This window comes from Micromonospora fulviviridis, from assembly GCF_014648395.1.
Taxonomy (GTDB): Bacteria; Actinomycetota; Actinomycetes; order Mycobacteriales; family Micromonosporaceae; genus Micromonospora; species Micromonospora fulviviridis.
In genome coordinates, this window is record NZ_BMRA01000005.1 from 91,586 (window position 1) to 146,925 (window position 55,340).

General features: G+C 74.6%; 51 protein-coding genes, 1 tRNA gene and 1 pseudogene (1 of these 53 cut by a window edge). 37 read left to right on the forward strand and 16 right to left on the reverse strand.

The window, feature by feature from the left end; genetic code table 11:
• The 5 genes from IEY96_RS32650 to IEY96_RS14555 form a co-directional block, all read left to right on the forward strand.
• Positions 1 to 359 (forward strand): ABC transporter ATP-binding protein C-terminal domain-containing protein (locus IEY96_RS32650; protein WP_229791604.1); only part of this gene is annotated, 359 nt, incomplete at its 5' end.
• Positions 356 to 1,141: an ABC transporter ATP-binding protein gene (locus IEY96_RS14540; RefSeq protein ID WP_189195371.1), complete on the forward strand. Its 786-nt coding sequence runs from the start codon at positions 356 to 358 to the stop codon at positions 1,139 to 1,141. The genes IEY96_RS32650 and IEY96_RS14540, both read left to right, overlap by 4 nt.
• Positions 1,138 to 2,028 carry a branched-chain amino acid ABC transporter permease gene (locus IEY96_RS14545; protein WP_189195372.1) on the forward strand — a complete coding sequence of 297 codons (891 nt, stop codon included), beginning with the start codon at positions 1,138 to 1,140 and terminating at the stop codon, positions 2,026 to 2,028. Before IEY96_RS14540 ends, IEY96_RS14545 begins: the two co-directional genes overlap by 4 nt.
• Positions 2,025 to 3,140: a branched-chain amino acid ABC transporter permease gene (locus IEY96_RS14550; protein ID WP_189195373.1), complete on the forward strand. Its 1,116-nt coding sequence runs from the start codon at positions 2,025 to 2,027 to the stop codon at positions 3,138 to 3,140. Before IEY96_RS14545 ends, IEY96_RS14550 begins: the two co-directional genes overlap by 4 nt.
• Before the next feature lie 98 nt (positions 3,141 to 3,238).
• Positions 3,239 to 3,988: an SDR family NAD(P)-dependent oxidoreductase gene (locus tag IEY96_RS14555; protein ID WP_189195374.1), complete on the forward strand. Its 750-nt coding sequence runs from the start codon at positions 3,239 to 3,241 to the stop codon at positions 3,986 to 3,988.
• A 56-nt stretch (positions 3,989 to 4,044) separates the two neighbouring features.
• Here IEY96_RS14555 and IEY96_RS14560 read toward each other — a convergent pair whose 3' ends face one another.
• The gene (locus IEY96_RS14560; RefSeq protein WP_189195375.1) at positions 4,045 to 4,878 is read right to left on the reverse strand and encodes a hypothetical protein; all 834 of its coding nucleotides are present in this window, start codon (positions 4,876 to 4,878) and stop codon (positions 4,045 to 4,047) included.
• A 143-nt stretch (positions 4,879 to 5,021) separates the two neighbouring features.
• On the opposite strand from IEY96_RS14560, the gene IEY96_RS14565 reads away from it, so the two are divergent.
• The 4 genes from IEY96_RS14565 (at position 5,022) to IEY96_RS14580 (ending at position 10,508) form a co-directional block, all read left to right on the forward strand.
• Positions 5,022 to 6,863: an AfsR/SARP family transcriptional regulator gene (locus IEY96_RS14565; protein WP_189195376.1), complete on the forward strand. Its 1,842-nt coding sequence runs from the start codon at positions 5,022 to 5,024 to the stop codon at positions 6,861 to 6,863.
• Between the two features lie 37 nt (positions 6,864 to 6,900).
• Complete coding sequence (locus IEY96_RS14570; RefSeq protein WP_189195377.1) at positions 6,901 to 9,021, forward strand: RecQ family ATP-dependent DNA helicase; 2,121 nt, start codon at positions 6,901 to 6,903, stop codon at positions 9,019 to 9,021.
• Between the two features lie 109 nt (positions 9,022 to 9,130).
• Positions 9,131 to 9,361, forward strand: coding sequence for a heavy-metal-associated domain-containing protein (locus IEY96_RS14575; RefSeq protein WP_189195378.1), 231 nt, complete (start codon positions 9,131 to 9,133; stop codon positions 9,359 to 9,361).
• On the forward strand, positions 9,354 to 10,508 hold the full coding sequence (locus IEY96_RS14580) for a DUF8832 domain-containing protein (protein ID WP_373293570.1): 1,155 nt from the start codon (positions 9,354 to 9,356) through the stop codon (positions 10,506 to 10,508). The genes IEY96_RS14575 and IEY96_RS14580 overlap by 8 nt, the downstream gene beginning before the upstream one ends.
• Before the next feature lie 8 nt (positions 10,509 to 10,516).
• Here the strand turns inward: IEY96_RS14580 and IEY96_RS14585 are convergent, their stop codons facing one another.
• Positions 10,517 to 10,933: a helix-turn-helix domain-containing protein gene (locus IEY96_RS14585; RefSeq protein WP_189195379.1), complete on the reverse strand. Its 417-nt coding sequence runs from the start codon at positions 10,931 to 10,933 to the stop codon at positions 10,517 to 10,519.
• 193 nt (positions 10,934 to 11,126) lie between these two features.
• On the opposite strand from IEY96_RS14585, the gene IEY96_RS14590 reads away from it, so the two are divergent.
• Complete coding sequence (locus IEY96_RS14590; RefSeq protein ID WP_189195380.1) at positions 11,127 to 11,558, forward strand: hypothetical protein; 432 nt, start codon at positions 11,127 to 11,129, stop codon at positions 11,556 to 11,558.
• Here IEY96_RS14590 and IEY96_RS14595 read toward each other — a convergent pair.
• Positions 11,555 to 12,703 carry a class I SAM-dependent methyltransferase gene (locus tag IEY96_RS14595; protein WP_189195381.1) on the reverse strand — a complete coding sequence of 383 codons (1,149 nt, stop codon included), beginning with the start codon at positions 12,701 to 12,703 and terminating at the stop codon, positions 11,555 to 11,557. The two genes, IEY96_RS14590 and IEY96_RS14595, sit on opposite strands and share 4 nt — an antisense overlap.
• 88 nt (positions 12,704 to 12,791) lie before the next feature.
• Positions 12,792 to 14,444, reverse strand: coding sequence for a DEAD/DEAH box helicase (locus IEY96_RS14600; protein WP_189195382.1), 1,653 nt, complete (start codon positions 14,442 to 14,444; stop codon positions 12,792 to 12,794).
• A 297-nt stretch (positions 14,445 to 14,741) separates the two neighbouring features.
• Here IEY96_RS14600 and IEY96_RS14605 point away from each other — a divergent pair, with 297 nt between their 5' ends.
• Complete coding sequence (locus IEY96_RS14605) at positions 14,742 to 15,383, forward strand: ferritin-like fold-containing protein (RefSeq protein ID WP_189195383.1); 642 nt, start codon at positions 14,742 to 14,744, stop codon at positions 15,381 to 15,383.
• A gap of 50 nt (positions 15,384 to 15,433) precedes the next feature.
• On the opposite strand, the gene IEY96_RS14610 is transcribed toward IEY96_RS14605, so the two are convergent.
• Positions 15,434 to 15,661, reverse strand: coding sequence for a DUF3107 domain-containing protein (locus IEY96_RS14610; protein ID WP_091317774.1), 228 nt, complete (start codon positions 15,659 to 15,661; stop codon positions 15,434 to 15,436).
• A gap of 65 nt (positions 15,662 to 15,726) precedes the next feature.
• Complete coding sequence (locus IEY96_RS14615) at positions 15,727 to 16,365, reverse strand: TetR/AcrR family transcriptional regulator (protein WP_189195384.1); 639 nt, start codon at positions 16,363 to 16,365, stop codon at positions 15,727 to 15,729.
• Positions 16,366 to 16,514: 149 nt separating this feature from the next.
• On the opposite strand from IEY96_RS14615, the gene IEY96_RS33275 reads away from it, so the two are divergent.
• The 6 genes and pseudogenes from IEY96_RS33275 to IEY96_RS14645 all read left to right on the forward strand — a co-directional run.
• Positions 16,515 to 19,553, forward strand: coding sequence for a hypothetical protein (locus IEY96_RS33275; RefSeq protein WP_189195385.1), 3,039 nt, complete (start codon positions 16,515 to 16,517; stop codon positions 19,551 to 19,553).
• Between the two features lie 39 nt (positions 19,554 to 19,592).
• On the forward strand, positions 19,593 to 20,636 hold the full coding sequence (locus IEY96_RS14625; RefSeq protein WP_189195386.1) for an alpha/beta fold hydrolase: 1,044 nt from the start codon (positions 19,593 to 19,595) through the stop codon (positions 20,634 to 20,636).
• A 5-nt stretch (positions 20,637 to 20,641) separates the two neighbouring features.
• Positions 20,642 to 21,520 carry a DUF3152 domain-containing protein gene (locus IEY96_RS14630; RefSeq protein ID WP_189195387.1) on the forward strand — a complete coding sequence of 293 codons (879 nt, stop codon included), beginning with the start codon at positions 20,642 to 20,644 and terminating at the stop codon, positions 21,518 to 21,520.
• A gap of 86 nt (positions 21,521 to 21,606) precedes the next feature.
• Positions 21,607 to 22,506 (forward strand): DUF3152 domain-containing protein, encoded by a 900-nt coding sequence (locus tag IEY96_RS14635; protein ID WP_229791605.1) that lies wholly within the window; start codon positions 21,607 to 21,609, stop codon positions 22,504 to 22,506.
• 41 nt (positions 22,507 to 22,547) lie between these two features.
• Positions 22,548 to 23,795: an adenylyltransferase/sulfurtransferase MoeZ gene (gene moeZ / locus IEY96_RS14640; protein WP_189195729.1), complete on the forward strand. Its 1,248-nt coding sequence runs from the start codon at positions 22,548 to 22,550 to the stop codon at positions 23,793 to 23,795.
• Between the two features lie 70 nt (positions 23,796 to 23,865).
• Positions 23,866 to 24,735, forward strand: a pseudogene (locus IEY96_RS14645) (prenyltransferase/squalene oxidase repeat-containing protein); the annotation flags it as partial.
• A 156-nt stretch (positions 24,736 to 24,891) separates the two neighbouring features.
• Here the strand turns inward: IEY96_RS14645 and IEY96_RS14650 are convergent.
• Positions 24,892 to 26,133, reverse strand: coding sequence for a glutamate-5-semialdehyde dehydrogenase (locus IEY96_RS14650; protein WP_189195388.1), 1,242 nt, complete (start codon positions 26,131 to 26,133; stop codon positions 24,892 to 24,894).
• 11 nt (positions 26,134 to 26,144) lie between these two features.
• Positions 26,145 to 27,302 carry a glutamate 5-kinase gene (proB, locus tag IEY96_RS14655; RefSeq protein WP_189195389.1) on the reverse strand — a complete coding sequence of 386 codons (1,158 nt, stop codon included), beginning with the start codon at positions 27,300 to 27,302 and terminating at the stop codon, positions 26,145 to 26,147.
• Between the two features lie 13 nt (positions 27,303 to 27,315).
• Here proB and IEY96_RS14660 point away from each other — a divergent pair, with 13 nt between their 5' ends.
• Genes IEY96_RS14660 through IEY96_RS14670 form a run of 3 tightly spaced genes read left to right on the forward strand, consistent with a single transcriptional unit; the run spans position 27,316 to position 30,542 of the window.
• A complete protein-coding gene (locus IEY96_RS14660) occupies positions 27,316 to 27,630 on the forward strand; it encodes an MGMT family protein (protein WP_107076404.1) in 315 nt (104 codons plus the stop codon).
• Positions 27,631 to 27,662: 32 nt separating this feature from the next.
• Positions 27,663 to 29,042 (forward strand): MFS transporter, encoded by a 1,380-nt coding sequence (locus tag IEY96_RS14665; protein WP_229791606.1) that lies wholly within the window; start codon positions 27,663 to 27,665, stop codon positions 29,040 to 29,042.
• A 27-nt stretch (positions 29,043 to 29,069) separates the two neighbouring features.
• On the forward strand, positions 29,070 to 30,542 hold the full coding sequence (locus tag IEY96_RS14670) for a pyridoxal phosphate-dependent decarboxylase family protein (RefSeq protein WP_189195390.1): 1,473 nt from the start codon (positions 29,070 to 29,072) through the stop codon (positions 30,540 to 30,542).
• A gap of 48 nt (positions 30,543 to 30,590) precedes the next feature.
• Here the strand turns inward: IEY96_RS14670 and IEY96_RS14675 are convergent, their stop codons facing one another.
• From IEY96_RS14675 to IEY96_RS14690, 4 genes are all read right to left on the reverse strand, one after another.
• A complete protein-coding gene (locus IEY96_RS14675; RefSeq protein WP_189195391.1) occupies positions 30,591 to 31,532 on the reverse strand; it encodes a hypothetical protein in 942 nt (313 codons plus the stop codon).
• A gap of 138 nt (positions 31,533 to 31,670) precedes the next feature.
• Complete coding sequence (locus tag IEY96_RS14680) at positions 31,671 to 32,609, reverse strand: hypothetical protein (RefSeq protein WP_189195392.1); 939 nt, start codon at positions 32,607 to 32,609, stop codon at positions 31,671 to 31,673.
• 129 nt (positions 32,610 to 32,738) lie between these two features.
• Complete coding sequence (locus tag IEY96_RS14685) at positions 32,739 to 33,941, reverse strand: hypothetical protein (protein WP_189195393.1); 1,203 nt, start codon at positions 33,939 to 33,941, stop codon at positions 32,739 to 32,741.
• Positions 33,934 to 34,503 (reverse strand): SigE family RNA polymerase sigma factor, encoded by a 570-nt coding sequence (locus IEY96_RS14690; RefSeq protein WP_189195394.1) that lies wholly within the window; start codon positions 34,501 to 34,503, stop codon positions 33,934 to 33,936. The genes IEY96_RS14685 and IEY96_RS14690 overlap by 8 nt, the downstream gene beginning before the upstream one ends.
• Before the next feature lie 136 nt (positions 34,504 to 34,639).
• On the opposite strand from IEY96_RS14690, the gene IEY96_RS14695 reads away from it, so the two are divergent.
• Both IEY96_RS14695 and IEY96_RS14700 read left to right on the forward strand, forming a co-directional pair.
• Positions 34,640 to 35,215 (forward strand): NADH-quinone oxidoreductase subunit B, encoded by a 576-nt coding sequence (locus IEY96_RS14695; RefSeq protein ID WP_189195395.1) that lies wholly within the window; start codon positions 34,640 to 34,642, stop codon positions 35,213 to 35,215.
• Between the two features lie 36 nt (positions 35,216 to 35,251).
• Complete coding sequence (locus tag IEY96_RS14700) at positions 35,252 to 36,568, forward strand: DUF2252 domain-containing protein (RefSeq protein WP_189195396.1); 1,317 nt, start codon at positions 35,252 to 35,254, stop codon at positions 36,566 to 36,568.
• Between the two features lie 39 nt (positions 36,569 to 36,607).
• On the opposite strand, the gene IEY96_RS14705 is transcribed toward IEY96_RS14700, so the two are convergent.
• Complete coding sequence (locus IEY96_RS14705; RefSeq protein WP_189195397.1) at positions 36,608 to 37,654, reverse strand: glucose 1-dehydrogenase; 1,047 nt, start codon at positions 37,652 to 37,654, stop codon at positions 36,608 to 36,610.
• A gap of 113 nt (positions 37,655 to 37,767) precedes the next feature.
• Between IEY96_RS14705 and IEY96_RS14710 the strand changes: the two genes are divergently transcribed.
• Positions 37,768 to 38,538: an NADH-quinone oxidoreductase subunit C gene (locus tag IEY96_RS14710; RefSeq protein WP_189195398.1), complete on the forward strand. Its 771-nt coding sequence runs from the start codon at positions 37,768 to 37,770 to the stop codon at positions 38,536 to 38,538.
• Complete coding sequence (nuoH, locus tag IEY96_RS14715; protein ID WP_189195399.1) at positions 38,538 to 39,500, forward strand: NADH-quinone oxidoreductase subunit NuoH; 963 nt, start codon at positions 38,538 to 38,540, stop codon at positions 39,498 to 39,500. The genes IEY96_RS14710 and nuoH overlap by 1 nt, the downstream gene beginning before the upstream one ends.
• A gap of 16 nt (positions 39,501 to 39,516) precedes the next feature.
• Here nuoH and IEY96_RS14720 read toward each other — a convergent pair whose 3' ends face one another.
• On the reverse strand, positions 39,517 to 40,572 hold the full coding sequence (locus IEY96_RS14720; RefSeq protein WP_189195400.1) for a glutathione S-transferase family protein: 1,056 nt from the start codon (positions 40,570 to 40,572) through the stop codon (positions 39,517 to 39,519).
• Between the two features lie 95 nt (positions 40,573 to 40,667).
• Between IEY96_RS14720 and IEY96_RS14725 the strand changes: the two genes are divergently transcribed.
• The 9 genes from IEY96_RS14725 (at position 40,668) to IEY96_RS14765 (ending at position 50,087) form a co-directional block, all read left to right on the forward strand.
• Positions 40,668 to 41,090: an ester cyclase gene (locus tag IEY96_RS14725; protein WP_189195401.1), complete on the forward strand. Its 423-nt coding sequence runs from the start codon at positions 40,668 to 40,670 to the stop codon at positions 41,088 to 41,090.
• A 78-nt stretch (positions 41,091 to 41,168) separates the two neighbouring features.
• Positions 41,169 to 41,759 carry a NuoI/complex I 23 kDa subunit family protein gene (locus IEY96_RS14730; protein ID WP_373293572.1) on the forward strand — a complete coding sequence of 197 codons (591 nt, stop codon included), beginning with the start codon at positions 41,169 to 41,171 and terminating at the stop codon, positions 41,757 to 41,759.
• On the forward strand, positions 41,756 to 42,361 hold the full coding sequence (locus IEY96_RS14735; protein ID WP_229791607.1) for an NADH-quinone oxidoreductase subunit J family protein: 606 nt from the start codon (positions 41,756 to 41,758) through the stop codon (positions 42,359 to 42,361). Before IEY96_RS14730 ends, IEY96_RS14735 begins: the two co-directional genes overlap by 4 nt.
• Positions 42,358 to 42,714, forward strand: coding sequence for an NADH-quinone oxidoreductase subunit NuoK (nuoK, locus tag IEY96_RS14740; protein ID WP_189195402.1), 357 nt, complete (start codon positions 42,358 to 42,360; stop codon positions 42,712 to 42,714). The genes IEY96_RS14735 and nuoK overlap by 4 nt, the downstream gene beginning before the upstream one ends.
• Positions 42,711 to 44,636, forward strand: a complete 1,926-nt coding sequence (locus tag IEY96_RS14745) for an NADH-quinone oxidoreductase subunit 5 family protein (RefSeq protein ID WP_189195403.1) — start codon at positions 42,711 to 42,713, stop codon at positions 44,634 to 44,636. Before nuoK ends, IEY96_RS14745 begins: the two co-directional genes overlap by 4 nt.
• Positions 44,633 to 46,141 carry a complex I subunit 4 family protein gene (locus IEY96_RS14750; protein ID WP_189195404.1) on the forward strand — a complete coding sequence of 503 codons (1,509 nt, stop codon included), beginning with the start codon at positions 44,633 to 44,635 and terminating at the stop codon, positions 46,139 to 46,141. The genes IEY96_RS14745 and IEY96_RS14750 overlap by 4 nt, the downstream gene beginning before the upstream one ends.
• Before the next feature lie 55 nt (positions 46,142 to 46,196).
• Positions 46,197 to 47,663, forward strand: a complete 1,467-nt coding sequence (locus IEY96_RS14755; protein ID WP_189195405.1) for an NADH-quinone oxidoreductase subunit N — start codon at positions 46,197 to 46,199, stop codon at positions 47,661 to 47,663.
• A gap of 148 nt (positions 47,664 to 47,811) precedes the next feature.
• Positions 47,812 to 48,690: a zinc metalloprotease HtpX gene (htpX, locus tag IEY96_RS14760; protein WP_189195406.1), complete on the forward strand. Its 879-nt coding sequence runs from the start codon at positions 47,812 to 47,814 to the stop codon at positions 48,688 to 48,690.
• 137 nt (positions 48,691 to 48,827) lie between these two features.
• A complete protein-coding gene (locus IEY96_RS14765) occupies positions 48,828 to 50,087 on the forward strand; it encodes an MFS transporter (protein WP_189195407.1) in 1,260 nt (419 codons plus the stop codon).
• A 144-nt stretch (positions 50,088 to 50,231) separates the two neighbouring features.
• On the opposite strand, the gene IEY96_RS14770 is transcribed toward IEY96_RS14765, so the two are convergent.
• Both IEY96_RS14770 and IEY96_RS14775 read right to left on the reverse strand, forming a co-directional pair.
• Complete coding sequence (locus tag IEY96_RS14770) at positions 50,232 to 50,507, reverse strand: putative quinol monooxygenase (protein ID WP_229791608.1); 276 nt, start codon at positions 50,505 to 50,507, stop codon at positions 50,232 to 50,234.
• 96 nt (positions 50,508 to 50,603) lie between these two features.
• Positions 50,604 to 51,098, reverse strand: coding sequence for a YajQ family cyclic di-GMP-binding protein (locus IEY96_RS14775; RefSeq protein WP_189195409.1), 495 nt, complete (start codon positions 51,096 to 51,098; stop codon positions 50,604 to 50,606).
• A gap of 147 nt (positions 51,099 to 51,245) precedes the next feature.
• On the opposite strand from IEY96_RS14775, the gene IEY96_RS14780 reads away from it, so the two are divergent.
• The 4 genes from IEY96_RS14780 to IEY96_RS14795 form a co-directional block, all read left to right on the forward strand.
• Positions 51,246 to 51,329: transfer RNA gene (locus IEY96_RS14780), tRNA-Tyr, on the forward strand.
• A gap of 170 nt (positions 51,330 to 51,499) precedes the next feature.
• Positions 51,500 to 51,883 (forward strand): DUF2750 domain-containing protein, encoded by a 384-nt coding sequence (locus tag IEY96_RS14785; RefSeq protein WP_189195410.1) that lies wholly within the window; start codon positions 51,500 to 51,502, stop codon positions 51,881 to 51,883.
• Positions 51,884 to 52,137: 254 nt separating this feature from the next.
• A complete protein-coding gene (locus IEY96_RS14790; protein ID WP_189195411.1) occupies positions 52,138 to 53,334 on the forward strand; it encodes an epoxide hydrolase family protein in 1,197 nt (398 codons plus the stop codon).
• Positions 53,335 to 53,997: 663 nt separating this feature from the next.
• Positions 53,998 to 55,340 carry the 5' portion of a putative bifunctional diguanylate cyclase/phosphodiesterase gene (locus IEY96_RS14795; RefSeq protein WP_189195412.1) on the forward strand. Its footprint extends 1,186 nt past the window's final position, so the window shows 1,343 of its 2,529 coding nt (coding positions 1-1,343); it begins with the start codon at positions 53,998 to 54,000; its stop codon lies beyond the right edge, outside the window.

The window sequence follows — 55,340 nt, forward strand, 5'->3', positions numbered from 1 at the left end:
TCGACCGGGTCGGCCTGCACCACCGGGGTACGGCGCTGGCTGGCACCCTGGCCCACGGCGAGAAGCGCAAGCTGGAGATCGCCCTGCTGCTCGCCGGGGAGCCCCGGGTCATGCTGCTGGACGAGCCGATGGCCGGGGTGAGCGCCGAGGACGTGCCCGAGCTGGTCAGCGTGATCAGGTCGTTGACCGGGGACAGCGGCCGGTCGGTGCTCATGGTGGAGCACCACATGGACGTGATCCTGGAGCTGGCCGACCGGATCGCCGTGATGCACCACGGCGCGCTGCTGGCCTGCGACACCCCGGACACCGTGATGGCCAACGCCACCGTGCAGGAGGCGTACCTGGGGGAGTCGCTATGACCGAACCTGTCCTCAGCGTCGAGAACCTGTCGGTGCGGATCGCCGGGCTGCACATCCTCCAGGGGGTGTCGTTCGAGGTCGCGCCGACCGGGGTGACCGTGCTGCTCGGCCGCAACGGCGTCGGCAAGACCACCACGCTGCGCGCGATCGTCGGGCTCACCCCGCGTAACGGCGAGGTGCGCGGCACGGTCCGGATGGGCGCGCAGAGCCTGCTGGCCCGCCCCACCCACCGCCTGGTCCGCGACGGCCTCGGCTACGTGCCGGAGGACCGCTGCGTCTTCGCCGCGCTCACCGTCACGGAGAACCTGAGGCTGGCCGAGCGGCGGGGCACCACCCCGGCGTACGACAAGGTCTATGCCCTGTTCCCGGAGCTGGACCGGCGCGGACGGCAACGGGCCGGCTCGCTCTCCGGCGGGCAGCAGCAGATGCTCGCGATCGGCCGGGTGCTGCTCAACGACAACCGGCTGCTGCTGGTCGACGAGCCGACCAAGGGGTTGGCGCCAAAGGTGGTGACCGAGGTGGCCGAGGTGCTGGAACGGGTCGCGGAATCCGTGCCGGTGCTGCTGGTCGAGCAGAACCTGGCCGTGGTGCGGCGGCTGGCGAAGGATGCCGTCGTGCTCTCCGCCGGCCGGGTGGCCTGGACCGGTGACGCGCAGGACCTGCTGCTGGAGACGGCGCTGACGAAGTCGCTGCTGGGTGTCGGTTCGGAGGTGCCGGTGAGCGCGAGGAGTGAGCCGGGTCTGCGAGCCCCGCAGTCGCGAACGAAGGGTGGCTCGGCGTGAGCACGGTGATCCTGTTGACCCTGACCGGGCTGGGCCTGGCCGCGCTCTACTTCCTGGTCGCCTCCGGTCTCTCCCTGGTCTTCGGCCTGGCCGACGTCCTCAACTTCGCGCACGGCCTCTTCCTCGGTGTCGGGGCGTACGCGACCTGGTGGGCGGCGGGCAACCTGCCCGGTGCCGGCGCGGACGGCCTCGGGTTCGTGGTGGCCGTCGTCTTCGGCGTGCTCGCCGGCTCGGCCGTGGCCGTGCTGGTCGAGCTGGTGCTGATCCGGCCGCTCTACTCCCGCACCATCGAGCAGGTGCTGGTCACCGTCGGCCTGTCGCTGGCCGGGGTGGCGCTGCTCCAGGCCACCTGGGGCGCCGACGCGCGGCCGTTCCCGCGCCCCGGCTGGACCCGGGACGTGACCTCGGTGCTCGGCGCCCAGGTGCCGAACGCCGGGCTGCTGCTGATCGTCGCCGCCGCTGTGGTGCTCGGCGCGCTGCTCGCCTTCCTCCGGTTCACCCGGTACGGCCTGATCATCCGGGCCGGCGTGGAGAACCGGGAGATGGTGACCGCGCTCGGCATCGACGTGCGCAAGGCGTTCACCCTGGTCTTCGCGATCGGCGGGGCCGCCGCCGCGCTGGCCGGCGCGCTCGGCTCGGTCTACTTCGGCACCGTCTCGCCCGGCCAGGGCGGCTCGTTGCTGATCTTCGCGTTCATCGTGGTGGTGATCGGCGGCATGGGCTCGGTGGTCGGGTCCGCGTACGCGGCGGTCGCGGTGGGGCTGCTGCAACAGTTCGTCAACTACTACGGCACGTCCGGGCTGGGTGACCTCTGCGTGGTCGGCCTGCTCGCCGTGGTGCTGCTGCTGCGTCCGCAGGGCCTGGCCGGAAAGGTGGCTCACGCATGACCGAGGTCAAGAGTCCCGAGGTGCCCGCGCCGCCCGCCGCGGTGCCCGACGAGCTGACCCCCGGCCACGCCCGCTGGCACGGCCTGCGCCCGTACGCGCCGCTGGCCGCCCTCGTGGTGGCCGCGATCCTGCCGTACTCCACGGTCAACCTGCCGGGCATCTTCGAGGGGCCGCTGAACTCGCCCGGCACCCTGCAACTGCTCGCCATCTGCCTGGTCTTCGGCGGCCTGGCGGCCGGCTACGACCTGCTCTTCGGGCGGACCGGGATGCTCTCCTTCGGGCACGCCCTCTACTTCGCCGCCGGGGTCTACGGCACCGACGTGCTGGTCACCCGGGCCGGGCTGCCGCTCTGGCAGGCCGCCCTGCTGACCGTCACCGGCGGGACGATCCTCGCCGCGCTGCTCGGCGCGGTGGCGCTGCGCACGGTCGGCATCGCGTTCGCCATGGTGACGCTCGCCTTCGCCCAGGTCGGGGCGATCCTGGTGGCCCGGGACTTCGGCGGGCTCACCGGCGGGGAGGAGGGGCTGCCGCTGGACGTCTCCGGGCTGCCGGCCGCCCTCGTCGGGGTCACCAACACGGTGAACCTCTACTGGCTGGCACTGGCGTACCTGGCCCTCGTGGTCCTCGTGGTGCACCGGGTGAGCGGCTCGCCGACCGGGCGGGTGCTGGCCGGGCTGCGCGACGACGAGCGGCGGATCGGCGTGCTCGGGCTCGACCCGTACCGGTTCAAGCTGGTCGCGTTCACCCTGGCCGGCGGCCTGGCCACGGCCGGCGGGGTGGTCTACTGCCTGATCGTCGGCGGCGCCAGCCCGCACGTGACGTCGAGCGAGCTGACCCTGTCGCTGCTGGTCATGGTGGTGCTCGGCGGTCCCGGCACCCGCTGGGGCCCGGTGCTCGGCGGCATCCTCTACATGTACCTGGACCACCGCCTCACCGCCTTCGGCACCAGCGACGCGGTCAACAACCTCCCCGCGTTCCTGAGCCACCCGCTGTCCCAGCCCCTGTTCGTCCTGGGCACGGTGTTCATCCTGGCGGTGTACTTCTTCCCCGGCGGCCTGGCAAGCCTCCGCACCCGCCTGACCCCCCTGACGACGGCCCTCCGCCGCCGCTGACCCCGCCGCCCTCCCGCGACCTCTCAGTTGATCAAGAAGTTTGCGTCGGGAATCCGCCGTAGGATGACGCAAACTTCTTGATCAACTGGGGAGGGGTCATGGGGGAGAGCAGGCTCGCCGTCGTCAGTGGGGGTGGCACCGGGATCGGGGCCGCCGTCGCGCGGGGGCTCGTGGTGGACGGGTACGACGTGGTGATCGTGGGGCGGCGGGGGAACGTGCTCGCCGAGGCCGCGGCGCGGCTCTCGGAGTCGTCGGGGCGGGCGGGTGCCGTTACCGCCGTGGCCGCTGATCTGACCGATCCGGGGCAGGTGGCGGCCGTCGTCGAGGCGGTGGGGGAGCGGACCGTCGACGCGGTCGTCAACAACGCCGGTGGTTACCTGGGCGGACCGACCGACACGCTCGCCGACGTGGCGGGCTGGTGGCGGGCCAACCTGGACGCCAACGTGCTCACCGCGGTCCTGCTGACCGAGGCGCTGCTGCCTGCCCTGCGCCGCCCCGGCGGCCGGATCGTGTTGCTCAGCTCGATCGCCGCCCAGCGGGGTGGCGGCGGGCCGTACTCGGCGGCGAAGGCCGCGCTGCACGGCTGGGCGTACGACCTGGCCACCCAGCTCGGTCCGGAACAGATCACGGTCAACGTGGTCAGCCCCGGGTACGTGGCCGAGACCGAGTTCTTCGGCGACCGGATGACCCCCGAGGGGCACGCCAAGCGGGTGGCCGCCACCCTGGTCGGCCGGGCCGGCGTGCCGGACGACATCGCCGCGGCCGTCCGCTACCTGATCGGCCCGTCCGCCGGCTACGTCACCGGCCAGGTGCTCGGCGTCAACGGCGGCTCCGTCCTCGGCCGCTGAGACGCGGAAGGGGCGGCGGCCCCCCGTGTGGCCGCCGCCCCTCCTCCCGTCGCGGGTCAGCCGTTCAGCAGCTCGTACGCCGACGAGGGCGCCTTCTGCACCTGGTCGCCGGCGGGCACGGTGAGCTTCGGCGCCTTGCCGAAGTCGTAGTACCGGGTGACCAGCTTCATGGCCTTCTGCTTGCCGGCGGCCGGGACCTCCAGCGTCAGCGAGGTGAGGTTCCCGTCCGGGCCGACGACCGCGGTGAACGGCACCTTCTTCGCCGCCTCGCCCAGCGCCGCCACGTCGACCGCGTCGAAGGCGCTCTGCACGTCGGCGTTGTCGGTCAGGTCGGCGAAGCCGGTGTAGGTCCCGTTGCCCTTGTCCTCGACCGTGTCCGAGGTCCGGATGATCGCGGCGGTGTTGGCCGGGTCGGCCCCCTGGTAGACCGGCGCCTCCGACCCGTCGGTCAGCTTGGTCCGGTCCAGCGCCATCCAGCGCTTCGGCAGCTTCAGCATGTCGTGCAGGCCCGGCATGCCGGTCAGCTTGACCCGCATCCAGAGGTCCTTCTCGATCACTCGGAACGTCATGTCCATGGTGAACTCCGGGTCGTCGTTCTTCTGCGACATGCCGAGTTCCATGGCGTGCGCCGCCGGGTCCACCACGCCCGTGAACTTGTCGGCGCCGTCGAGCGTGGAGAAGCGGAATGCGGGGTCCTTCTCGTCCGGCACGGCGGCCAGGAGCGTGGCCTTCGGGTCGGCCGACGCGGAGGCGCCAGGGGTGGACCCGGCGCCCTCGGAGGCGCCGTCGCCGGTGCCGCATCCCGCGGACAGGGCGGTGGCGGCCAGCACGGCGGTCGCGAGGGCCGCGACCCGCCGGAACGTTGCCGGGGTGCCGGTACGCTGCGTCATTTTCGTTCGACTCACTTTCCCAGTTGGCTGTTGCACCGGGAGTCTGGCAGACCGCCACGGCCGTCCCGCTGCCGTTATGCTGCCGTCCGACTGCCGTGGGCCGCCGCGGCGGGCGGCCGGGGGGTACAGGAGCGGAAACTCGCATGTCAGAGGCGTTGCGCTTCGAGATCCTCGGCCCGCAACGGGCCTGGTACGCGGACCGCCCGCTCGACCTCGGCCCCGGCAAGCAGCGGGCCGTGCTGGCCGTGCTGCTGCTCGCCGCGGGCCGCCCCGTAGCGACCGGGCAGATCGTCGACGCGGTGTGGCCCGAGGAGCCACCGGCGAACGGCCCGAACGTGGTGCAGAAGTACGTGGCCGGGCTGCGCCGGGTGCTCGAACCCGACCGGTCACCCCGTACGCCGGCGCAGGTGCTGACCCTCACCGACGCCGGGTACCTGCTGCGCATCCCGCCGGAGGCGGTGGACGCGGTCCGCTTCGAGCGGGGCGTGCGGCGGGCACGGCAGTGGCAGGCGGCGGGGCGTACCGAGGACGCGCTCGCCGAGGTGACCGGCGCCCTGGAGCGGTGGCAGGGGGAGCCGTTCACCGGGTTCACCGGCGCGTACTTCGACGCCGCCCGGCACCGGCTGGTCGAGCTGCGGGCCGTCGCCCTGGAGACGCGCACCGAGCTGGAACTGGCCAGCGGCCGGCACGGCGAGCTGGTCGGCCGGCTGGCCGAGCTGGTGGCCGAGTTCCCGGTCCGGGAGCGGCTGCGCCACCAGCTCATGCTGGCGCTGCACCGCGGCGGCCGGCAGGCCGAGGCGCTGGCCGCCTACCGGGACTTCGCCGACCTGCTCCGCGAGGAGTACGGCATCGAGCCCGGCGAGGCGCTCCAGGACCTGCACCGGCGCATCCTCCGCTCAGACCCGACCTTGATCCCGCCCGCCCCGCAGGCGTCACCGGCCCCGCCCGCGCCGTCGGCGCCGTCCGCCCCGCAGGCGCCCGCGCCACACGCGTCGTCCGCCCCGCCCGCGTCGTCCGAGCCGCCAGCCCCGCCCGCGGCGGAGGCCGTGCCGGCGCCCCGGGCCGGCGGCACCACACACGGCACGGACCGGCCGGACGGGTCGACGTCCGCCGAACCGGAAGCCGTCGCCGTCCGGTCCGCGCCCGCCCCGACGCCGGGCGTGACCGGACTGACCCCCGCTGCCGCGCCGATCCCGCCGGTCGCGCCGGGCTGGGGCGCCGGGTCGGTCGGACCGGTGACCCCGATCCCGCACGCCCTCCTGGTCGCCATGAACCAGCCGGCCGAGGCGCCGGCCGAACGCCGGGCGCCCGGGTGGGTCCGGCTCGCCGCGACGGTCGTCGGCACCGCCACCGCGCTGCTGTCGTTCGGCTCGCTCACCTGGGCCGTGGTCCTCGGGTACGCGCTCTGGCGGCGTAGCTGGCGTCTCGCCCTGGCCGGCCTGGGCTACTTCCTGCTCGTCCTCAGCGTGTTCGTCCTCGCGGTCAACAGCCCGGAGAACGAGGAGATCAGCGACGGGGAGGCCCTGTACCTCATCGTCGTGATGGGCACCTGCTGGCTGCTCGGCACCGCGCACGTCGTGCTGCTCAACCCGACGCTCTGGGCGGCCGTCGGCGGGCTGTTCTGGACCGGCCGGCAGCGCACCGACGAGCAACGCCGGCTGCGCCGGGAGCAGGCCCGCTACCTGCTGCACCACTATCCGGCCGCCCGGGTCGACCTGCGCATCGGCCGCCCGGACCTGCTCCGCAGCTACGACGACGGCGGCCTGGTCGACGTCAACGGGGTGCCCGATCCGGTGCTGGCCACGCTGCCCGGGCTGACCGCCGACCAGCGCCGCCAGCTCGCGGTCGACCGCTGGCTGCGCGGCCCGTACGGGTCGCTGGAGGAGCTGGCCGCGCGGTGCCACCTGCCGCCCGCGGCGGCCGAACAACTCCGGGACGTGCTGCTCTTCCTGCCGCCCGAGCCGCCACCCGTCCGGCGCTCGTGACTCGGGCCGGCGGCGGTTCGCCTGGTAGAAATGCCGGATGGGTCAGGATCGGATGGTCGTCCGGGAGCGCGCCGAGGCGGTGCTGCGGCGGCTGGCGGGTGAGCACGCCCGGCTCCGCGAGGACCAGTGGCGGGCCATCGAGGCGCTGGTGGTCGACCGGCGGCGGGTGCTCTGCGTGCAGCGCACCGGGTGGGGCAAGTCGGCCGTCTATTTCGTGGCCACCGCGCTGCTCCGCGAGGGCGGTGAGCACGGCCCCACGGTGATCGTCTCGCCGCTGCTGGCGCTCATGCGCAACCAGGTCGAGTCGGCGGCGCGGGCCGGCATCCGGGCGCGCACCATCAACTCGGCGAACCTGGACGAGTGGGACGAGATCACCGCCGAGATCCACGCCGGGGCGGTGGACGTGCTGCTGATCAGCCCGGAGCGCCTCAACAACCCCGACTTCCGGGACGGGGTGCTGCCGAAGCTGGCCGCCACCACCGGGCTGCTCGTGGTGGACGAGGCGCACTGCGTCTCCGACTGGGGGCACGACTTCCGCCCCGACTACCGGCGGCTGCGCACCTTCCTGGCCAACCTGCCCGAGCGGACCCCGGTGCTCGCCACCACGGCCACCGCCAACGCCCGGGTCACCCAGGACGTCGCGGAGCAGCTCGGCGACGCCCTGGTGCTGCGCGGCACCCTCGACCGGGAGTCGCTACGGCTCGGCGTACTGGACCTGCCGAGCCCGGCGCACCGGCTGGCCTGGCTTGCCGACCACCTGGACCGGCTCCCCGGCTCGGGGATCATCTACACGCTGACCGTGGCGGCGGCCGGCGAGACCGCCGAGTTCCTCCGCGCCCGGGGCTGGTCGGTGGCCTCCTACACCGGGCAGGCCGAGGACGCCGACCGGCGGGCCGCCGAGCAGGACCTGCTCGACAACAAGATCAAGGCGCTGGTCGCCACCAGCGCCCTCGGCATGGGCTTCGACAAGCCCGACCTCGGCTTCGTGGTGCACCTGGGCGCGCCGCCCTCGCCGATCGCCTACTACCAGCAGGTCGGCCGGGCCGGCCGGGCCGTCGAGCACGCGGAGGTGCTGCTGCTCCCCGGCGTCGAGGACGCGGCGATCTGGCGGTACTTCGCCTCGCTCGCCTTCCCGCCTGAGGAGCAGGTCCGGGCCGTGCTCGCCGCCCTCTCCACCGAGCGGCCGATCTCCACCCAGGCCCTCGAACCGGTGGTCGACCTGCGCCGGGCCCGGCTGGAGCTGATGCTCAAGGTGCTCGACGTGGACGGCGCGGTCCGCCGGGTGCGTGGCGGCTGGCTCGCCACCGGCGAGCACTGGGTCTACGACGAGGCCCGGTTGCGCCGCGTCGCCCAGGCGCGCACCGCCGAGCAGCAGGCCATGCGGGAGTACGCGACCACGCCCGGCTGCCGCATGCGCTACCTGCGGGAGTGTCTGGACGACGCCGGGGCGGGGGACTGCGGCCGGTGCGACAACTGCGCGGCCCCGCTGTTCGGTTCCGAGGTGTCCGACGCCGCGCTGACCGCCGCGCAGACCTTCCTGGGCCGCCCCGGCGTGGAGATCGCGCCGAAGAAGCTCTGGCCGACCGGGCTGGAGGCGGTCGGCGTACCCCTGAAGGGGCGCATCCCCCCGGCGGAGCAGGCGCTTCCCGGGCGGGCCGTGGGACGCCTGTCCGACCTGGGCTGGGGCGGCCGGCTGCGCGGCCTGGTCGGGCCGGACGCGGTGGACGGCCCGGTCCCCGACGACGTGTCGGCGGCGGTGGTGGAGGTGCTGAAGGCGTGGGCGCACGGCGACGACCCGTGGCCGCGTCGCCCGGTCGGCGTGGTCGCGGTCGGCTCCCGCACCCGGCCGCTACTGGTCGGCTCGCTCGCCGAGCGGATCGCCGCGGTGGGCCGGCTGCCGCTGCTCGGCCGGGTCGTCCCGACCGGCCCGTCCGGAGCCGGCGGCCCGCGGGGCAACAGCGCCCAGCGGGTACGCGCGCTGCACGACGCCTTCGCGGTGCCCGGTGACCTGGCCGACGCCCTCGCCGGGTTGGGTGGGCCGGTGCTGCTCGTCGACGACCTGGTCGACTCGGGGTGGACCATGAGCATGGTGGCCCGGCTGCTGCGCCGGGCCGGCGCGCCCGACGTGCTCCCGCTGGCGCTCGCGGTGGCCGGCTGAACCGTCGCGCCCGGGGCGCGGAAAGTTCCCGGCCCGGCCGGAATGCGAGCGTCGCCACCGTCGGCGGACCGTCGGCGGGCCGGCCCCCGACCGGCGGTACGGTGGGCCCATGACCGAGCAGCGACCCGTCGTCCAGACGTACGCCGTCACCGGCATGACCTGCGAACACTGCGTCCGGGCGGTCACCGACGAGCTGTCCGCCCTGCCGGGTGTCGAGGAGGTCCGGATCGACCTCGCCAGCGGCACGGCCACGGTCACGAGCGCCGCCCCGCTGCCCGTCGAGTCCGTCCGCGCCGCGGTCGACGAGGCCGGCTACGAGCTGGTCGCCGGCATTGCCTGAGTCACCGCCTCTCGCCGGCCCCGACGCGTCGCCGCCCGGCACCGCCGTGCCGGGACCGGCCCACGACGCGCCGGAGCCGGTCCGCGAGGCGGCGGAGCCGGCCCCCGACGTGGTGGAGCCGGCCCCCGACGTGGCGGAGCCGGTCCGCGACGCGACGCGGTCCGGCGCCGATGTGGTCGGGTCGACGGCCGGCGGCGCGCCGGCCACCGGTGGGTCCGGTCCGGGCGGGCCGGTCGAGGTGGACCGGGCGACGCTGCGGCTCGCCCTGACGGTGGGCGGGCTGGTGCTGGCCGTGCTGCTCGGCTTCGGTCTCGGCCGGCTGAACCCGCCGCCGAACCCGACGCGCACCGGGAGCCTCCCGGTGACCGGCGAGCACAGCCACGCCCCCGGCGTCGGGGCGCACGCGCACGGCGGGGCCACCGTCACCCAGGGCGGCGACGCCGACGCGGCCGGGCTGTCGATCAGCTCGGCCGGCTACACGCTCGCCCCGTCGACCGTGGAGTTCGCCCCCGGCCGGGCCGGTGAGCTGCGGTTCCAGATCAGGGACGAGCGGCGGCGGCCGGTCACCCGGTTCGCCGTGGTGCACGACAAGCCGCTGCACCTCGTCGTGGTGCGCCGCGACCTCACCGGCTACCAGCACCTGCACCCGACCATGGCCGCCGACGGCACCTGGTCGGTGCCGCTGACCCTGGCCGAGCCGGGCGCCTGGCGGGCGTACGCGGACTTCACCGCCGTGGCCGACGACGGCCGGCAGACGGCCGTGATCCTCGGCGCCGACCTGGCCGCGCCCGGCGGGTACGCGCCCCGGCCGCTGCCCGCCCCGGCCACCCAGACCACGGTCGACGGGTTCACCGTCGGCTACTCGGGCACCCCGGCGGTGGGGCAGTCGGTGCCGCTGCGGTTCCGGGTCACCGGGCCTGGCGGCGGGGCCGCGCCGCTGGAGCCCTACCTCGGCGCGTACGGCCACCTGGTCGCGCTCCGCGAGGGCGACCTCGGCTACCTGCACGTGCACCCCGAGCCGGTGCGGGACGGCGACGCGGTGACCTTCTGGCTGACCGCGCCCGGGCCGGGCCGTTACCGGATGTTCCTGGACTTCCAGGTCGGCGGCGTGGTGCGCACGGCCGCGTTCACCGTCGCGGTGGCCTGAGTCGCGGGTCAGCCCGCCCGGCGGACCGGGCGGCGGGCCAGGTAGCGGAGCAGGTCGCGGATGTGGTGCTTCTCCTCGGCGGGGACGTTCGGGTCGGCCAGCCGCTCCAGGATCACCCGTACGTCGGCCTCCACCGGGCCGTCCTCGGCGCGGCGGCGCGGCACCGGGCCGGCGTCGGGCAGGCCCAGCGCGCGGAAGGCGGCAGCCACCGGCAGGTCGAGGGCGGCGCAGAAGCCGCGCACCTTGGCCAGCTCGGGGTAGTCCTGCCAGTCGCCGGCCAGCCAGCGGAAGACGGTCGACCGCCCCACGCCGGTGTGCGTGGCGAGATCGGTCACCGTCCAGCCGCGCTCCTCGCGGGCGTCATCGATGGCGCGGCGCACGAACCGCGCGAAGGCCATCTGCGGTGAAACCTCTGCCGAACCCATTCCGGGGGGTCTGTCCCTTTCCGCCGGAGCACCCGACTCTCGGGCACCGAGCCTAGTACGCCCACTGAAATAAGTAACTGACTGATCGGTCGGAAGGTCCCGTGGGCGGGACCGCGCGGGCATCGACAGTTGTGAGACGTCAACTAAACTCGACGGACCGCCCGGGAGCAGCGAACAGACGTCGAGGAGCAGCATGGCCGAGCCGGACCGTCCCGTGCCCCACCGCCCCGGGGCGGTCAGCCTCTTCTTCGTGGCGAAGGCCGGCGTCCTCGCCCTCGGCTTCTGGATCTGGCTGCTTGTCCTGGCCGTGCGCGGCGGTCCGACGACCGGCGTGCACCTGATCGCCGCGGCCGGCGCGGTCACCACCACGCTGGTCGGCGTGGTGCTGGGCGCCCGGATGGCGCTCCAACGCAACGCCGCCGCCCGGCACGCCGAGCTCAAGCGGCTGCTGGTCGACATCTCATGGAACGCGTTCGCCGCCGCGGGCAACGCCGACGAGTCGGGGAAGGTGGTGCCGTTCCCGACCGCCGGGCAGGAGATCGACCGGTCCACCAACCGCGGGCCCGGCGAGCGGGTGCCCGCGTTCGACCGGGGCGACCGCAACCGGGGTGACCGCCGCCGCTAGGCCCGGTCGGCGAGCAGCGTCTCCAGCCGGGGCGTGACGCCCCACTGGTCGACCAGCTCGCGATACTCGGCGCGCTGGTCGTCGGTCGGCGCGCTCCCCGTGCGCCGGGCCCGGATCAGCAGGTTGCGCGGGGTGTGCCGGGAGTCGACGAACTCCACCACCTCGGCCCGGTAGCCGTGCAGCCGGAGCAGGCCGGCGCGCAGCGCGTCGGTGAGCACGTCGGCGAACCGCTCGCGCAGGATGCCCTGCCGGGTGAGCAGCTCGTACGGCCGCGGCGCGGGCCGGGCCCGGAGCTGGGCGGCCACGTCGTGGTGGCAGCACGGGGCGGCGAGCACCCAGCGAGCGCCCCAGCGCAGCGCCCGGGCCAGCGCCTCGTCGGTCGCCGTGTCGCAGGCGTGCAGCGCGAGCACCAGGTCCGGGGCCGGCTCGACCCGGGCGTCGAGGATGGTGCCGGCCACGAAGCTCACCCGGTCGGCCCAGCCCAGCCGCTCGGCCAACTCGGTGTTGCGCCGGCGCTGGTCCTCACGGACGTCCACCCCGACCAGCGTCACGTCCAGCCCGCGCTGCGACAGGTAGCGGTGGGCCGCGAAGGTCAGGTAGGCGTTGCCGCAGCCCAGGTCCACCACGCGCAGCGGCCCGGTCAGGTCGTCCGGCAGGGTGGCGGCCAGTGCCCGGAGGAACGCGTCCACCTGGCGGCGCTTGGCCGCCGAGCCGCCGATCTCGACGAAGATCGGATCGCCCGGGTCGAGCAGCCAGTCCTTGGCCCGGTCGTGGCAGCCCGGCTCCGGCGCCGGCCGGCTCGCCGCCGCCCGGTGCACCTGCGCCTCGCCCGACTTGGTCACCCGGAGCTGGAGCGTGCTGTCGGCGGTCTCCACGTGCCAGTTGCCGAAGGGCTCGGCGAGCAGCGCGTCGACCGCCGTGCCGGCCTCCGCGCCCGGCGCCACGTTCCGGGTGTACGGCCGGGCACCGTCGGAGGTGGAGATCTGGAGTCGGTTGCCGCCCTTGAGGGTGACCGGACGCAGCTCGGCGCGGACCACCGAGGGGCGCTGGCCGCGCCGGCGCCCGGCGGCGACCGCCCGGGTCAGGGCGGGGTCGAGCAGCAGCGCCCGCACCTCGCTCAGCGCGGCATCCAGCGGTTCCGGCATGGCTTCCTCTTCCTGGGGTCGGCCGGGTGGAACGGGGACGTCCCCCGCACCGGGTGACCGGTACGGGGGACGTCGGATGTCTCGCGGGTCAGTCGGCGGTCGCCTCGGCCGGCGTACCGGCGCCCCCGCCACTGCCACCACGGCGGCGCCGGCGGCGGCGCGGCTTGGCGGCCGACTCGCCCTCGGCGGCGGCGGCCGGCTCGGCGCCACCCTCGGCGGAGATCACCGCGGTGGCCTCGCCGGCGACCGTCTCGCCGGCCCGGCGACGCCGGCGGCGGCGCGGGCTGCGGGGGCCCTCCTCGGCGGACGCCTCGGTCGCCGCGCCCTCGGGCGCAGCCCCGGTGTCGCCCTCGCGACCCCGGCGGCGCTCCCGGCCCCGGCCCTCGCTCCGGCTCTCACCGCGCCGCGGGCCGCGCTCGCCGCGCCGCGAGCGGCCACCGCCCAGGTCCTCCTCGACCTCGGCCGACAGGCCGGCGCGGGTGCGCTCGGCGGTCGGCAGGGTGCCGCTGATGTCCCGGGAGATGTCCAGGTCGGTGTAGAGGTGCGGGGAGGTGTGGTAGGTCTCCGGCGGCTCGGGCATGTCGAGCCCCAGGGTCTTGTCGATGATCCGCCAGCGGGGCATGTCGTCCCAGTCGACGAAGGTCACCGCGACACCGGACGCCCCGGCCCGGCCGGTGCGGCCGATCCGGTGGGTGTAGGTGTCCTGGTCCTCGGGGCAGTCGTAGTTGATGACGTGGGTGACGCCGGTGACGTCGAGCCCGCGGGCCGCCACGTCGGTGGCGACCAGGATGTCGATCTTGCCGGCCCGGAACGCCCGCAGCGCCCGCTCCCGCGCACCCTGGCCCAGGTCCCCGTGGACGGCGGCGACCGCGAAACCGCGGAAGTCGAGGTCCTCGGCCACCCGGTCGGCGGCCCGCTTGGTCCGGGTGAAGATCATGGTGAGCCCGCGGCCCTCCGCCTGGAGGATGCGCGCCACGATCTCGACCTTGTTCATCGAGTGGGTGCGGTAGACCAGCTGCTGCGTCTGCGGCGACGGGCCGGTCTCGGCGGTGTGCCCGGCGTGGATGGTCACCGGCCGGCGCAGGAAGCGCCGCGACAGCGCGACGATCGGGTCCGGCATGGTGGCCGAGAAGAGCATGGTCTGCCGGTCCTCCGGCAGCATGGCCAGGATCTTCTCGACGTCGTCCAGGAAGCCCAGGTCGAGCATCCGGTCGGCCTCGTCGAGCACCAGCGCGTGCACCCGGTCGAGCCGGAGGTGCTTCTGCTTGGCCAGGTCCAGCAGCCGGCCCGGGGTGCCGACCAGGATCTCGACGCCCTTGCGCAGCGCGTCGATCTGCGGCTCGTACGCGACGCCGCCGTAGATCGGCAGCACCCGGACGCCCCGGGTGCGCCCCGCGGCGTCGAGGTCCTTGGCGACCTGGAGGCCCAGCTCGCGGGTGGGGACGACGACCAGCGCCTGCGGCACGCCGTCGCCGCCCTCGGAGGGGGCGAAGACGCGCTCCAGCAGCGGGATGCCGAAGCCGAGGGTCTTGCCGGTGCCGGTCGGCGCCTGGCCGATCAGGTCGACGCCACGCAGCCCGATCGGCAGCGCGTACTCCTGGATGGCGAAGGCGCGGGTGATGCCGGCGGCGGCCAGCGCCTCGACGGTCTCCTGGCGGGCGCCGAGCTCGGCGAAGGTGGGAGCCTCCGGACGGACCGGAGCGGTGGGGGCCAGTTCCTGGCCTTGAATCTGCTCGCTCATATGGATTTGGGGGTGCCCTCTCGTGGTGCGCCCCGTCATGTCCTCAGGGCGCGAACGGTATGGCGCGGGCCACACGGTCGGGGGCTGTGATCGCCGAGCCGGACCGGGCCGCACGCGCGCCGGGGACCGGTGCTGATCAGCTCAGCTGAACGAATCGGTGCCCACGGCAACTGTGTCATCTTAGCTGAACGGCGCCAGGGCCGTCCTGATTCCGGTCACCGCACCGCCCCCGGGGGTGACCGGTGTGACCTGGGTCACGCACCAGCGGGTCTTGTGCCCGGGCGGTAGCCTGCGCTCGTGTCCGCCCCCGACCCCGCCCTGGTCGATCTGCTCGGCCTCGTCGCGTACGGCGAGCTGCTCGCCTTCGACCGGCTGGCCGCCGACGCCCGCCTCGCCCCCGACCTGCGCCGACGGGCCGCGCTGAGCGAGATGGCCGCCGCCGAGATCGCGCACTACCGCTGGATCGCCGACCGCATCACGGCGCTCGGCGCGACCCCCGACGAGGCCATGGCCCCCTACGTCGAGGCGTTGCGGGCGTTCCACGACTCGACCGAGCCGAAGGACTGGCTGGAGGCGGTGACCAAGGCGTACGTGGGCGACGCCATCAGCGACGACTTCCTGCGCGGGATCGCCGGCGGCCTCGACGGGCCGGACCGGCGCCTGATCCTCGACGTGCTGCACGACACCCGGTACGCCGAGTTCGCCGCCACCGAGATCCGGGCCGCCATCGAGGCCGACCCCCGGGTGGCCAACCGGCTCTCCATGTGGGCCCGGCGGCTGGTCGGCGAGGCGCTCTCCCAGGCCGGCCGGGTCGCCGCCGCCGACCGGGGCGCCCTCACCGGGCTGATCTCACGGGCAGGCGTGGACGTGCCGTCGCTGTTCCGGCAGCTGACCGACGCGCACACCGCGCGGATGACCGCCGCGGGGCTGAACAACTGACGCCCGGCGCCGCCGTGACGGGCTGCCCCGCCACGGCGGGCCGGCGGGTATCAGCGGACGGTGAAACCGACCGCGCGGGGCGAGGCCTCCGCGATCTCGACGTAGGCGACCTTCGTGACCGGCACGATGACCCGCCGGCCCTTCTCGTCGGTCAGGGAGAGGGTGCCCTCACCCTTGGCGACGGCGTCGGTCACGATCTGCTCGATCTCGGCCGGCGACTGCGCGCTCTCCAGGACCAGCTCCCGCGGCGCGTACTGCACGCCGATCTTGACCTCCACTGTGCCTCCTCAACTGGGGCGAAAAAGCCACCGTGGGAAGGCTATCCGATCTGGCGGCCCGATGTTCAGGCTGACTCACCTTGCAGCGGGAAGCTGGCGATGCCCCGCCACGACAGCGCCGCGACCAGCGCCTCGGCCTCCGCCTTGGGCACCTGACGGCCGCCGGCCAGCCAGAACTGGGCGGCCGTCTCGGCCGCACCGACCAGGCCGGAGGCGAGCAGCTCGGCGTGCGACCGGCTCACGCCGGTGTCCGAGATGATGGTGTCGGTGATCGCGGCGATGCAGCCCTGCTCCACCCGTTCCACCCGCTGCCGGACGGCCGGGTCGTTGCGCAGGTCCGACTCGAAGACCAGCCGGAACGCCTCGCTCTCGTGGTCGACGAAGTCGAAGTACGCGCGCACCGAGGCGCCGACCCGCTCCTTGTTGTCCTGGGTGCCGCGCATCGCGTCGTGCACCTTCGCCACGATGGCGTCGCAGTGCGTGTCCAGCAGCGCCAGGTAGAGCTCCATCTTGCCGGGGAAGTGCTGGTAGAGCACGGGCTTGGAGACTCCCGCCCGCTCGGCGATGTCGTCCATCGCGGCGGCGTGGTAGCCCTGCGCGACGAACACCTCCTGGGCGGCGGCGAGCAGCTGCTTGCGTCGCGCCGAGCGGGGCAGGCGGGTGGGCCGGCCGGCGGTCTGCGCACCGTTCCCCACAGCGGTCATGGGAACCTCCGAGTTTCTCTGTACGAGCCGGCACTTATCACCCGAACCGGTCCGGGTTCGTGAACCCGGCGCGGAATTGGCCCGCCGCTGTAACTTATCGCCACTGTCACCACACGGTAGCCTCAGCGGGGGCGACCAAGGAGCGCGCGGTGAGTGAATCAGGGCAACCCGGAGCCGCCACCCCGGGAGAGCACGGCGACGGCACGGGTCAGCAGGACGACCTGGCCCACGCCGGCAGCGGGTGGGCGCCCCCGGCGACCGGTTGGGCCCGGGGCGCACCGGCGCCCGGCGCCTGGCCCCGCGCCGACCTCACCACCGGCTGGGGCGCCTCGTCCTCCCGGCACGGCGACCTCCCGGCCCCGGTGCCGGGGCTGGCCGCCGAGGAGCCGCCGGTCCGGGTCAACGGCCGCCACGTCAACGGCGTGCACCACGCCGGGGGGGAGCCGCCCGTGACCCGCCAGGCGCCGGTCAGTGCCCCGCCCGCGGACGAGCCGCGCCGGGAGACCGACGGCGACCGGCTGGTCGTGCCGGCCCAGCGGCCGGCGCCCGCGGCCGAGCAGCCGACCGGCGAGGTGGAGCCCGGGTCCCGGCACGCCTCCGACGACCCGCCGCGCGCCACGCGCTGGGCGGAGAACGGCCCGACGTCCGCGCCGCCGGCCCTGCAGGTGCCGCCGGTCGGCGCCGCCGCTTCCGGCTTCGAGGTGCCTCCCGGCTTCCACGCCCCGACCGCCGAGCGGTCCGACCCCGGCCCGTCGCTCTCCCGAGGCTGGGCCGACCGCCTCCCCCCGGAGCAGCCACCGACCGAGGCGCCCGTCTCCGCCGGCTGGGCCGACCGCTTCCCGCCGGAGCAGCCCCCGGCCGAGCCGCCCGTTGCCGCCGGCCGGGCCGACCGCTTCCCGCCGGAGCGCCCGCCGGCCGAGCCGCCTTCGCTCTCCCGGGGTTGGGCCGACCGGCCCACCTCGGCCCCGCCCGCCGGCCCGGACGCCGGCGCCGCCGGGGAGCGCCGGCCGGTCGCCGAGCAGCCGCGCGCCGCGGCCGACGACCGGGATGCCGGTGAGCGCTGGCCGGTCGACGAACCGGAGTGGTCCGGCCCGGCCTGGAACCGCCCGAGCCGGGGCGGGAGCTGGGCGCCGCCGTGGGGGCGTGAGGACCGGCCCACCGGCCGCCGCGCCCGCGAGGAGGGGCCCGCCGGCCGCCGCGCCGGCGAGGACGAGCCGGTCGGGCGCCGGGCCAGCCGCGAGGAGTGGGCGCCCGAGCCGACCCGGCCGTACGAGCCGGCCCGGTTCGAGTCGCCCGGCGGGTACGACCCGCCCCAGCCGGAGCCCGCGCGCCCGTACGAGCCGGTCCGGGCCGAGCAGCCCCCGGGCCACGAGGCGCCCCGCCCCGAGCCGTCCCGGCCGTACGAGGTACCCCGGAGCGAGCCCGAGCCCCGCCCGGCGTACGAGCCGGCCCGGGAGATCCCCGAGCGGCCGCCCTGGGCCGGGCCGCCCGTGCCGGTGACCCCGTTCAGCGCGCCGCCGCACACCGCCCCGACCAGCGCCCCGCCGGTGCCTCGCGAGGCGCCCGCCGGGCCGCCGTCCACCGGTTACGCGCCGGCCGCCCGCGCCGCCGAGGAGCGGGAGAGCATGCCGTACCGGCTGCCGGGCCCGGCCGACCAGCCGCCCGCCGAGCCGGCCGGCCCGCCGCGGGCCCCCGCCACGAGCGCAGCGGCCCCCTTCGACCGCGCCCCCGCGCCCGCCCCGACGAGCGCACCTCCCTACGCGGCCCGCCGGTCCGCCCCCGAGCCGGTGCCGACCGCCGAGGCGGTCGCCGACCCCCGGTCGGCCGAGGCCACCCCGGTGCTGCCGCAGCGCGTCCCCGCCGAGCCTGACGTGCCCGTCGTGCCGGAGCCGCCCGCCGTGGAACCGTCCGCCGAGACCCCGGAACTCGCCCGCATCGCCACCCACCTGCGCCGCGATGACGAGCCCGCGCCGCTGCGCGAGCGGCCGGAGGGCTTCGACGTCAACGCGATCCTCGACGCCGTCCGTGAGGTGGCCGGCGTCCGGGACGCGGCGCTGCGCCGCACCCCGGCCGGGGCGCACAGCCTCCGGCTGGACCTCGCCGACGGCGCGGACCCGGCCGAGGTGAGCCGGATGGTGGCCCGCCTGCTCCAGGAGCGGATGGGGTTGGCCGCCGCCCCGCAGAACCTGTCCGGCGCCCCGGCGGCCCCGCCGCCCCCGGTCCGCCGCCGGTCGGCCCAGCCGCGCACCGACCGCGCCGCCGAGCTCCGCCCGACCGAGGACCGGCCCGGCGCGCCCCGGTCCGCACCGCAGTCCCGTCCCGCCGAGGACCTGACCAGCCCGGCCCGCCCGGCGCCGCAGTCCCGTCCGGCCGAGGACCTGGGCGGCCCGGCCCGGTCCGCCGCGCACTTCCGGCCGGCGGAAGACCCGGCGGGTGCGCAGTCCCGTCCGGCCGAGGAGGTGGGTGGGCCGGCGCGGTCCGGCACCAACCGGCCGGCCGAGAACCGGTCCGGAGAGGGCCGGTTCGCCGCGCCCGAGGCGCGCGCCGGCCGGCTCGCCGAGGCGCCGGCCGAGGGCACCGACCCGGACGTCGAGCCGCCGCGCCGCCGCCGGCAGGCCAGCGGCCACCGGGGCCGGGCCGCGGTGGAGGAGTCCTCGCTCGCCACCGCCCCGGCCGGCACGCCCACCGGCAGCCCGGTCACGCTCGGCACCTCGTACTCCGGCGGGCAGATGAGCACGACGGAGACCGCGCCGTCGCGACCGCTGGACACCGGCGGCCTGCCGGGGCCCCGGGTGGTGATCGACCACGTCCAGGTGAGCACCTTCGGCCTCGACGCCACCGTGGAGGTCCGCCTGATCGCCGGGGACCGGACGGCGGAGGGCCACTCCACCGGGCCGGCCGTCGACGGCTACGTGCTGCGGCTCTGCGCGGTTGCCGCGGCCGCCGCGGTGGACGAACTGCTCGGCCGGGCCGCGCCGGCCGGCGAGCGGGGCCGGTGCTTCGTCGAGCACGCCGCCGTGGTGCCGTTCGGCAACTGCGAGGTGGCGACCGTCGTGGTGCTGCTGGTCTGTGACGGCTGGGTGGAGCAGCTCGCCGGCTCGGCCCTGGTCGCCGGGGATCCCCGGCAGGCCGTGGTCCGGGCGACCCTGGCCGCGGTGAACCGCCGGCTGGAGGCGCTGCTCGCCTGAGCCGGTGTCGGGCCGGGCCGGTCCGGGAAGACTGGAACCATGAAGCGCGCCGCACTCTGGCCGGATCACCTCCTGCCCGCGCACCACTTTCCGCCGCCCTGGCCCGGCCGGAACGTCCGGCTCGACGGCGCGGTGACGTACGTGCGGGACACCCCGGCCACCACTCCGGGCGCCGAGCCGGCGCTCTACGTGCACGGCCTCGGTGGCTCGTCGCAGAACTGGACGGACCTGGCCGGCCTGCTCGCCGACCGGCTCGACGGCCAAGCGATCGACCTGCCGGGTTTCGGGCGCAGCGAGCCCGGCCGGCGCTACACCGTGCCGGCCTTCGCGGACCGGGTGGTCCGCTGGATCGAGCACAGCGGCCGGGGGCCCGTGCACCTGTTCGGCAACTCGCTCGGTGGCGCCGTCACGGTCCGCGTGGCGGCGCTGCGGCCGGACCTGGTCCGGACGCTGACCCTGATCTCCCCGGCCCTGCCGTTCCTGGACTTCCGGCGCTCGTTGCAGGGCCGGATGCTGCCGCTGCTGGCGATCCCCCGGGGCGAGCGGCTGGCCGCCTGGCGGCTGGCCCAGCTCGCCCCCGAGGTGATGGCCCAGCAGGTGATGGAGGCGTGCATCGCCGACCTGACCCGGATCAGCGAGCAGCGCCGGCTGGAGGCGGTCGAGGAGATCCGGATCCGCTACGAGGCGGCCCACTACGCCGCCGCCTACGTCCGTACGTTCCGTGGCCTGGTCTCCAGCTTCCTGCGGTCGTACCTGCCGGGGTCGGGCTCGCTGTGGCGGCTGGCGGCGGCGGTGCGGGCGCCGACGCTCGTGGTGGGCGGGCGGCAGGACCGACTGGTCGACGTGCGGGTGGCGCCGCAGGCCGCCCGGGTGATCCCGGACAGCCGGCTGCTCATGCTCGACGGGGTCGGGCACGTGGCCCAGTTGGAGGTGCCCCGCACCGTGGCGCGCGCGGTGCTGGCGCTGCTCGCCGAGGCGTCCCCCACCGGATCGCCGCCGAGTGGGGAGCGGACGGAGGCGCAGGCCAGCGAGCTGATCGCCGAAACGGAGGAGAGCGGGCGGCGGCGTGACATGGCAGGCTGAGCCGGATGCCCACCTCCGTCCGTCCGCGTGCCGCGCGGCCCACCGCCCCGCCCGCCGGCCGCTGGCGCTCCGCGGTCGTGGTCTGCGCCTTCCTCGTCGCCGCCCTGGTCGGCATCGGCGTCGCCCTGCGACATCCGTCGGCCGCGGCGCTGGTGGATGCCGGTTCGGCGGCCGGGTCACCCGTGCCGCCCACTGCGCCGCCGTCGGGCGCGTCGCCGTCGCCGTCAGCGGGCCCGCCGTCGAGCGCCCCGGTGTCGAGCGCCCCGGTGGCGCCGGTGCTGAGCCTGCCCGGGCCGGTGCCCGCGCACGGGCAGGGGAGCTTCGGCTACGACGACCGGGCCGGCGGGGTGCTGGGCCGGGCCGGGGTGCTGCACCGGTTCCGGGTGGCGGTGGAGGACGGCTCCGGGGAGGACGTGCACGCGTTCGGCGACGCCGTGCAGCGGGCGCTGGCCGGGCCGGGGAGCTGGGTGGACGGTGGCCGGCTGCGGTTGCAGCGGGTCCGTCCGGGCAGCCCGTCCGACTTCACGATCTACCTGGCCACCCGGGACACCGCCGGCCGGCTCTGCCGTGCCGGGGGCATCAACATCCGGGTGGGCGGGGTGCCGTACACGTCCTGCCGGGTCACCGGCAAGGTGGTGATCAACCTGGACCGGTGGCGTACCTCGGCGCCGCACCTGGTCGCGGCGAAGCTGCCGCTGGACACCTACCGGCTCTACGTGATCAACCACGAGGTGGGTCACCAGTTGGGACACCATCACGAGGCCTGCCCGGGGGCGGGCCGGCCGGCGCCGGTGATGCAGCAGCAGACGCTCTTCCTGAACGGCTGCCGGCCGAACCCGTGGCCGTATGTGTCCGGGAAGCGGTACACCGGTCCGTCGGTGTGAAAGACCTGATCCTGGCGATGAGCAGTATTTCGCGGGAGAAGAGGTAATAAGAGCCAATTGCCCGAATTGCATGGCACGCTGGTGTCATGACGTCGTCGTCCCCTTACGACCCGCCTGAGGACCCCGCGCCGGCCCGCGACCGCCCGTCGCCCCGGCTCGACTTCGACCGTCCGCCGGCCCACCCCGGGACCCCGGCGCCAGCCCGTCCCGGCCTGCGCCGGATGCGCCGCCGCCGGCGGGCGGTGTTGCTCCTGGCGGTGCTGCTCGCCGCGGGCGCCGGCGCGTTCGGCCTGACCCGGCTGGCCGGGCCGGTCGGTCCGGTGCCGCTGTCCGCCCGGCATCCGCTCTCCGCCGCCGACCCGTCGCTGGCCGACGGCGCCGGCGAGGGGGCCCGCACCGGCCCCGGCGGCTACCCCACCGCGGGGCCTGGTAGCTTCGCCGCCGCCGACGGCCGGTCACCCGTACGCGGCCACGACGGCCCGCTGCGCCGCTACCGGATCGAGGTCGAGCGGGACGCCGGGCAGGACGCGGACGAGTTCGCCGCCACCGTGGACGCGGTGCTCGGTGACCCGCGCAGCTGGATCGCCTCCGGCGAGCTGCGGGTGCAGCGGGTGCCTGAGGCGGCGGCCGCCGATTTCACCATCTACCTGGCCACCCCGGCCACCTCCGAGCGGATGTGCGCCGAGGGCGGGCTGAGCACCGAGCGGTACACCTCCTGCCGGCTGCCCGGGCGGGTCATCATCAACCTGGCCCGCTGGATGGAGGCGGTGCCCGACTACGGCGCCCCGCTGGAGGTCTACCGGACGTACGTGGTCAACCACGAGGTCGGGCACGAGTTCGGTGAGCTGCACCAGGAGTGCCCCGGGCCCGGCGCGCCGGCCCCGGTGATGCAGCAGCAGACGTACGGGCTGGACGGCTGCGTGGCGAACGCCTGGCCGTACGTCGACGGGGTCCGCTACGAGGGCGAGCCGACCGACGGGGTCTGAGTTATTCCCGCTCCCGCATGTCGGGCGACGTGGCCCTCATCATGGCCGATCCCTACCACGGCGAGCGACAATGGCGCGGTCCCACCGCCGATCCCGGGGAGTCCACCGTGTCGTTGCCCCCGCTCGTCGAGCCCGCCGCCGAGCTGACCGTAGACGAGATCCGTCGCTACTCGCGCCACCTGATCATCCCGGACGTCGGGGTGGAGGGGCAGAAGCGGCTGAAGAACGCCCGGGTGCTCTGCGTCGGCGCCGGCGGTCTCGGCTCGCCGGCCCTGATGTACCTCGCCGCCGCCGGCGTCGGCACCCTCGGCATCATCGACTTCGACACCGTCGACGAGTCCAACCTCCAGCGCCAGATCATCCACGGCGTCTCGGACGTCGGCCGGTCCAAGGCCGAGTCCGCCGCCGCCTCGATCCGCGAGATCAACCCGCTGGTCAACGTGGAGATCCACAACACCGCGCTGGACCGGGAGAACGTCCGGGAGATCTTCTCCGGCTACGACCTGATCGTCGACGGCACCGACAACTTCGCCACCCGCTACATGGTCAACGACGCGGCCGTGCTGCTCGGCAAGCCGTACGTGTGGGGTTCGATCTACCGGTTCGACGGCCAGGCGTCGGTGTTCTGGGCCGAGCACGGTCCCTGCTACCGCTGCCTCTACCCGGAGCCGCCGCCGCCCGGCATGGTTCCGTCCTGCGCCGAGGGCGGCGTGCTGGGCGTGCTCTGCGCGTCCATCGGGTCGATCCAGGTCAATGAGGCGATCAAGCTGCTGGCCGGCATCGGCGAGCCGCTGGTCGGCCGGCTGATGGTCTACGACGCCCTGGAGATGAGCTACCGCAAGATCAAGGTTCGCAAGGACCCGAACTGCGTGCTCTGCGGCGAGAACCCCACGGTCACCGACCTGCTGGAGGACTACGAGGACTTCTGCGGCGCGGTCTCCGACGAGGCGCAGGAGGCGGTCGTCGACTCGACCATCACCGCCCTGGAGCTGAAGGAGTGGCAGGACGCCGGCAAGGACATCTTCCTGGTCGACGTCCGCGAGCCGGCCGAGTACGAGATCGTCCGGATCCCCGGCGCCACCCTGATCCCCAAGGGGGAGATCATCTCGGGCGACGCGCTGGCGCGGCTCCCGCAGGACAGGCAGATCGTGCTGCACTGCAAGTCGGGCGTCCGCTCGGCCGAGGCGCTCGCCGCGCTCAAGGCGGCCGGCTTCCGGGACGCCGTGCACGTCCAGGGCGGGGTGCTCTCCTGGATCAAGCAGATCGACCCGTCGCTGCCGGCGTACTGAGGTCGCGTCGAAGGGCCCTCCCGGTGTGCCGGGAGGGCCCTTCGCGTACCGCCGGTGGGCCGGGCCACCCCTGGCCGAGCTACTGAGGCGTAACCACGTTTGCGCCGGTAGCGTGACTGCCGTGGTGGATCTGGACGGTGCGATCGGCTTCGTCGTGGCGCACGGCGACGCGGTGGACCGCGCCCGCCTCTCCCGGCTGCGCACCGGCGCCCCGGTGCCGCCGGAGCTGCTCGACGCGGCCGAGTCCGGGCAGGCTCCCGGCGGCGGCTGGCCCGCCGTGCTCGACGGCGAGGTCGCCTCGGTCGACGCGACCTGCTACCGCCTGGCCGAGCTGGACGACCTCGGGGCGCTGGGCCGCCCGGCCGCCCGGCACGCCCTGGACTGGCTGGCCGCCCGGCAGCTCGCCGACGGCGGCTGGGACGAGGACCCGTCGCTGGCCGGGTTCGCCCCCGAGTGGGCCACCCCGGGCGACCCCGAGGCGCGGCTCTTCCTGACCGCCAACGCCGGGTTCTGGCTCACCGTGGCCGGGCTGGACGCCCGCGCCGCCGGCCCGCTCGACCACCGCGTCGGCGGGGCGTACGCCGGCGTGGTGCAGGCGGCCGCCCAGGCGCTCGCCGCCCAGCTCGCACCGGACGGCAGCTGGCCGTCCTTCCTGCCGGCCGGCTGGCTCGCCGCGGCCGTGCTGCACCGCCAGCAGATGTACTACGAGTCGGCCCGGATCCAGGCCCTGCTGGCCGAGCGCATCCCGCAGATGTCCCCGGCCGACGTGGCCTGGCTCGCCGCCACGCTGCGCCGGGTCGACGTGGGCGAGGAGCAGTGGCTGCTGGTCTCGGCCCGCCGGCGGCTGGCCGAGACCCAGCGCAGCGACGGCGGCTGGGACAGCGACGACGGCCACCAGTTCGACGTGCACACCACCCTGCGGGCGATCCGCGCCTGCCGTCCGACCACGCCCGAGGCCCCGGTCTCCGGCGCGCCGTTCGTCGCCCCGCAGCCGGCCGCGCCGCGGCTGGTGCCGGCGCCGCGCCCGGCGCCGCCGTCGGACCGGCTGCCGCCCGAGCCGGCCGCGCCCACCGCCTGAGCCGTCCGGGCCGGCCGGTCAGCGCAGGTGGCCGTCCCCGGTGACCACGTACTTGGTGCTGGTCAGCTCGGGCAGCCCCATCGGGCCACGGGCGTGCAGCTTCTGGGTGGAGATGCCGATCTCGGCGCCGAAGCCGAACTCGCCGCCGTCGGTGAAGCGGGTGGACGCGTTCACCATCACGGCGGCGGCGTCGACCCGGGCCACGAACTCGCGGGCCGCCGGCTGGGAGTCGGTGACGATCGCCTCGGTGTGCCCGGTGCCGTGCCGCCGGATGTGCGCGACCGCCGCGTCCAGCGAGTCGACCACCGCGACCGAGATGTCGGCGGAGAGGTATTCGGTGTCGAAGTCCTCCTCGGTGGCCGGCACCACCGCGTCGGAGTACGCCGCCACCCGCGCGTCGCCGTGCACGGTCACCCCGGCGTCGGCGAAGGCGGCCAGCACGGCCGGCAGGAAGGCGTCCGCGATGCCCGCGTGCACCAGCAGGGACTCGGCCGTGTTGCACGTGGACAGGCGCTGGGTCTTGGAGTTCAGGGTGACCGCCACGGCCTTGGCCAGGTCGGCGGCGGCGTCCACGTAGACGTGGCAGTTGCCCACCCCGGTCTCGATCACCGGCACGGTCGACTCCTCGACCACGGTCCGGATGAGCGACGCGCCGCCGCGCGGGATCAGCACGTCGACCAGGCCCCGGGCGCGCATCAGCTCCTTGACCGAGTCGCGGGTGCTGGCGTCGAGGAGCTGCACCGCGTCGGCCGGCAGGCCGGCGCCGGCGACCGCGTCCCGGAGCACCGCGACCAGGGCCGCGTTGGAGTGCGCCGCCGAGGAGGAACCGCGCAGCAGCGCCGCGTTGCCGGACTTCAGGCAGATCCCGGCCGCGTCCACGGTCACGTTGGGGCGGCCCTCGTAGATGATGCCGACCACCCCGAACGGCACCCGGACCTGGCGCAGCTCCAGCCCGTTGGGCAGGGTCGCGCCGCGGACCACCTCGCCGACCGGGTCGGGCAGCGCGGCCATCTGGCGCAGCGCGTCCGCGATGCCGGCCACCCGGCCCCCGTCGAGGGCCAGCCGGTCCAGCACGGCCGCGCTCAGCCCGGCCTCCCGCCCGGCCGCCAGGTCCGCCGCGTTCGCGGTCAGGATCTCCGGGGTACGCGCCACCAGCGCGTCGGCCATCGCGTGCAGCGCGGCGTCCTTGACCGTACGGGTGGCGACCGCGAGGGCCTCCGCCGCGACCCGGGCCCGCCGGGCCTGCTCGACCACGCTCATGCCAGCACTCCTCACAGCAGCACGAGGTCGTCGCGGTGGACGACCTCCCGTTCGTACGCCGGGCCGAGCGCCGCGGCGAGTTCCGTGGTGGAGCGACCGAGCAGCCCCGGCAGCTCGACCGCGTCGTAGTTGACCAGCCCGCGGGCGACCGGCGCGCCCTCGGTGTCGACCAGGTCCACGGGGTCCCCGGCGGTGAACGCGCCGTCCACCGCGGTGATCCCGGCCGGAAGCAGGGACTTGCGCCGGCCCACCACGGCCTGCACCGCGCCCGGGTCGAGGTGCAGCCGGCCGCGCGGTGCGGTGGCGTGCGCCAGCCAGAAGAGCCGGGCGGCCGGGCGCCGGCTGCTCGGGTGGAAGAAGGTGCCGACCGGCTCGCCGGCCAGCGCCGGCGCGGCCAGCGGCGCGGCGGTGAGCACCACCGGGATGCCGAAGCCCGTGGCGATCCGGGCCGCTTCGACCTTGGTGACCATGCCGCCGGTGCCCACGCCGGCCCGCCCGGCCCCGCCGATGTCGACGCCGGCCAGGTCGCCCTCGCCGTGCACCTCGGTGATCCGGGTGCTGCCGGCCCGGGTCGGGTCGCCGGTCCAGAGCGCGTCCACGTCCGACAGCAGCACCAGCAGGTCGGCGTCGACCAGGGCGGCGACCAGCGCGGCGAGCCGGTCGTTGTCGCCGAACCGGATCTCCTCGGTGGCCACCGTGTCGTTCTCGTTGACGATCGGCACGGCCCGCAGGTCGAGCAGCTTGCGCAGGGTCCGGTACGCGTTGCGGTAGTGCGCCCGCCGGGTCACGTCGTCGACGGTGAGCAGCACCTGCCCGACGGTCAGCCGGTGCCGGGCGAAGGCGGCCGCGTACCGGCCGATGAGCAGGCCCTGTCCGACGCTGGCGGCGGCCTGCTGGGTGGCCAGGTCGCGGGGGCGCCGGGGCAGCCCGAGCGGGGCCAGGCCGGCGGCGATCGCGCCGGAGGAGACCAGCACCACCTCGCGCCCCGCGGCGGCCAGCGCGCCGAGCGCGTCGACCAGCGCGTCGACCCGGGTGTCGTCGAGGCCGCCCGCCGGGGTGGTCAGCGAGGACGAGCCGATCTTGACGACGACCCGGCGGGCCGAGGTGACTGCTTCGCGCACCGGACCATTCTGCGCGCTGCGGTCCGCCGCGCCTCGGCGCGTTCCCATATCGTGGCAGCCCGTGACACCTGACGAGTACGTCGAGGCGGTGCTGGACCTGGTCGAGCGGATCCCGCCCGGCCGGGTGATGTCGTACGGGGCGGTGGCCGACGCCCTCGCCGAGCGGTCGGGGCGGGCCTCGGCCCGGCTGGTCGGCTCGATCATGGCCCGGCACGGTGGCGGGGTGCCGTGGCACCGGGTGGTGAACTCGGCCGGCCGGCTGCCACCGGGGCACGAGGTGGAGGCGCGGGCCCGGCTGCGCGCCGAGGGCTGCCCGCTGCGGCCCGCTGGGGTGGACATGGCGGCGGCCGCCTGGTCGCCCGACGAGGGGATGTGACCGCCGACATAACGTGAGTAGCATTCGGCTCCATGACGGAAACGGGCGGGAGCCTGCCTCGCCGGGTGCACGCCGGATACGCGCTGGGCTCGCTGGTCACCGGCGCGTTCGGGACGGTGCCGGGGCTGCTCCTGCTGCCGTACCTCACCGACACGCTGGGCGTCGCGGCCGGGGTGGCCGCCCTGCTGGTGCTCCTGCCGAAGGCGTGGGACGTGCTGGTCAACCCGGTCGCCGGGCGGATCTCCGACCGCACCCGGTCCCGCTGGGGCGCGCGCCGGCCGTACCTGCTCGGCGGCGGGCTGGCGCTGGCCGTCCTCTTCGCCGCGATCTTCGCGGCGCCGTTCGGGGCCGGCCCGGCCGCCGGGACGTACGTGGCCGTGGCGTTCCTGGCCACCGCGACCGCGTTCGCCTTCTTCCAGGTGCCCTACGTGGCCATGCCCGCCGAGCTGACCGGCGACCCGGCGGAGCGTACCCGGCTGATGAGCTGGCGGATCGCGGTGCTCGCGCTGGCCATCCTGGTCTCCGGCGCGGTGGCCCCGGCCGTGGTGACCGCCGGCGGCGACGGCGTGCCGGGGCACCGCTGGATGGGCCTGTTCGTGGCGGCGCTCATCGTGGCCGGCACGGTCGGCGCGTTCCTCGGCACCCGGTCCGCACCGAGCGGCACGGTGGGGGAGAGCGAGCCGAGCCTGCGCGCCCAGCTTGCCGTCGCCGCCCGGAACCGGCCGTTCCGGGCGCTGCTGGCCTGCTTCGTGATCCAGTCCGCCGGGGTGGCCACCGTGCTGGCCGGGGTCAAGTACTTCGCTGACCAGGTGCTCCGCGCCCCGGACAGTGGGCCGACCCTGCTCTTCGCCTGCTTCGTCGGCCCGGCGCTGCTGGTCATGCCGCTGTGGACGCGGGCCGGCGCCCGGCTGGGCAAGCGCACCGCGCTGGTCGCCGCGTCCCTGCTGTTCGCGGCGGGCGCCCTCGCCCTGGTCGCGTCCCCGGCGTTGCCGGCCGCCGGGGTGTACGCCGTGGTCGCGCTGATCGGCGTCGGTTACGCCGGCCAGCAGGTCTTCGCGCTGGCCATGCTGCCGGACTGCATCGCCTACGACACCGCGCGCACCGGGCGGCGGCAGGCCGGCGTGTTCACCGGGCTGTGGACCGCCGGGGAGACGTTCGGGCTGGCCCTCGGTCCCGGCATCTACGGCCTGGTCCTCCAGCTCTCCGGCTACGTCTCCTCGTCCACCGGGGTCGCGGCGACCCAGTCGGCAACCGCCCGACTCGGCGTGCTGCTCGGCTTCACGGTTCTGCCGGCCCTCCTGGTAGCCGCCCCCGTGGTGCTCCTACGCGGCTACACCCTGACCCCGGCTGACCTGGCCGCCGCCCCCAGCTCCGGTGATCATGGAGTTGCGGTCGTGGATGAAAGCCGCTGAATGCCACAGAAAGGGCACCAGAAGTCCATGATCGATGAAACGACCGGCGCGCTGCCCGTCGAGGGCGTGCCCGCGGCGCGGGTGCTCGACGAGATTCGGGCCCTGCGGGCGGCCGACCGGCCGACGCACGGCGGGCGGTTGTTCGCCTACGTCTACGACCCCGGGGTGGCCGGGCTGGACGAGCTGGCGCAGGCCGCTTACGCGGAGAGCGCGCACGTCAACGGCCTCGACCCGACCGCCTTCCCGTCCCTGCTGGCCATGGAGAACGCGCTGGTCGGGGCGGCCGCCCGGCTGCTCGGCGGCGGCCCCGGCACCTCCGCGCCGGACGTGGTCGGCAGCGTCACCAGCGGCGGCACCGAGTCGCTCATCCTGGCCGTCAAGGCGGCCCGGGACGCCCGGCCCGACCTCACCGAGCCGCGGATCGTGGTGCCGGTCAGCGGGCACGCCGCCTTCGCCAAGGCGGCCCACTACCTGCGGGTGGCCCTCGACCCGGTGCCGGTGGACCCGGTGACCCTGCGCCCGGCCCCCGCCGACGTGGCCGCCGCGATCCGGCCGGAGACCGTGCTGGTGGTCGCCTCCGCCCCGTCGTACGCGCACGGCGTGGTGGACCCGGTGGCGGAGATCGCGGCCGTGGCGGCGGCGGCCGGGGTGCGCTGCCACGTGGACGCCTGCTTCGGCGGCTGGACACTGCCCTGGCTGCGCCGGCTCGGCGCGCCGGTGCCCCCGTTCGACTTCGCCGTGCCCGGGGTCACCTCGATCTCGGTCGACCTGCACAAGTACGCGTACGCCCCGAAGGGGGTGTCGGTGCTGCTGCACCGGGATCCGGGCCTGCGCGCGCCGCAGTTCTTCGCGTACGGCGACTGGCCCGGCTACACCATGGTCAACCCGGTGATCGCCTCGACCCGGTCGGGCGGGCCGATCGCCGCCGCGTACGCCACCCTGCGGCACCTCGGCGAGGATGGCTACCTGCGGCTGGCCGCCGTGACCCGGGACGCGGTCGCCGGGCTGGCCGACGCGGTCCGCGCGGTCGACGGGCTGCGGCTGCTGGCCGAACCGGAGTCGACAGTGGTCTGCTTCACCGCCGACGACCCGGGGCTGGACCTGTTCGTGCTGGTGGACGAGCTGACCGCCCGGGGCTGGCACCCCCAGCCGCAGCTCGCGTACGCGGGCCTGCCGGCCAGCGTGCACCTCACGGTGACCGCGGCGGTGGCCCCGCGGGTGGCCGAGTTCGGCCCGGCGCTGGCCGAGGCGGCGGCGGCCACCCGGGCGGCCGGGCCCGTCGTGCTGCCGCCGGAACTGCTGGCGCTCGCCGGCAGCCTCGCCCCGGAGGCGCTCACCCCGGACCTCATCGCCGGGTTCGCCGCCGGCCTCGGACTCGGCGCCGGACCGGCGCCGGACCGGATGGCGGCCGTGAACACCCTGCTCCAGGCGGCCCCGGTCCGGCTGCGAGAGCGGCTGCTCGTGGAGTTCGTCGGGCTGCTCCAGCGCCCGACCTGGTGACCACGACGAGGGCCCGGAACCCTGCGGTCCCGGGCCCTCGCGGAGTGGTCAGCTCGCGTCGGCCGTCACGGTGAACGAGGCGGTGTTGTCCGCCGGGTCGACGTCCTGCACGTCCTCGCAGTAGCAGAAGCTCGACATCGCCGTGTAGGACCCGGTGCCCAGCTCACCCGCCGGGGTGCCGGCCGGAGCGCTCAGGATGACGTCGAAGGTGCGCTCCTCGCCGGGCATGAACCGCCCGCCCGGCACGCTGAAGCCGAGGTCCCAGCTCGGCATGTCCTGGGGTTCGATGTGGTTGACGACCACCCCGGCCGGCAGGGTCGCCGAGACATTGATGTCGTACGACGGTGCGTCGTTGCCGTAGCGCACCGTCAGCGGCATCCGCCCTTCGAGGCTCCCGTCGGCGAGCCGGTGCAGGGTCACGGCGCCGGCGGTGGCCCGGATGTCGCTCTTCGCCGCCTGCACGTAGGGCTGCGGCTTCTTCAGGCTGCCGGTGGTGGAGCGGAAGACCGTGGTGACCGTCGCGGTGGCGGCGGGCTCGCCGGTGTCGCCGAGAACGCTGATCTCGCTGTCGGCGGCGGTCATCGCGTACTTCCGCGGGGTCGTCCAGGCGTGGAAGCCGAAGGTGTAGGTCTGGCTCGCGCCCGGCTCGATCGTCTCCCCGATGCACTCGATCCGCATCCGGTTCGCGGAGAGCCCCTGGTAGAGGCAGGGGCCGCCGGGGGTGACGCTGTCGAACGAGGCGCCGACCGGCTCGACGAACGCGAGCGACGGGTAGTCGGCCGTGGTGCCGTTGTTGGTGACGGTCACGGCGAAGGTGCCGGCGTACCCCTGAGTGGTGGGGCTGAGCACCAGCCGCTGGGCGGTGATCGACCACGGACCGTCGGCCTCGGCGGGCGCGGCGGTGGCCGGCGCTGCGGCGGCGAGCAGCGCCAGCGCGGAGCCCAGCAGGCCGGCGGCGACCCGCCGGCCGGTGGATGCGGTGATGGACATGGATGTTCCTCCCCGTTCGGCGACGAGCCCGCCGGCTCCGGCGGGCGTCGATGGGCACGATATCGATGGCCGGCGACGGCGACAGGCCCGTGGGACGAAACGGACCCGGCGCGCCCGCGCCGGGTCCGTCGTCGCCGGTCAGCTCGCGTCGACCGCGGTCACCGCGAAGGAGGTGCTGTTGTCGGCCGGGTCCACGTCCTGCGGGTCGGCCCCCCAGAAGTAGCTCCCGGCCACGGTGAAGGTGCCGGTGCCCAGGTCACCGGCCGGCGTGCCGGCCGGCGCGCTGAGGAAGACGTCGAAGGTCCGCTCCTCGCCGGGCATGAACCGGCCGCCGGGCACCGTGAACCAGTTGGGGAAGCTCGGCATGTCCTGCGGCTCGATGTGGTGGACCTCCACCCCGGAGGGCAGGGCGGCCTCGACGTTGAGCGAGAAGGTCGGGGCGTCGTTGCCGTAGCGCACGGTGACCGGCATCCGCCCGAGCAGGCTGCCGTCCGGCTGCCGGCTGAGCGCCACCGCGCCGCCCCGGATGCTCAGGTCGGTCTCGGTGGCCTGCACGTACGGGCGGGGCTTGCGCAGGCTGCCGGTGGTGGAGCGGAACAGGGTGGTGAAGCCGGTGGCGTCGGCGGCCCGGGCAGCGCCGTCCGGGACCACCTCGATCCGCCCGCCGTCGGCGACCATCGGGTAGTCGCGGGTGGTGGTCCAGACGTGGAAGCCGAGCCGGAAGGTGACGCTTCCCCCGGCCTCGACCCGGTCGCCCATGCAGCTGATGACCAGCCGGTTCGCCACGAGCCGGTCGTAGAGGCAGGCCCCGCCGGGCTCGATCGTGGCGAACGAGGCGCCGGCCGGCTCCGTGATCACCAGGCTCACCGACGTCGCGGTCGGCCTGCGGTTGGTGACGGTGGCGGCGAGCGTCCCGACGTACCCCTGGCCGGTCGGCTCCAGGACGAGCCGCTGCGCCGTGACGTCGATGCCGCCGGTGGTCCCGGTCGGCGCGGCGGCGGCCGGTGCGGCCAAGGCGAGCAGGGCGGCGGCCCCACCGAGCAGCGCGGTGGCGACCCGTGTCGTACGTGTGGTCATGCTGGTCCTCCCGTGAATCCCCGTTGTGGACGGCGGCGCTTCCGCCGGTCCGATGCTGGTGACACGTCCCCCTCGGACGGTCGGTTGCGGTGGCCGGTGTCGTCTACCCGACCTGCTGAGCCGGGTCGGCTAGCCGGCCGTGCGCAGCTCGACGTAGTTGTCCTTGAACTTCAGGTCGCCCCACCACCGCTCCTGCGGGTCGTAGTGGATGACCCGCAGGGTCGGCCGGATGTCCGCCATTTCCGGCGGGTCGTAGCGGAACGTGAAGGTGTAGGTCTTCCGCTTCCCGGCCGCCAGGGCGTCGAGGACGCAGGCGTCCCCCCCGTCCGACCGCACCGTCCGGCACCGGCTCAGGTCCCCGCCCGCCGGCTCGCCGATGGTGAAGAAGTCGGAGAAGCCGAGCAGGGGCACGTCCACCGGTCCCTTGTTCACCACCGTGAGGGTCACCGTGGCGGTGCGGTTGCCCTTCGTGTCCGGCTGCCCGACGACCAGGTCGCCGGCCGTGAGGGAGAGGTCGGTCAGGCGGGGGTCAACGCCGAACTTCGTCGGCCCCGCCGTCTGGGTGAACCGCTCGCCGGTCCAGGCGTACGTCCGCCACTGCCGCTGCGGCGACCACTCCGGGACGCTGCAACAGGGCTGGATGTCGGCCACGTACGCCCGGATCTTCCCGTCGTCCTGCACCGAGAAGTCGGTGATGTCGTCCATCCCCTCGTGGGTGCCGACCACCCGGCCCATGGTGACGATCCGGCCGGCCCCGTCCCGGTCGAAGGCCAGCACCTGCTTCGCCAAGGCCTCGCCGTAGCGGCAGGCGACCAGCGCCACCGTCTCGGTCGCGCCGTCGCCGTCGAGGTCGCCGTAGCGGGGGTCGGCCAGCAGCCTCGGCACGGAGTCCGACTCCGCCGCGGACCGGAGCCGGACGTTGTCGCTGACGCAGGTCTTCGGGGCGTACCCAGGCCAGGTCGGCAGGTCCAGCCGGGCGGCGAGCAGTTGGGACCGGCTGATCCGCCCGTCCGGGGCGGCCGGGGTGGCGCTGGCCGTGCTCGGCGTCGGTGGGGGCGGGGTCGGCGAGGCCGTCGTCTCCGACGGGCTCGGGGTGGCGGTCTGCGCCGGCCCCGGCCTCGGGTCGGGACGCCGGTTCAGGGCGGCGTTCGCGCCCACCGGGATGGCCACGGCGAGCACCACGGCCGCCGCGGTGACCACCGCGGTACGGCGGCGCCGGCGGCGGACGGTCTCCCGCACCGCCGTCGTCCCGGCCGGGTGCACCGCCGGGGCGTACGCCTCGCGGAACGCGGCGAACTCGCCGCTGACCAGGATGTCCTCAAGTTCAGTCATGGTGGTTCACCTCGTTCGTGGTGGCGAGCTGGGCCGCCAGCGCGGCCCGGCCCCGGTGCAGCCAGGACTTGACGGTGCCCTCCGGCACCCCCTCCTGCTCCGCGATCTGCACGACCGAGAGATCGGCCAGGTAGTGCAGCACCACGGCGCGGCGCTGGACGGTCGGCAACTGGGCCAGCGCGGCGGTCAGCGCCACCCGGTCCGGGCCCGGACCCGGCACGTGCTCCTCGCGCTGCCGGTGCAGCCAGGACTGGGCCGTGCGCAGCCGCCGCCACCGGCTCGTGGCCAGGTTCCAGGCGACCCGGCGTACCCAGGCCACCGGGTCGTCGTAGCGGGACACCCGCGACCAGCGGGCGAACGCCCGGCAGAACGCCTCCTGCACCAGGTCCTGCGCCTGCGACAGGTCGCCGCAGTAGGCGGCGAGCTGGAGCGTCAGGGACCGGAAGTGCGCATGGTAGAGCCCGTCGAAGTCGATCGCCTCACGCCCGTCCGGGCGTTCCGGCCGGTCCGCTGTCCCCCCGGGTGGCGGCTCGCCGAGCCGTGGCTCCCTCGTCACCGTCATCTGTTCCTCCCCGTGCACGTGCCGCCGGCGCGGTCACGCCCGTCACACGCCCTGACGCGGGCACCGGTTGCGCCGGTTGCCGTTCCGGGTGCTGTGGTTGACTGTCAACTCGAAGACAGGCGAGGGGAGGCGCGAGGTGCAGTTGCCGGCCGTGCTCGGCGAGCCGATCCGGTTCGTGCTGAACTGGGGCCGCCGCTACTCCCTCTGGGTGTTCAACTTCGGGCTGGCCTGCTGCGCCATCGAGTTCATCGCCACCAGCATGGGCCGGCACGACTTCATGCGGCTCGGCGTGATCCCCTTCGCCCACGGCCCCCGCCAGGCCGACCTCATGGTGGTCTCCGGCACGGTCACCGACAAGATGGCCCCGGCCATCAAGCGGCTCTACGACCAGATGCCCGAGCCGAAGTACGTCATCTCGTTCGGCGCCTGCTCCAACTGCGGCGGGCCCTACTGGGACTCCTACTCGGTGACCAAGGGCGTCGACCAGCTCATCCCCGTCGACGTCTACGTGCCCGGCTGCCCGCCCCGCCCGGAGGCGCTGCTGCACGGCATCCTCCGCCTCCAGGAGAAGATCGCCGCCGAGGAGGCCGGCCTCGGGGGCGTGCCGCGCCCCGACCGGCTCGCCCCGCCGGTCGACCCGCGGCCCGCGGAGAGCACTCCCCGGCCGGTGCAATCCCTCACCGCGCCACCGGTACGTCCCCCGGCCGGCTGAGCCGCGAGGTGGCGGCGCGGGGCTAGCCTGCGCATCATGACCCAGTCCGCGGACAAGCGTTCCGCCTTCATCGTCGACGTGCTCACCGAGGAGTTCGGCGCGTCGATGGCGATCGACCCGGCGGCGTTCCGCCGCAAGTTCCGCAAGATGGCCGCCTCCCCGTTCGCCTTCTACCGGGGCAGCGCCTCGCTCTTCTACGCGGACCAGCGCGGCGACTTCGCCAGCGACCGGTTCCTCGACGACCGGACCAGCCGGGTGTGGATTCACGGCGACCTGCACGCCGAGAACTTCGGCACCTACATGAACGCCTCCGGGCAGCTCGTCTTCAACGTCAACGACTTCGACGAGGCGTACGTCGGGCCGTTCTCCTGGGACCTGAAGCGCTTCGCCGCCAGCGTGGCCCTGCTCGGCTACGCCAAGGCGCTCTCCGACCGGGTGATCGGCGAGCTGGTGGCCGGCTTCGCCCGGTCGTACCTGGCCGAGCTGCGGGCCATCGCGGCCGGCGGCGACGACGCGATCGGCTCGATCACCCTGGACAACGCCGACGGCGTGCTGCGCCGGGTGCTCCAGCAGGCCCGGCTGAACACCCGGGTCGACCTGCTCGCCACGCAGACCACCATCGACAACTACGAGCGCCGGTTCTCCCTGGGTGACGGGGTCTACGAGGTCGACGCCGCGACCCGGGAAAAGGTGTGCGCCGCCTTCCAGGACTACCTGGGCACGCTGCCGGTGGGTAGCGCCCGGCTCCGCCCGGTCGCCGCGAACATCAAGGACGTGGTGCTGCGCAAGGGCGTGGGCATCGGCTCGGCCGGGCTGCCCTCGTACAACCTGCTGCTGGAGGGGCACACCCAGGCGCTGGAGAACGACGTCGTCATCTACATGAAGCAGGCCCAGGTGCCGGCGGTGGCGCGGCACATCGACGACGAGGGGGTCCGCTCGTACTTCCGGCACCAGGGGCACCGGACCGCCGAGTCGCAGCGCGCGTTGCAGGCGCACGCCGACCCGTGGCTGGGCTTCACCGAGCTGGACGGGGCCGGCCAGCTCGTCGCCGAGGTCTCCCCGTACGCGGCCGACCTCGACTGGGCCGACGTCAACGAGCCGGAGGAGCTCGGCGGGGTGCTCACCGACCTGGGCCGGGCGGTGGCCCGGATGCACTCGGTGGCCGACGACGAGTCCAGCCACGACCTGGTGGACTACTCCACCGAGGAGGCGATCGTCGCGGTCGTGGACGCCGACGCGGAGCGCTTCGTCGACTACCTGATCGACTTCGCGCACACCTACGGCATCCGGGCCCGCGAGGACCACCAGCTCTTCGTGGACCTGTTCCGCAACGGCCGGCTCCCCGGCATCTGAGGCTCCGGGGCGGTGGAGCCCGCGCTCCGCCGCCCCGCCTCACCGCTCGAATTCGAGCACCACCTTGATGTCCTCGCCCGCGGACGCGTACGCGTCGGCGTACGAGGAGACCGGCACCCGCCGGGTGATCAGCGAGTTCAGCCAGGACTGGTCGGCCCGGGCGAGCGCGTCCGCCGCCATGTCCCAGTGCCGGCGGTTGGCGTTCACCGAGCCGAAGACCACGTTGTTCTCCAGCACCAGGTCCCGGTTGAGCGCTCCCGCGTCGAAGTTGATGGTCCGGCCGCCGCTGGACACGCCGGTGAGACAGACGACGCCGTTCGGTCCGGCCTTGCACATGGCGTCCAGCACCACCACCGGGGCGCCGGTGCACTCCACCACCACGTCCGGCGCGAAGTCCAGCTCCGCCACCGTCGTGGTGTGGTACGTCGCGCCGAGCGCGCGGACCAGCTCCGGCTTCGGCCCGGTCTTGTTCCGGTCCAGCACGTGCACCGACAGCCCGCGCTGGATGCCCATCAGGGCGGCCAGCAGCCCGATCGGCCCGGCGCCGGTGACCAGCACGTTCTGCGGTTGCCACACGGCCCGGCTGCCGATCCGTTCGATGTGGTCCCACGCCTTCGCCACCACGCTCGTCGGCTCCAGCAGCATCCCGACCGGCGCGAGCACCGGGTCCAGGCGGACGGCGAACCGGGGCTGCACCCGCCAGCGGTCCCGGGCGAAGCCGGGCAGCCCCTTGATCCCGTGCTCGGTGTACCGGCCGTTGCGGCACATGTCCCACTCGCCCACGGCGCAGTTCGGGCAGGGCACCGGATCCGGGTGCCGGACGATCCCGGCCACCAGGTCGCCGGGCTGGAGGGTGCCCGTCGGGTCCTCCAGCACCCGGCCCAGCGCCTCGTGACCGAGCACGAGCCGGTCCTGGCCGCGCGGGGCCTCGCCGTACTCGCCCGCGATGATCTCCAGGTCGGTCCCGCAGACGCCGACAGCCAGGGCCTGCACCAGGATCGCGCCCTCCTCCGCGACCGGCTCGGGCCAGTCGTCGACGAGACGCAGCGAATCGGGGACGCCGGGAGTCACAGTGACAGCGCGCACGGTGTTCATCCTTCCCCGGCGGAGGCCCGCGCGCCGGCAAAGCGGTGGATCCCGCCCGGGCGGGCGTGGACGGCCCGACACGGCTCCGGGCCGGCGGCCATAGGATCAGCGGCATGACTCCGGAAGAGGTCGGCCGACGGGTGGTCGCGCTGCTCGCGCCCGTCGAGGCCACCGCGTCGGTCTCCGGCGGTCAGGGGTACGCCCGCGCCACCGTCGACGTACCCCCGGCGAGCTGGCGCGACGCGGTGCGCGCGGCACGCGGCGACGCCGAGCTGGGCTGCGACTTCTTCGACTGGCTGTCCGCCGTCGACGAGCTGGCCGAGGGCTTCGACATCGTGGCCCACCTGTGGTCGGTCCGGCACCGGCACGGGCTGCTGCTGCGTACCCGGGTGCCGCGGGAGACGCCGGTCGTGGCGTCCGTGGTCGACGTCTTCCCGGGTGCGGCCTGGCACGAGCGGGAGACCCACGAGATGTTCGGCATCGGCTTCGAGGGGCACGGCGAGCTGCGGCCGCTGCTGCTGCCGCCGGAGTTCGAGGGCCACCCGCTGCGCAAGGAGTTCGTGCTCGCCTCCCGGGTGGCCAAGCCGTGGCCGGGCGCGAAGGAGCCGGGCGAGTCGGAGGCGGGCGGCGGTCGCCGGCCGATCCGGCCGCCGGGCGTGCCGGCGCCGGGGGAGTGGGGCACGACGCCCACGCCGGCCGGCGCGGCCGGGATGGGCGAGGGCCCCCGTGGGGGTACGCCGGCCCGCCCGGCCCGCGAACGTCCCGCCCGCCCGGCCCCGGGTGAGCGTCCGGCCCCGGGTGAGCGCCCCGCCCCGGGCGCGGGTCGGCCGGCCGGTCCGGTCCGCCGGGAGCCGGGGGCCGACACCGAGGAGGGGGAGGGCTGATGCCGACCTGGTTGGAGCTGGTCCTCCGGGTGGCGGCCGTGCTCGTCGCGTTCCTCACCCTGCCGCTGATCGTGGGCCAGACCGAGCACAAGGTGATGGCCCACATGCAGGGCCGGCTCGGCCCCATGTACGCGGGCGGCTTCCACGGCTGGGCGCAGCTGGTGGCCGACGGCATCAAGTTCGTCCAGAAGGAGGACGTCACCCCGCGCGATGCGGACCGGCCCGTGTTCCGGCTGGCCCCCGCGGTGGCCCTGGTGCCCTACCTGCTCGCCCTGCTGGTCATCCCGCTCGGTCCGGGCGACCTGGTGGGGCAGCCGCTGGACATCGGCCTGTTCTTCGTGCTGGCCGTGGTCGGCATCGGGGTGCTGGCAGTGCTCATGTCGGCCTGGGCCTCGGCCAACAAGTACAGCCTGCTCGGCGGGCTGCGCGGGGCGGCACAGCTGCTCGGCTACGAGCTGCCACTGGTGCTGGCCGCCGCCTCGGTGGCGATGGCGGCGGGGACGCTCAGCCTGCCCGGCATCGTGGCGGCGTGGCACCCCTGGTGGCTGCTGTGGCAGGCGCCGGCCATGGTGATCTTCTTCGTCGCCGGGCTGGCCGAGATCCGCCGGCCCCCGTTCGACATGCCGGTCGCCGACTCCGAGCTGGTCTTCGGCTACATGACCGAGTACACCGGCCTGCGCTTCGCGTTCTTCCTGCTCGCCGAGTACGTCGGCATCGTGGTGATCGCCGCCCTGACCACGGTGCTGTTCCTGGGCGGCTGGCACGGCCCGTTCGCCGACGCCCAGCTCGGCTGGCTGTGGACCCTGCTCAAGGTGTTCGCCGTCGCGTTCGTGATCATCTGGCTCCGGGTGAGCTACCCACGGCTGCGCGAGGACCAGCTCCAGCGCCTCTGCTGGCTGGTGCTGGTCCCGCTGGCCCTGGCCCAGCTGGTGCTGACCGCCGCCGTCCGCCTGGCCATGTGAGGGAAGGCCCGCGGGGTCAGCCGAGATCGCGCAGCGGGGTGTGGGCCGGCTCGACGCGTTCGTGCGGCGGCGCCGGCAGCGGCGGGGTGCCGTCGCCGAACGGGCGGCCGCCGAGCTGCTCGCGGCCGTGCGGGGTGAGCCAGTTCGCCAGGTCCGGGCCGAGCGGCACGACCCCGGTCGGGTTGATGTCCCGGTGCACCTCGTAGTAGTGCCGCTTGATGTGGTCGAAGTCGACGGTGTCGCCGAAGCCCGGGGTCTGGAACAGGTCCCGGGCGTACGCCCAGAGCACCGGCATCTCGGCGAGCTTCTGCCGGTTGCACTTGAAGTGGCCGTGGTAGACCGGGTCGAAGCGGACCAGCGTGGTGAACAGCCGGACGTCCGCCTCGGTGATCGTGTCGCCGACCAGGTAGCGCTGCCCGGCCAGCCGCTCGGTCAACCAGTCCAGCCGGTCGAAGAGCCGGTGGTACGCCCGCTCGTACGCCTCCTGGCTGCCGGCGAAGCCGCACCGGTAGACGCCGTTGTTCACGTCCGCGAAGACCACCGCGTTGACCTCGTCGATCTCGTCGCGCAGCCGCTCCGGGTAGAGCTGCGGCGCGCCCGGCCGGTGGTGCGCGGTCCACTCCGTCGACAGGTCCAGGCTCATCTGCGCGTAGTCGTTGGTGACCACCTGCCCGGTCGGCACGTCCACGATCGCCGGCACCGTGATGCCGCGCTCGTAGCCGGGGAAGCGCCGGAAGTAGGCGTCGGCCAGCCGCTCGATGCCGAGCACCGGGTCCCGGCCGCCCGGGTCGAGGTCGAAGGTCCAGCTCCGCTTGTCGTGGGTGGGCCCGGCCACCGCCATCGAGATGGCGTCCTCCAGCCCGAGCAGCCGCCGGACGATGATCAGCCGGTTCGCCCACGGGCAGGCCCGGCTGACCGCCAGCCGGTACCGGCCCGCCTCCACCGGCCAGCCGCTCGCCCCGTCGGCGGTGATCCGGGTGGCGATGTAGCGCTGGTCCCGGGTGAACTCGCCGCCCGGCTCGACGTACTTGCCGCCGGTCCGGTCGAGGATCTCGTCGCTGTTGCCGCCCACGCCGCCTCCCGAGGATGTCTCGTTCCGGTCCCATCATGGTCGTTCGGGCCGCTCCTGGCAGGCCGAGCGGGAAGGGCGGCGGCTAGGCTGCCGCCGTGACCGATGTGGAGGCGGCGGCCCGACGCTTCATCGCGGACGTGTGGAACGCCGGCCGCGAGGAGAGCGCGTACGACCTGATCGCCGAGGACTGCCCGGGGCTGGGCGGGACCGGCCCGGAGGCCACCCTGGCCTGGCACCGGGACCGGCGGGCGTCCTTCCCCGACCTGCGCTACAAGGTCGTCGAGCTGGTGGCCGCCGGCGACCGGGTGGCCGTGCACTGGCGGGCCGCCGGCACCCAGGCCGGGCAGTTCGGCCCGGTGCCGCCGACCGGCCGGGTGGTCAGCTACTCCGGGGCGAGCTTCCTCCGCTTCGACGAGACCGGCCGGATCGTCGACGTGTGGAGCGTCAACGAGCTGTTCCAGGTGCTCCAGCAGCTCGGCGTCGAGATGCTCCCGCCGCTGCCGGCCACCGGGGCCTGACCCGACCGGCGGCCCGTCGGCGGGCGATCCGCCGGGTGGTGGTCGCGCGCGCCGGGGGCACAGGGCAGGATGGGCGGCATGAGTGAGCGCAGCGGGGTGCCCGGCGAGGGGCTGGTGAAGGGCCTGGCGGTCACGCTGAAGACGATGACCCGCCGCTCGACCACGCAGCAGTACCCGGACGTGGCCCCCGAGCTGCCGCCCCGCTCCCGCGGCGTGATCGCGCTGCTGGAGGAGAACTGCACGGTCTGCATGCTCTGCGCCCGCGAGTGCCCGGACTGGTGCATCTACATCGACTCCCACAAGGAGGAGGTGGCGGTCCCCGGCGCCGCCCGTCCCCGCCAGCGCAACGTGCTCGACAAGTTCGACATCGACTTCTCGCTCTGCATGTACTGCGGCATCTGCATCGAGGTCTGCCCGTTCGACGCGCTCTACTGGACTCCCGAGTTCGAGTACGCCGAGTACGACATCAAGGACCTGCTGCACGACAAGGACCACCTGGGCGAGTGGATGGTCACCGTCCCGCCGCCGCCGGCCCACGACCCGCACGGCGATCCCTCGAAGGAGGAGACCACCGCCGCCCGCAAGGCCGCGGCCCCCGCCGCGCGTCCGGCCCCGACCCGGGTACGCCCCGAGCCCGGCGCCGAGCAGGGCGGAGGCGCGCCGTCATGACGGGTGCGGACGTGCTGCTGCTGGCCCTCGGCGCGGTGGCGGTGGGCGCCGGCGCGCTGGTGGTGGCCACCCGGCACCTGGTCCGGGCCGGCCTCTGGCTGGTGGTCTGCCTGGGCGCGCTGGCCGGTGACTACCTGGTGCTCGGCGCCGAGCTGGTGGCCTGGGTGCAGGTGCTCATCTACGTCGGCGCGGTCGTGGTGCTGCTGCTGTTCGCGGTGATGCTCACCCGGGCCCCGATCGGCCCCTCCGACGACCTCGACCGGCCCGGCTGGCCGGCCGCGCTCATCGGCGCCGGCAGCGGGCTGGGCCTGGCCGTGCTGCTCGTCGACGCGTTCCGCTGGTCCCGGGTCGCGCTGCCGGCCACGGGCACCGCCGAGCGCCTCGGCGAGCAGGTGTTCCGCTCCTGGGTGCTGCCCTTCGAGGTGCTCTCGGTGCTGCTGCTCGCCGCGCTGGTCGGCGCGATCGTGCTCTCCCGCCCCGACATCGGCCGCCCCGGCGCGACCCCGGCTGCCGCCCCGGCCCGCCCCGGCCGCCCGGCCGGCCCGGTCGAGCCGGCCCGCCCGGTGGTGGCTGCGGCCGGCGACGAGGGCGGGCGCGCGTGAGACCGGTCATCCCGTACGTCACCGCCGCGCTGCTGTTCGGCCTCGGCGTCTACGGCGTGCTGCGCCGCCGCAACGCCGTCCTCGTGCTCATGGCCGTCGAGCTGATGCTCAACGCCGTCAACCTGATCCTGGTCACCGCCGACACCACGGTCCGCGCCGCGCTGCCGCACTCCGGCCAGGTCTTCGCGCTCTTCGTGATCGTGCTCGCCGCCGCCGAGATCGGCGTCGGGCTGGCCATCGTGCTCCAGCTCTACCGGCTGCGGGCCAGCGTCACGGTGGACGACGTGCCGCTCGCCGAGGCGCCCGCCCCGGCCACCGGGGCCGCCGCCGACGGGGGCGAGGGGGAGAAGTGACCGGACTGCTCGCGGTGGCGCTGCCCGGCGTACCCCTGGTGGCCGGCCTGCTCGGGCTGCTGCTGCCGCCCTCGCCGCGCGGGGCGACCACGGGGGAGGGCCCGGCGCGGCGGGCGGCCATCGCGCTCGGCGTGGCCGGCGCGGCGCTCGCGCTGCTGGCGGCGCTGGGTCTGCTGCTCCGGGTGGACGCGCCCGTCGAGGCCGCCACCGACTGGGTCGACCTGGGCGGGCTCCGGGTCACCCTCGGCTGGCGGCTGGACGGGGTGGCCGTGCTGGTCGCCGTGGCGGTCGCCGCGGTGGCCCTGGCCGTGCAGGTCTACTCGATCGGCTACCTGCGGCGCGGCCCGCACGACGACGTCGAGGTGGACCACCGCTACCCGCCCTACGCGGCCCAGATCAGCCTGTTCACGGCCGCCATGCTGACCGTGGTGGTCTCCGGCGACCTGATCCTGCTGCTGGTCGGCTGGGAGGTGATGGGCATCTGCTCCTACCTGCTCATCGCCCACGACCGGCGGCTGCCCGAGGCGCCGGCCGCCGCCGTGAAGGCGTTCCTGGTCACCCGGGTGGGTGACGTCGGCTTCCTGCTCGGCATCGCGCTGCTCGGCGTCGGCGCGGGCAGCTTCCGGATCGCCGACGTGCTGGCCCACGACTACTCCTCCGGCACGCTCACGGCGGCCTGCCTGCTGCTGCTCGCCGGGGTCGCCGGCAAGAGCGCGCAGTTCCCGCTGCACAGCTGGCTGCCGGACGCCATGGCCGGCCCCACGCCGATCTCGGCGCTGATCCACGCGGCCACGATGGTCGCCGCCGGGGTCTACGCGGTGGCCCGGCTCTTCCCGCTCTTCGCGCAGGCCCCGGCCGCCCTCGCCGTGCTCGGGGTGATGGCGGCGGTGACCCTGCTGCTCGGCGCGTTCGCGGCCACCGCACAGGACGACATCAAGCGGGTGCTGGCCTGGTCGACGGTCTCCCAGATCGGCTACATGACCGGCGCGCTCGCGGTCGGCGCCCCCGCTGCGGCCCTGTTCCACCTGCTCGCCCACGCGGCGTTCAAGGCGCTGCTGTTCCTTGCGGCCGGCGTGGTGATCCACGCCGTCGGCACCACCCTGATGTCCCGGATGGGCGGCCTGCGCACCGCCATGCCGGTGACCTTCTGGTGCATGCTGATCGGCCTCGGGGCGCTGGCCGGGGTGCCGCCGCTGTCCGGCTTCTGGAGCAAGGACGGGGTGCTCGCCGCCGCGCAGGCCGCCGCGCTGGACGGCGCCGGCCCGGCCCCGGCCTGGGTGGGCTGGCTGGTGTGGCTGGCCGGGCTGCTCGGCGTCGCGGTCACCGCCTGGTACGCGACCCGCCTGCTGCTGCGGACCTTCCTCGGCACGACCCGGATCCCGCTGGCGCACCCGCACGACCCGCCGGCCGTGCTGCGCTGGCCGGTGCTGCTGCTCGCGGTGCCCGCCGCGCTGCTCGGCCTGGCCGCCTTCGCCCCGTGGTTCGCCGACCGGCTGCGGGTGCCGGCCGACGCTTCCGGTGAGGCCGTCGAGCTGGTCCACCTCGCCCCGAACCTGGTCCTGCCGTTCCTGCTGCTGCTCGCCGGCGCCGGCGTGGCCTGGGCCGGCTGGCGCCGCGACCCGGCTGCCGACCCGGCGCGCTTCCTGGGTCCGCTGCGGCCGGTCTTCGCCCGGGCGTTCCGGCTCGACGACGTCCAGCACGCCCTCGTCGTACGCCCGACGACCGCCCTGGCCCGCGTCGTGCGGACCGGTGACGAGCTGGGGGTGGACGGCCTCGTGGAGGGCAGCGGCCGGGCCGCGGTCGAGCTGGGCGGCGGGCTGGCCGCGCTGCACCGGGCCGCGCTGCCCCGCGCGGCGGCCGGGGTGCTGGCCGGCGCGCTGCTCATCGGCCTCGCGGTCGCCCTGATCGGAGTGGCCTCATGACGTTCGGGCAGTTCCTGCTGGTCGCGGTCCTCGCGGTGCCCGCGCTGGGCGCGGTCGCGGCCGCCGCTCTCCCCGGTGACCGGTCCGGCCGGCTGGTCGGCACGGCCGCCGCCGCGCTGACCCTGCTCGCCACCCTGCCGCTGGTCGGCGGCGACCACGGCTGGTTCGGTTACGGCCCCCGGCCGGCCGTGCAGCCCTGGCACCAGCTCGACGTGTCCTGGGTGCCCGGCCTCGACCTGCGCTTCCACCTCGGGGTGGACGGCATCTCCTGGCCGCTGGTGGTGCTCACCGCGCTGCTCACCCTGCTCTGCTGCGGCTACACGCTCTGGCGGGTGCCCTCCGGTGGCGGCAGCGGGCGGGCGCTGGTGGCGCTGCTGCTGGTGGTCGAGGTGGGCATCCTGGGCACCTTCCTCGCCCTCGACCTGGTGCTGTTCTTCCTGTTCTTCGAGGTCGTCCTGCTCCCCATGTACGCGATCATCGCCGGCTGGGGTGGCGACGACCGACGCCGGGCGGCCCGCAAGTTCGCCCTCTACACGCTGTTCGGCTCGGTGCTGCTGCTGGTCGGCGTCTACGTGGTGGTCGCCGCCGCGGGCACCGCCGACCTCGTGACGCTGACCGGCGGCGCCGGGCTGTCCCGGGGCACCCAACTGGCCGCGTTCACCCTGCTGGCGCTGGCGTTCGCCGTGAAGAGCCCGCTCTGGCCGCTGCACTCCTGGCTGCCCGACGCGCACACCCAGGCCCCCACCGTGGGCAGCGTGATCCTGGCCGGGGTGCTGCTCAAGATGGGCACGTACGGGCTCATCCGGGTGGCCGTCGGCGTCGCCCCGGAGGGCGCCCGCTGGGCCGCGCCGGTGCTCGGGGTGCTCGCCGTCGCGGCGATCCTGGTCGGTGGCCTGGTCTGCCTGGCACAGGACGAGCTGAAGCGGCTGATCGCGTACTCCAGCGTGGGGCACATGGGCTTCGTGCTGCTCGGGGTCGCCACGCTCACCGCCACCGGCCTCCAGGCCGCGCTCATCGGCAACATCGCGCACGGCGTCATCACCGGGCTGCTGTTCTTCCTGGCCGGGGCCGTCAAGGACCGCACCGGCACCGGGTCGCTCGCCGAGCTGTCCGGGCTGCGGGAGACCGCGCCCCGGCTGGCCGGGCTGCTCGGCTTCGCGGCGGTCGCCTCGCTGGGGCTGCCCGGGCTGGCCGGCTTCTGGGGCGAGGCGTTCGCCGTGGTGGCCGCCGTCCGGCGGGGCGGCGGGTTGTGGACCACCCTGGCAGTGCTGGCCGCGGTGGGCGGGGCGCTGGCCGCCGCGTACTTCCTGCGGTTGCTCCGCCGGATCACCCACGGGCGGCCCAGCCCGGCGGTGGCCCCGCTCGCGCCCGGCCTGGCCGGGGCGGAGCTGACCGCGTGGGCGCCGCTGGTGCTGCTCGCCCTCGCCGTCGGCCTCGCCCCCGCACTGGTCCTGTCCTACGCCTCCGGCCCGGTCGGCGCCCTGCTGGGAGTGGTCACCAAGTGAGCGCGAGGAGTGCAGCGGAGCGGAGCCCCGCAGTCGCGAACGAAGGCGGGCACAGATGAGCCTGGTGCAGAGCGTGGACAACGTGGCGCTGCTGCCGGCCTACCTGGCCGCCGGCACGGCCGTGCTGGTGCTCCTGGTCGACCTGCTGGCGGCCCGGGCCGCCGCCACGGTGGCCGTGGCCGCCCTCGGCGCGGCGGGCACCGCGCTCGGCGCGGCACTGGTCGGTGCGGCCGGCGAGCGCCGCACCTTCTGCGTCGGGGCGGACTGCTCCTGGCTCTGGACCGGGCGGGCCGCGCTGGTCGCGGTGGTCATCGCGCTGCTCACCCTCGGCGTGCTGGCGCTCTCCGGTCCGCTGCTGCGCGCCGGCCGGGTGCCGGTCGGCGAATACTGCTTCCTGCTGGCCTGCGCGATGACCGGCGGCGTGGTGCTCGGCGCGGCCGGCGACCTGATCACCCTGGTCGTGGCGCTGGAGACGCTCACCCTGCCGCTGTACGTGCTGGTCGGGCTGCGCCGGGGCAGCCTGGCCGGGGCCGAGGCGGCGGTGACGTTCTTCGTGGTCAGCGTGGTGGCCACCACGGTCACCCTGCTGGGCGCGGCGCTGCTCTACGCGGTGACCGGCAGCCTGCACCTCGACCGGCTCGGCGCGGCCTTCGCCGCCGACGGGGAGGGCCTGCTCGACCTGCCGCTGAGCACGGTCGCCGTGGCGCTGGTGGTGGCCGGGCTGGCCTTCAAGGTCGCCGCGGTGCCGTTCCACGCCTGGGCGCCGGCCACCTACGACGGCGCGCCGCTGCCGGTGGCCGCGTACCTCTCGACGGCCTCGAAGCTGGGCGGCGTGGTGGCGCTGCTCGCCGTGGTGCAGCGGGCGCTGCCGGCCGCCGTGACGGGCCCGGTGCTGGCCCTGCTCGCGGTGCTCACCATGACCGTGGGCAACCTGGTGGCGCTGCGCCAGCGGCGGACGGTCCGGCTGCTCGCCTGGTCCTCGGTGGCCCAGGCCGGCTACATCCTCGCCCCGCTGGGCGCGCTCGCGCTGGCCGGCGGCCGCACCGCCGACGCCCGCGCCGGGGCGTACGCCGCGGCCGTCGCGTACACCGTCTTCTTCGTGCTGCTGGAACTGGCCGCGTTCGCCGCGGTGGTGGCGCTACGGCCGGCGGACGGTGACGGCGGCACCCTGGCCGACCTGCGTGGCGCGGCCCGCCGGCACCCGTGGGTGGGTGGCGCGTTCGCGCTGGCCCTGATCGGGCTGGCCGGCCTGCCGCCCGGCCTGGCCGGACTGTTCGCCAAGGTGACCGTGGTCCGCGCGCTGCTGGCCGGGCACGCCGGCTGGCTGGCCCTCGTGGTGGCGCTGAACGCGGTGGTCGGCCTGGCCTACTACCTGCGCCTGGCCGCCACCCTCTACGCCGCCCCCGGCGGGGTGGCGGTTCGCCCGGCCCGGACCGTGGTGGTCGCGCTCGGGGTCGCCACCGCGCTGGCCGTGGTGCTCGGTTTCGCCCCGCAACTGGTGCTCGACGTGGCGGCCCGCTGACCGGTTCGTCCCCCGGTGCCGTCCTGGCCCAGCCCGCTCACAGGAATCCCCAGCCAACTTTCAGCCATGAGCAGGATGGTTGGCGGGTACCGGTGTTGTTGAACCGGTCAGCGGGCCCCGCGCGGGCGCGCGCACCGAAGGAGCGATCGTGCATCACAACCGTCTCAAGACCGCAGCCCTGCTCGGCCTGTTGACCTCGCTGATCCTCGCGGTCGGCTACTGGTTCGGCGGTAGCGGCGGTCTCGTCTTCGCCGTCGTCGTCTCGTTGGTGATGAACGGCGTGACCTACTTCTTCTCCGACAAGCTCGCGTTGCGCTCGATGCGGGCGCAACCGGTCAGCGAGGCACAGTTCCCCGAGCTGTACCGGATGGTCCGTGAGCTCTCCACCCAGGCGGGCAAGCCGATGCCCCGGCTCTACGTGAGCCCGACGGCGCAGCCCAACGCGTTCGCCACCGGGCGTAACCCGGAGCACGCTGCGGTCTGCGTCACCCAGGGGATCGTCGAGATCCTCGACTACCGGGAGCTGCGGGGCGTGATCGGACACGAGCTGTCCCACGTCTACAACCGGGACATTCTGATCTCCAGCGTGGCGGCGGGCCTGGCCGGCATCATCACCGCGCTGGCGAACATCGCCTGGTTCATCCCGCTGGGCTCCTCCGACGACGAGGACGCCCCGAACCCGGCGGTGCTGCTGCTCACCCTGATCCTCGGCCCGATCGCGGCCACCCTGATCCAGCTGGCGATCAGCCGGAGCCGGGAGTTCCAGGCCGACCAGTCCGGCGCCGAGCTGAGCAGGGACCCCCTGGCCCTGGCCAGCGCCCTGCGCAAGATCCACGCCGGTACGCTGGCCCGCCCGCTGCCGCCGCAGGGCCAGCTCACCAGCACCGCGCACCTGATGATCGACAACCCGTTCAAGCGGGGCGGCGGCATCGCCGCGATGTTCGCCACCCACCCGCCCATGGAGCAGCGGGTGGCCCGGCTGGAGCAGCTGGCCCGCAGCTCCGGGCCGGTGCAGTTCCAGCGCTGACCCGCACCGACCACCTCCGCCCGCGTCCGTCCGGACGCGGGCGGAGTGGTGTGTCCGGGCACAAACCGTTTCCCCCGGATTCACCCCGGAGTTAGGGTCGAAACGTCTCCCACCCGTTACACCCCTGGAGGTCGGCCGTGGCCGCACTGCGCCAGTACCTGGGCGTCTGGCGGATCCCCGGCGCCCCGATGCTGCTGATCCTCGGCGTCATCGGCCGGCTCGGGATCGGCATGACGCCGCTGGCGCTGCTGCTGGTCGTCGCTGAGGTCACCGACCGGTACTCGCTCGCCGCCGTCGCCGGCGGCATCTACGCGCTCTCCGGCGCCGCCCTCAGCCCGGTCGCCGGGCGGATCGCCGACCGGGTCGGCCCCACCCCGGTGCTGCTGGCCACCGCCGTGGCCCACCCGCTCGCCCTGTTCGGGCTGCTCGGGGCCAGCCGGTCCGGTTCCGACAACCTCCCCCTGATCTACCTGGCCGCGGGTGTCGCCGGCGCCACCTACCCACCGCTGACCGCCGCCATCCGGGGCGCCTGGAACGACCTCACCGCCCACGCCACCGGCCGCTCCCACCTGCGCAACACCGCACTCGCCGCGGAGACCTCCCTCTTCGAGGTCGTCTTCGTGCTCGGCCCGCTGCTGGTGGCCGGCTTCGTCCTGGTCGCCGACGCCGCCGCCGCGCTGGTCGGCGCCGCCGTGGTCACCCTGGTCGGCACCACCGCCGTCGCGCTCGGCCGGGTCATGCGCGGCTGGCGGCCGCACCCCCGCGAGCACCACGCCAAGGGCCTCGGCCCGCTGCGGCTCGGCGGCTTTCCGGCCCTGCTGCTCTGCGTCGCCAGCCTGGGCATCGCCTTCGGCGCCGCCGGCGTGATCGTTCCGGCCTTCGCCGGGAACGCCACCGCCGACGACCCGGAGAGCCTCGCCGGCGTGCTGTTGGCCGTCTGGGGCGTCGGCAGCGCCTTCGGCGGCTTCTGGTTCGGGGTACGCCGGCCCGCCGCCAACATGAGCCGCCAGTTCGCCTTGCTGCTGGGCGCGGTCGCGGCCAGCTTCGCCGTCTTCGCGGTGATGCCCGGCCCGGCGGCGCTCGGCGTCGCGCTGGTGCTCGGCGGGGCCACCATCGCCCCCGCGCTGACCCTGGAGAACACCCTGGTCGGCCGGATCACCCCGGCCGGCATGCTGAACGAGGCGTACACCTGGGTGGTCACCATGTCGGTGGCGGCGAGCGCCGCCGGGGGAGCGGTGGCCGGGCTGATCGTCGACCACGCCGGCGGGGTGCCCTGGGCGTTCCTCTTCGCCGGGGCGGCGGTCGCCGTCGGGGCCGCGGTCGCCGCGCCGTCCGCCGGCCCGATCGCCCGCGCCGAGGCCGCCGCGGTACGCGCCGAGCAGTCGCTCGTCGCCTGATCAGATTCCCGTGGGCGGGGTAAAGCCCACGTATGTTCCTCTTCTTCTCGAACCGGATCGGCTGTCTCGGCTCGATCCTGGTCAGCGCGGTGCTGACCGTGATCCTGCTGCTGATCTTCTCGCGCTGACGGTGGTCGGCGCGCCTCAGAGACCGAGCCCGCCGACCACGGTCAACTCCTGGCTGGTGAACTCGCCGGTGAGCATCGGCATGGCCCGGCCGATGGCCGCCCGGGTCTCAGGAAGCCGCAGGGAAGCGTCGTGGTGCTCCTTGCTCCGCCACACCTCGCTGACCCAGATCGTGACGTCGTCCTGGTCGGAGACGCCCACCACGTACAGCTCGCAGCCGGCCTCGCGGAGCCCCTCGACGCCGCTCAACAGGATGGCCACGACGTCGTCCCGGCAGCCGGGCCTGGTCCTCATCGACCCGAGATAGCCGTAGGGCATCGGTCCGCTCCCCGCTCCCGGTGGGTCACGCCGCCGCCCGGCCGTGACCCGGGCGGCGGCCTGACGGACGTTCTAGCGGTAGTTGGTGAACTGGAGGGCCACGCCGAAGTCCTCGCCCTTGAGCAGCGCGATGACGGCCTGGAGGTCGTCCTTCTTCTTGCCGGTGACCCGGAGCTGGTCGCCCTGGATCTGCGCCTGCACGCCCTTCGGGCCCTCGTCGCGGATCTTCTTGCTGATCGCTTTGGCCTTGTCCGAGTCGATGCCCTGGATGACCTTGGCGTCGATCTTGAAGACCTTGCCCGACGCGCGGGCCTCGCTGGCGTCCAGCGACTTCAGCGAGATGTTCCGCTTGACCAGCTTCTCCTTGAAGACGTCCAGCGCGGCCCGGACCCGCTCCTCGGTCTCCGCCTGGAGGCTGATCGCCTCCTCGCCCGACCAGGAGATCTCGGCGCCGGTGCCGCGGAAGTCGAACCGCGTCGCGAGCTCCTTCTCCGCCTGGCGGAGGGCGTTGTCGACCTCCTGCCGGTCGACCTTGCTCACGATGTCGAACGACGGGTTCGCTGCCATGCTCATGCTCCTGCTGTCCGGCGGTCTGTCCTGGTCCGTCCCCCACTGACCAGCGTGGGACCCCCTGACGGTACCCGCTTGCGGTGGCCCCGGGGGCAACCGCTATCCTTGCTTCCGCCGCCGCGTCGCGACGTGGTGGTGTGCCCTGGCGGGTTGCCCGAGCGGCCAATGGGAGCGGACTGTAAATCCGTCGCGAAAGCTACAGAGGTTCGAATCCTCTACCCGCCACCAGGCAACGGCAAGGCCCCTGAACTGCGGAAACGCGAGTCAGGGGCCTTCGTCGTCTCCTGCTGCCGTTGACCGTCAGTCCCCCCGTTCACTGGCTGATCGGGCACGCGACCGGCACGTAGGCGAGTTGTCGGTGAGGCCCGCAGAAGCGTCGAGACGGTCGGGAGGCAGGTTTGACTGTCAGTGCAGCTCACTCTGCTGCGTTCAGGGCAGAGGCTCCGGCTGCCGGCCGGGTCTGGACCGTCCTGGAGGATGACGGCTCCTACATCGCGCCCCACAAGCCCGACGGGAGCCGGGCGATGCCCTTCTGGTCGCGGCGATCACGAGCGCAACGTGTGGTCGAACAGGTGCCTGCCTACAACGGGCTCGAGATCGTCTCCATGCCGTTCGATCAGTGGTTGCAGGACTTCGTGCCCTGGTTGGCGGAGCAGGGAGTCCTGATCGGCGTCAACTGGAGCGGGGAACGAGCCACGGGCTACGACGTGAGCCCTCAGGACATGCTCGGCTGGTTCGCCGGGCTTGAAGGCGGCTCGTCGCCTACAGCTGCGTTTGATTGACCGCCGGTCTACCCCCTTTACGCCGGCTGGGTGGCGTAGAGGATCGGGCATCCGCGGGATGGGCAACGCCCTGGTCCTCGTCGTCACTGAACCCGCGGACAGCGCGCCAACGGGACTCGGGGGCAAGCAGCTCTGCTGCGCAGCAGCGCGTATTCGCGTTTCGGTCCGCCGGGTGCCGGGCCGCTGCGAAACTGGGCGCGTGCCAGCCCCGCCGGCGCCCGGCGCCGGTCGACGCGATTCGGCAGGTGAAGAGCATGTCCAACGGCAACGACATCCGTCCCTTCCGGCTCGACACGCCGGACGAAGCGCTCGCCGATCTGCGCCGCCGGATCGAGGCCACGCGCTGGCCCAGCCGGGAGCTGGTCGACGATCGCTCCCAGGGCGTACAGCTGGCGACGGTCCAGGAGTTGGCCCGCTACTGGACCACCGGCTACGACTGGCGCGCGTGCGAGGCGAAGCTGAACGCCCTGCCGCAGTTCACGACCTCCATCGACGGTGTCGACATCCACTTCATCCACGTACGGTCGCAGCACGAGAATGCCCTGCCGCTGATCATGACGCACGGCTGGCCGGGGTCGGTCGTCGAGCTGCTCGGGGCTGTCGGCCCGCTCACCGACCCGACCGCGCACGGCGGCACCGCCGAGGACGCCTTCCACCTGGTACTTCCGTCCCTGCCCGGCTACGGCTTCTCCGGCGAGCCGACCCAGCTCGGCTGGGACGCCAACCGGATGGCCCAGGCGTGGGCGCAGCTGATGAACCGCCTCGGCTACTCGCGCTACGTCGCGCAGGGGGGCGACGTGGGCGCCGCGGTCACCGACGCGATGGGCCGCCAGGCACCCGAAGGGCTGCTCGGCATCCACCTCACCCTGCTCGCCGGGGCGATCGGCATCAAGGACAAGCTGCCGGCGAAGACCGAGCAGGAACGCGCGGCGCACGACGCCCTCAACATGTTCGCTACGGACGGCTTCGGCTACTTCCTGGAGCAGTCCACCCGGCCGCAGACGATCGGCTACTCGCTGCTGGATTCTCCCGTCGGGCTGGCTGCCTGGATGCTCGACCACGACACGGACAGCTACTACAAGATCTCCCGCGCGTTCGTTGACGGCGCGCCCGTGGGCGGTCTCACCCGGGACAGCGTCGTCGACAACATCACGCTGTACTGGCTGACCGGCACCGGTGCCTCGTCCGCCCGGTGGTACTGGGAGTTCGGCCGGTTCCAGGCCGCGGCCGCGGCGTCCGGCCAGGCTCCTCCGCCGGTCTCGGTTCCGGTCGGCTTCACCGTGTTCCCCGGGGAGCTCTGGGCTGCCCCGCGCAGCTGGGTCGAGGCGGTCTACCCCGGCGTCGCCTACTTCAACGAGGTCGAGAAGGGCGGCCACTTCGCCGCCTGGGAGGAGCCCGAACTCTTCGCGACCGAGGTGCGGGCCGCGTTCCGGCCGCTGCGGCGATCCTGAGCCCGCCGCTGCCTCTCCCCGCTGGTGAGGACGAGTGCTGATCAGCTTCGGGTGGGGGCGCGCGAATCGGACAGCCCGAGCCTCTTGCCCGGACATCGATGATGGTGGAGTCTGTTCGACGGGGCAACCGCAACTGCCCGCTTCGCCGTCCATTGTGGCCAAGACTTCCGATCATCATGGCTGGTAGGCGAATCTGCTCTTACGCGCGGTTTAACCGGGAAGTCGTTGTGCGCGCCTTCCGTAGCAGCGTCGGGACCGATCGTGACAGCATGCTGGCCCGGAGGGGCGGGCGTGCCGGTCGAACGGATGATTTACCTGTCTGCCGCCCCGAGGGGGGCCCTCCACCGCTTTTGTGCGTGCTCCCCGTGTGGCACGATCGTGGAACCTCCACCATCGCTGAAACTCTCTCGACAGGAGCAATCATGTCTGGTCGAAGGTTGGGCCGGCTGCTTGGCTCACTTCTCATTCTCGCCGCCCTCGTGGGTGGTGTCGGCGGTTTCGACTTCGATGGCAGCACGGGGGGCGCGCAGACCCAGGACCTCATCTGGACGTGACCGGGTCTCCGGTCTCCTCGTCGATCTCCGGTAGCCACGGGCATCGCGCCAGCCGGAGATCGATCCGTGCCGGTGACGGCACGGCGCGCCGCCAATGAGAAGGAGCGGCATGAGCGGTCGCGGTCAGCCACGGCGCAGGACGTCTGAGGACGCCTGGATCATCACGGCGCCGATGGCGCTGTTCGCCGTGGCCTGCGCCACGGTGACCGGCCTGCTCGCCGACCACCCCTTCGGCCGCTGGCCGCAGGCGGCGCTCGTCCTGGGTTTGATGATCGCGGCCGGGCTGCCGCTGCTGAACCTGGTCGTCCGCCGGCAGACGTCGGCCGTCACGCTGACCGAGATGCCGCTGGTGCTGGCACTCTATTTCCTGCCGCCGCTGACCGTCGTGGTCATCTACAGCCTGGCCACGCTGGTCACGAACATCCGGCACCGGCTGTCGGCACCGAAGGTCTGGTTCAACGTGGCCCGGGCCGCGGCCGGCACCTCGCTGGCCGTGCTGGTTCTCCAAGCGCTCCCGCCGCTCAACGAGGTCGAGCCCCGGACCTGGGTCAGCATCTTCGCCGCCGTGAGCATGGTGCTGCTGGTCAGTGTTGTCAGCGTGGTCGCCGTCCACACCCTGCTGAACGGCTGGCAGAACGGCCGAGGGGCGCTGCGCAACGTGAAGACCGCGCTGCTGACCGCGGCGATCAACGTGACGGTCGGGCTGATCGTGGTGATCCTGGTGGGCAGCACCTGGTGGTCGGTGCTGCTGCTCGCCGCGCTCGGCGCCGGGCTGGTCCCGGTCTACCGGTCCTACGCGCAGTTCTTCCGGCAGCACCGCACGCTGACCGACCTCTACGAGCTGACCCGCGCCGTGGTGGAGAGCGGGCAGAGCGGCACCCTGGCCGACGCCCTGCTCGGCCGGGTCCGGGCCCTCATGCAGGCCGAGTACGCGACGCTCTGGCTTCCGGCCCAGGGGCGGCACCCGGAGACACTGCTGACCGCCCGGGTCGACGACCCGGGACTGTTGGACATGGCGCACACCCCGCAGGCGCTCCGGGAGAAGGTGCGGGACAGCCGCCGTACGGTCGCGGTCGGCCGGGGCGTGACCACCGACGGCGAGTTCCGGGCGGAGCTGGGGGAGCGGCGGATCAAGGACGCCGTGGTGGTGCCGCTGCGCTCCGGTCCGGTGGTGATCGGCACCTTGGAGGTGGCCAACCGGCTCGGTGACGGCAACCACTTCACCCAGGCGGACATCGCGGTCTTCGAGACCGTCGCCGCGCACGCCGCAGTCGCCCTGGAGAACTCGCGACTGGTCGACCGCCTGCGGCACGACGCCGAGCACGACGCGTTGACCAAGCTGCCCAACCGCCGGCGGGTCACCGCGGCCATGACCGAGGCGGTCCGGATCGCGGCGCCCGGCGAGGTGGTGGCCCTGCTGCTCTTCGACGTCGACCGGCTGCGCCAGGTCAA

What these genes read in the sequence shown, in the direction of transcription:
- IEY96_RS14560 (WP_189195375.1), bottom strand. Translation starts at nt 4,878, where the DNA reads ATGACGCAGCGTACCGGCACCCCGGCAACGTTCCGGCGGGTCGCGGCC.
- IEY96_RS14570 (WP_189195377.1), top strand. Translation starts at nt 6,901, where the DNA reads ATGGGTCAGGATCGGATGGTCGTCCGGGAGCGCGCCGAGGCGGTGCTG.
- nuoH (WP_189195399.1), top strand. Translation starts at nt 38,538, where the DNA reads ATGCCGACCTGGTTGGAGCTGGTCCTCCGGGTGGCGGCCGTGCTCGTC.
- IEY96_RS14755 (WP_189195405.1), top strand. Translation starts at nt 46,197, where the DNA reads ATGAGCCTGGTGCAGAGCGTGGACAACGTGGCGCTGCTGCCGGCCTAC.
- IEY96_RS14775 (WP_189195409.1), bottom strand. Translation starts at nt 51,098, where the DNA reads ATGGCAGCGAACCCGTCGTTCGACATCGTGAGCAAGGTCGACCGGCAG.
- IEY96_RS14730 (WP_373293572.1), top strand. Translation starts at nt 41,169, where the DNA reads ATGAGTGAGCGCAGCGGGGTGCCCGGCGAGGGGCTGGTGAAGGGCCTG.
- IEY96_RS14665 (WP_229791606.1), top strand. Translation starts at nt 27,663, where the DNA reads ATGACGGAAACGGGCGGGAGCCTGCCTCGCCGGGTGCACGCCGGATAC.
- IEY96_RS14575 (WP_189195378.1), top strand. Translation starts at nt 9,131, where the DNA reads ATGACCGAGCAGCGACCCGTCGTCCAGACGTACGCCGTCACCGGCATG.
- IEY96_RS14680 (WP_189195392.1), bottom strand. Translation starts at nt 32,609, where the DNA reads ATGACCACACGTACGACACGGGTCGCCACCGCGCTGCTCGGTGGGGCC.
- IEY96_RS14670 (WP_189195390.1), top strand. Translation starts at nt 29,070, where the DNA reads ATGATCGATGAAACGACCGGCGCGCTGCCCGTCGAGGGCGTGCCCGCG.
- IEY96_RS14690 (WP_189195394.1), bottom strand. Translation starts at nt 34,503, where the DNA reads ATGACGGTGACGAGGGAGCCACGGCTCGGCGAGCCGCCACCCGGGGGG.
- IEY96_RS14585 (WP_189195379.1), bottom strand. Translation starts at nt 10,933, where the DNA reads ATGGGTTCGGCAGAGGTTTCACCGCAGATGGCCTTCGCGCGGTTCGTG.
- IEY96_RS14595 (WP_189195381.1), bottom strand. Translation starts at nt 12,703, where the DNA reads ATGCCGGAACCGCTGGATGCCGCGCTGAGCGAGGTGCGGGCGCTGCTG.
- IEY96_RS14550 (WP_189195373.1), top strand. Translation starts at nt 2,025, where the DNA reads ATGACCGAGGTCAAGAGTCCCGAGGTGCCCGCGCCGCCCGCCGCGGTG.
- IEY96_RS14700 (WP_189195396.1), top strand. Translation starts at nt 35,252, where the DNA reads ATGACCCAGTCCGCGGACAAGCGTTCCGCCTTCATCGTCGACGTGCTC.
- IEY96_RS14600 (WP_189195382.1), bottom strand. Translation starts at nt 14,444, where the DNA reads ATGAGCGAGCAGATTCAAGGCCAGGAACTGGCCCCCACCGCTCCGGTC.
- IEY96_RS14650 (WP_189195388.1), bottom strand. Translation starts at nt 26,133, where the DNA reads ATGAGCGTGGTCGAGCAGGCCCGGCGGGCCCGGGTCGCGGCGGAGGCC.
- IEY96_RS14615 (WP_189195384.1), bottom strand. Translation starts at nt 16,365, where the DNA reads ATGACCGCTGTGGGGAACGGTGCGCAGACCGCCGGCCGGCCCACCCGC.
- IEY96_RS14685 (WP_189195393.1), bottom strand. Translation starts at nt 33,941, where the DNA reads ATGACTGAACTTGAGGACATCCTGGTCAGCGGCGAGTTCGCCGCGTTC.
- IEY96_RS14790 (WP_189195411.1), top strand. Translation starts at nt 52,138, where the DNA reads ATGTCCAACGGCAACGACATCCGTCCCTTCCGGCTCGACACGCCGGAC.
- IEY96_RS14630 (WP_189195387.1), top strand. Translation starts at nt 20,642, where the DNA reads ATGCCCACCTCCGTCCGTCCGCGTGCCGCGCGGCCCACCGCCCCGCCC.
- IEY96_RS14750 (WP_189195404.1), top strand. Translation starts at nt 44,633, where the DNA reads ATGACGTTCGGGCAGTTCCTGCTGGTCGCGGTCCTCGCGGTGCCCGCG.
- proB (WP_189195389.1), bottom strand. Translation starts at nt 27,302, where the DNA reads ATGGGAACGCGCCGAGGCGCGGCGGACCGCAGCGCGCAGAATGGTCCG.
- IEY96_RS14710 (WP_189195398.1), top strand. Translation starts at nt 37,768, where the DNA reads ATGACTCCGGAAGAGGTCGGCCGACGGGTGGTCGCGCTGCTCGCGCCC.
- IEY96_RS14555 (WP_189195374.1), top strand. Translation starts at nt 3,239, where the DNA reads ATGGGGGAGAGCAGGCTCGCCGTCGTCAGTGGGGGTGGCACCGGGATC.
- IEY96_RS14675 (WP_189195391.1), bottom strand. Translation starts at nt 31,532, where the DNA reads ATGTCCATCACCGCATCCACCGGCCGGCGGGTCGCCGCCGGCCTGCTG.
- IEY96_RS14735 (WP_229791607.1), top strand. Translation starts at nt 41,756, where the DNA reads ATGACGGGTGCGGACGTGCTGCTGCTGGCCCTCGGCGCGGTGGCGGTG.
- IEY96_RS14770 (WP_229791608.1), bottom strand. Translation starts at nt 50,507, where the DNA reads ATGAGGACCAGGCCCGGCTGCCGGGACGACGTCGTGGCCATCCTGTTG.
- IEY96_RS14540 (WP_189195371.1), top strand. Translation starts at nt 356, where the DNA reads ATGACCGAACCTGTCCTCAGCGTCGAGAACCTGTCGGTGCGGATCGCC.
- IEY96_RS14590 (WP_189195380.1), top strand. Translation starts at nt 11,127, where the DNA reads ATGGCCGAGCCGGACCGTCCCGTGCCCCACCGCCCCGGGGCGGTCAGC.
- IEY96_RS14635 (WP_229791605.1), top strand. Translation starts at nt 21,607, where the DNA reads ATGACGTCGTCGTCCCCTTACGACCCGCCTGAGGACCCCGCGCCGGCC.
- IEY96_RS14565 (WP_189195376.1), top strand. Translation starts at nt 5,022, where the DNA reads ATGTCAGAGGCGTTGCGCTTCGAGATCCTCGGCCCGCAACGGGCCTGG.
- IEY96_RS14625 (WP_189195386.1), top strand. Translation starts at nt 19,593, where the DNA reads ATGAAGCGCGCCGCACTCTGGCCGGATCACCTCCTGCCCGCGCACCAC.
- moeZ (WP_189195729.1), top strand. Translation starts at nt 22,548, where the DNA reads ATGGCCGATCCCTACCACGGCGAGCGACAATGGCGCGGTCCCACCGCC.